The organism is Synechococcus sp. BDU 130192 (genome assembly GCF_963876085.1).
Classification (GTDB): Bacteria; Cyanobacteriota; Cyanobacteriia; order Cyanobacteriales; family MRBY01; genus MRBY01.
In genome coordinates this window covers 1-56,499 of the sequence record NZ_CAWNNO010000006.1, presented here as the reverse complement: position 1 = coordinate 56,499, position 56,499 = coordinate 1, and the positions used below count along the sequence as shown (strand labels likewise).

At 49.8% G+C, this 56,499-nt stretch carries 58 protein-coding genes and 2 tRNA genes; 39 read left to right on the top strand and 21 right to left on the bottom strand.

Features of this window, described 5'->3' with window-relative positions:
- Window positions 1-10 precede the first annotated feature (10 nt).
- Complete coding sequence (locus tag AACT35_RS02685) at window positions 11-331, top strand: Mo-dependent nitrogenase C-terminal domain-containing protein (RefSeq protein ID WP_045441732.1); 321 nt, start codon at window positions 11-13, stop codon at window positions 329-331.
- Window positions 332-435: 104 nt separating this feature from the next.
- Window positions 436-687, top strand: coding sequence for a hypothetical protein (locus tag AACT35_RS02680; RefSeq protein WP_012307691.1), 252 nt, complete (start codon window positions 436-438; stop codon window positions 685-687).
- A 158-nt stretch (window positions 688-845) separates the two neighbouring features.
- On the opposite strand, the gene AACT35_RS02675 is transcribed toward AACT35_RS02680, so the two are convergent.
- Window positions 846-930 (bottom strand) — tRNA-Leu (locus tag AACT35_RS02675).
- A 313-nt stretch (window positions 931-1,243) separates the two neighbouring features.
- Between AACT35_RS02675 and rpsD the strand changes: the two genes are divergently transcribed.
- Together rpsD and AACT35_RS02665 are read left to right on the top strand one after the other, a co-directional pair.
- Window positions 1,244-1,852, top strand: coding sequence for a 30S ribosomal protein S4 (gene rpsD, locus AACT35_RS02670; protein WP_030006662.1), 609 nt, complete (start codon window positions 1,244-1,246; stop codon window positions 1,850-1,852).
- Window positions 1,853-1,979: 127 nt separating this feature from the next.
- A complete protein-coding gene (locus AACT35_RS02665; RefSeq protein ID WP_099238782.1) occupies window positions 1,980-3,122 on the top strand; it encodes a hypothetical protein in 1,143 nt (380 codons plus the stop codon).
- A 27-nt stretch (window positions 3,123-3,149) separates the two neighbouring features.
- Here AACT35_RS02665 and AACT35_RS02660 read toward each other — a convergent pair whose 3' ends face one another.
- The 3 genes from AACT35_RS02660 to AACT35_RS02650 all read right to left on the bottom strand — a co-directional run bounded on the left by AACT35_RS02660 (window position 3,150) and on the right by AACT35_RS02650 (window position 6,017).
- The gene (locus AACT35_RS02660; protein WP_099238780.1) at window positions 3,150-3,530 is read right to left on the bottom strand and encodes a hypothetical protein; all 381 of its coding nucleotides are present in this window, start codon (window positions 3,528-3,530) and stop codon (window positions 3,150-3,152) included.
- Between the two features lie 82 nt (window positions 3,531-3,612).
- The gene (locus AACT35_RS02655; RefSeq protein ID WP_099238778.1) at window positions 3,613-3,861 is read right to left on the bottom strand and encodes a Ycf34 family protein; all 249 of its coding nucleotides are present in this window, start codon (window positions 3,859-3,861) and stop codon (window positions 3,613-3,615) included.
- A 128-nt stretch (window positions 3,862-3,989) separates the two neighbouring features.
- Window positions 3,990-6,017: an elongation factor G gene (locus AACT35_RS02650; RefSeq protein WP_099238776.1), complete on the bottom strand. Its 2,028-nt coding sequence runs from the start codon at window positions 6,015-6,017 to the stop codon at window positions 3,990-3,992.
- 239 nt (window positions 6,018-6,256) lie between these two features.
- Here AACT35_RS02650 and AACT35_RS02645 point away from each other — a divergent pair, with 239 nt between their 5' ends.
- On the top strand, window positions 6,257-7,174 hold the full coding sequence (locus tag AACT35_RS02645; RefSeq protein ID WP_254047986.1) for a tetratricopeptide repeat protein: 918 nt from the start codon (window positions 6,257-6,259) through the stop codon (window positions 7,172-7,174).
- Window positions 7,175-7,212: 38 nt separating this feature from the next.
- On the opposite strand, the gene rph is transcribed toward AACT35_RS02645, so the two are convergent.
- Together rph and AACT35_RS02635 are read right to left on the bottom strand one after the other, a co-directional pair.
- Window positions 7,213-7,935: a ribonuclease PH gene (gene rph / locus AACT35_RS02640; protein ID WP_065716797.1), complete on the bottom strand. Its 723-nt coding sequence runs from the start codon at window positions 7,933-7,935 to the stop codon at window positions 7,213-7,215.
- 114 nt (window positions 7,936-8,049) lie between these two features.
- A tRNA-Lys gene (locus tag AACT35_RS02635) sits at window positions 8,050-8,121 on the bottom strand.
- A 279-nt stretch (window positions 8,122-8,400) separates the two neighbouring features.
- Between AACT35_RS02635 and clpS the strand changes: the two genes are divergently transcribed.
- The 3 genes from clpS to AACT35_RS02620 are packed head-to-tail and all read left to right on the top strand — an operon-like array spanning window position 8,401 to window position 9,959.
- Window positions 8,401-8,694: an ATP-dependent Clp protease adapter ClpS gene (clpS, locus tag AACT35_RS02630; RefSeq protein WP_012307683.1), complete on the top strand. Its 294-nt coding sequence runs from the start codon at window positions 8,401-8,403 to the stop codon at window positions 8,692-8,694.
- Window positions 8,695-8,982: a DUF2103 domain-containing protein gene (locus AACT35_RS02625; protein ID WP_012307682.1), complete on the top strand. Its 288-nt coding sequence runs from the start codon at window positions 8,695-8,697 to the stop codon at window positions 8,980-8,982. It begins immediately after the preceding gene.
- Window positions 8,983-9,023: 41 nt separating this feature from the next.
- The gene (locus tag AACT35_RS02620) at window positions 9,024-9,959 is read left to right on the top strand and encodes a YegS/Rv2252/BmrU family lipid kinase (RefSeq protein ID WP_099238772.1); all 936 of its coding nucleotides are present in this window, start codon (window positions 9,024-9,026) and stop codon (window positions 9,957-9,959) included.
- On the opposite strand, the gene AACT35_RS02615 is transcribed toward AACT35_RS02620, so the two are convergent.
- Together AACT35_RS02615 and ureG are read right to left on the bottom strand one after the other, a co-directional pair.
- Entirely contained in the window at window positions 9,925-10,686 is a 762-nt protein-coding gene (locus AACT35_RS02615) for a hypothetical protein (protein WP_099238770.1), read from the bottom strand. The genes AACT35_RS02620 and AACT35_RS02615 overlap by 35 nt on opposite strands.
- 164 nt (window positions 10,687-10,850) lie before the next feature.
- Window positions 10,851-11,450: an urease accessory protein UreG gene (gene ureG, locus AACT35_RS02610; protein ID WP_012307679.1), complete on the bottom strand. Its 600-nt coding sequence runs from the start codon at window positions 11,448-11,450 to the stop codon at window positions 10,851-10,853.
- A 166-nt stretch (window positions 11,451-11,616) separates the two neighbouring features.
- On the opposite strand from ureG, the gene AACT35_RS02605 reads away from it, so the two are divergent.
- Window positions 11,617-12,882, top strand: a complete 1,266-nt coding sequence (locus tag AACT35_RS02605) for a dihydroorotase (protein WP_099238767.1) — start codon at window positions 11,617-11,619, stop codon at window positions 12,880-12,882.
- Window positions 12,883-12,955: 73 nt separating this feature from the next.
- Here AACT35_RS02605 and ahcY read toward each other — a convergent pair whose 3' ends face one another.
- Window positions 12,956-14,332, bottom strand: coding sequence for an adenosylhomocysteinase (ahcY, locus tag AACT35_RS02600; RefSeq protein ID WP_099238765.1), 1,377 nt, complete (start codon window positions 14,330-14,332; stop codon window positions 12,956-12,958).
- A gap of 252 nt (window positions 14,333-14,584) precedes the next feature.
- On the opposite strand from ahcY, the gene grxC reads away from it, so the two are divergent.
- The 12 genes from grxC (at window position 14,585) to AACT35_RS02540 (ending at window position 24,094) form a co-directional block, all read left to right on the top strand.
- A complete protein-coding gene (gene grxC / locus AACT35_RS02595) occupies window positions 14,585-14,890 on the top strand; it encodes a glutaredoxin 3 (protein ID WP_065711704.1) in 306 nt (101 codons plus the stop codon).
- Window positions 14,887-15,363 (top strand): tRNA adenosine(34) deaminase TadA, encoded by a 477-nt coding sequence (gene tadA, locus AACT35_RS02590; RefSeq protein WP_198161457.1) that lies wholly within the window; start codon window positions 14,887-14,889, stop codon window positions 15,361-15,363. The genes grxC and tadA overlap by 4 nt, the downstream gene beginning before the upstream one ends.
- Before the next feature lie 52 nt (window positions 15,364-15,415).
- Entirely contained in the window at window positions 15,416-15,811 is a 396-nt protein-coding gene (locus tag AACT35_RS02585; RefSeq protein WP_062435131.1) for a phosphomannose isomerase type II C-terminal cupin domain, read from the top strand.
- 33 nt (window positions 15,812-15,844) lie between these two features.
- Complete coding sequence (locus AACT35_RS02580; RefSeq protein ID WP_030006676.1) at window positions 15,845-16,174, top strand: HesB/IscA family protein; 330 nt, start codon at window positions 15,845-15,847, stop codon at window positions 16,172-16,174.
- A gap of 82 nt (window positions 16,175-16,256) precedes the next feature.
- Window positions 16,257-16,631, top strand: a complete 375-nt coding sequence (gene rpsL, locus AACT35_RS02575) for a 30S ribosomal protein S12 (protein ID WP_012307672.1) — start codon at window positions 16,257-16,259, stop codon at window positions 16,629-16,631.
- A gap of 224 nt (window positions 16,632-16,855) precedes the next feature.
- Window positions 16,856-17,326 carry a 30S ribosomal protein S7 gene (rpsG, locus tag AACT35_RS02570; protein WP_012307671.1) on the top strand — a complete coding sequence of 157 codons (471 nt, stop codon included), beginning with the start codon at window positions 16,856-16,858 and terminating at the stop codon, window positions 17,324-17,326.
- Between the two features lie 216 nt (window positions 17,327-17,542).
- Window positions 17,543-19,624, top strand: a complete 2,082-nt coding sequence (gene fusA, locus AACT35_RS02565; protein WP_099238806.1) for an elongation factor G — start codon at window positions 17,543-17,545, stop codon at window positions 19,622-19,624.
- A 22-nt stretch (window positions 19,625-19,646) separates the two neighbouring features.
- Window positions 19,647-20,876, top strand: a complete 1,230-nt coding sequence (tuf, locus tag AACT35_RS02560; protein ID WP_030006678.1) for an elongation factor Tu — start codon at window positions 19,647-19,649, stop codon at window positions 20,874-20,876.
- A gap of 148 nt (window positions 20,877-21,024) precedes the next feature.
- A complete protein-coding gene (rpsJ, locus tag AACT35_RS02555; RefSeq protein WP_002800099.1) occupies window positions 21,025-21,342 on the top strand; it encodes a 30S ribosomal protein S10 in 318 nt (105 codons plus the stop codon).
- Window positions 21,343-21,495: 153 nt separating this feature from the next.
- Entirely contained in the window at window positions 21,496-22,134 is a 639-nt protein-coding gene (locus AACT35_RS02550; protein WP_099238763.1) for an LON peptidase substrate-binding domain-containing protein, read from the top strand.
- 44 nt (window positions 22,135-22,178) lie between these two features.
- Window positions 22,179-23,594: a GTP-binding protein gene (locus tag AACT35_RS02545; RefSeq protein WP_099238761.1), complete on the top strand. Its 1,416-nt coding sequence runs from the start codon at window positions 22,179-22,181 to the stop codon at window positions 23,592-23,594.
- A gap of 59 nt (window positions 23,595-23,653) precedes the next feature.
- On the top strand, window positions 23,654-24,094 hold the full coding sequence (locus tag AACT35_RS02540; RefSeq protein ID WP_099238759.1) for an OsmC family protein: 441 nt from the start codon (window positions 23,654-23,656) through the stop codon (window positions 24,092-24,094).
- On the opposite strand, the gene AACT35_RS02535 is transcribed toward AACT35_RS02540, so the two are convergent.
- On the bottom strand, window positions 24,091-25,029 hold the full coding sequence (locus AACT35_RS02535) for a serine hydrolase (RefSeq protein ID WP_099238757.1): 939 nt from the start codon (window positions 25,027-25,029) through the stop codon (window positions 24,091-24,093). The genes AACT35_RS02540 and AACT35_RS02535 overlap by 4 nt on opposite strands.
- A gap of 67 nt (window positions 25,030-25,096) precedes the next feature.
- Here AACT35_RS02535 and AACT35_RS02530 point away from each other — a divergent pair, with 67 nt between their 5' ends.
- Both AACT35_RS02530 and AACT35_RS02525 read left to right on the top strand, forming a co-directional pair.
- Window positions 25,097-25,678, top strand: a complete 582-nt coding sequence (locus AACT35_RS02530) for a DUF924 family protein (protein WP_099238755.1) — start codon at window positions 25,097-25,099, stop codon at window positions 25,676-25,678.
- Between the two features lie 52 nt (window positions 25,679-25,730).
- Window positions 25,731-26,354: a ribonuclease D gene (locus AACT35_RS02525; protein ID WP_065716787.1), complete on the top strand. Its 624-nt coding sequence runs from the start codon at window positions 25,731-25,733 to the stop codon at window positions 26,352-26,354.
- A 9-nt stretch (window positions 26,355-26,363) separates the two neighbouring features.
- Here the strand turns inward: AACT35_RS02525 and AACT35_RS02520 are convergent, their stop codons facing one another.
- Together AACT35_RS02520 and AACT35_RS02515 are read right to left on the bottom strand one after the other, a co-directional pair.
- Window positions 26,364-26,915: a phycobiliprotein lyase gene (locus AACT35_RS02520; RefSeq protein ID WP_099238753.1), complete on the bottom strand. Its 552-nt coding sequence runs from the start codon at window positions 26,913-26,915 to the stop codon at window positions 26,364-26,366.
- Window positions 26,916-27,004: 89 nt separating this feature from the next.
- Complete coding sequence (locus tag AACT35_RS02515; protein WP_099238751.1) at window positions 27,005-27,757, bottom strand: hypothetical protein; 753 nt, start codon at window positions 27,755-27,757, stop codon at window positions 27,005-27,007.
- 153 nt (window positions 27,758-27,910) lie between these two features.
- Here AACT35_RS02515 and AACT35_RS02510 point away from each other — a divergent pair, with 153 nt between their 5' ends.
- On the top strand, window positions 27,911-28,300 hold the full coding sequence (locus AACT35_RS02510; protein WP_012307660.1) for a hypothetical protein: 390 nt from the start codon (window positions 27,911-27,913) through the stop codon (window positions 28,298-28,300).
- Window positions 28,301-28,324: 24 nt separating this feature from the next.
- Window positions 28,325-28,750: a hypothetical protein gene (locus tag AACT35_RS02505; protein ID WP_099238749.1), complete on the top strand. Its 426-nt coding sequence runs from the start codon at window positions 28,325-28,327 to the stop codon at window positions 28,748-28,750.
- On the opposite strand, the gene hisD is transcribed toward AACT35_RS02505, so the two are convergent.
- Window positions 28,739-30,052: a histidinol dehydrogenase gene (gene hisD / locus AACT35_RS02500; RefSeq protein ID WP_099238747.1), complete on the bottom strand. Its 1,314-nt coding sequence runs from the start codon at window positions 30,050-30,052 to the stop codon at window positions 28,739-28,741. The two genes, AACT35_RS02505 and hisD, sit on opposite strands and share 12 nt — an antisense overlap.
- Window positions 30,053-30,291: 239 nt before the next feature.
- On the opposite strand from hisD, the gene rpsT reads away from it, so the two are divergent.
- The 5 genes from rpsT (at window position 30,292) to AACT35_RS02475 (ending at window position 41,077) form a co-directional block, all read left to right on the top strand.
- Window positions 30,292-30,591, top strand: coding sequence for a 30S ribosomal protein S20 (rpsT, locus tag AACT35_RS02495; RefSeq protein ID WP_012307657.1), 300 nt, complete (start codon window positions 30,292-30,294; stop codon window positions 30,589-30,591).
- A gap of 75 nt (window positions 30,592-30,666) precedes the next feature.
- On the top strand, window positions 30,667-31,446 hold the full coding sequence (locus AACT35_RS02490; protein WP_099238745.1) for a TatD family hydrolase: 780 nt from the start codon (window positions 30,667-30,669) through the stop codon (window positions 31,444-31,446).
- Between the two features lie 208 nt (window positions 31,447-31,654).
- Complete coding sequence (gene rpoB, locus AACT35_RS02485) at window positions 31,655-34,966, top strand: DNA-directed RNA polymerase subunit beta (protein ID WP_099238743.1); 3,312 nt, start codon at window positions 31,655-31,657, stop codon at window positions 34,964-34,966.
- Window positions 34,967-35,078: 112 nt separating this feature from the next.
- Window positions 35,079-36,989, top strand: a complete 1,911-nt coding sequence (locus AACT35_RS02480; RefSeq protein ID WP_012307653.1) for a DNA-directed RNA polymerase subunit gamma — start codon at window positions 35,079-35,081, stop codon at window positions 36,987-36,989.
- Window positions 36,990-37,081: 92 nt separating this feature from the next.
- Complete coding sequence (locus AACT35_RS02475) at window positions 37,082-41,077, top strand: DNA-directed RNA polymerase subunit beta' (protein WP_065711033.1); 3,996 nt, start codon at window positions 37,082-37,084, stop codon at window positions 41,075-41,077.
- A 98-nt stretch (window positions 41,078-41,175) separates the two neighbouring features.
- Here AACT35_RS02475 and AACT35_RS02470 read toward each other — a convergent pair whose 3' ends face one another.
- Entirely contained in the window at window positions 41,176-41,835 is a 660-nt protein-coding gene (locus AACT35_RS02470; RefSeq protein WP_099238741.1) for a Uma2 family endonuclease, read from the bottom strand.
- On the opposite strand from AACT35_RS02470, the gene AACT35_RS02465 reads away from it, so the two are divergent.
- A complete protein-coding gene (locus AACT35_RS02465; RefSeq protein WP_255346743.1) occupies window positions 41,826-41,948 on the top strand; it encodes a hypothetical protein in 123 nt (40 codons plus the stop codon). The genes AACT35_RS02470 and AACT35_RS02465 overlap by 10 nt on opposite strands.
- Here the strand turns inward: AACT35_RS02465 and AACT35_RS02460 are convergent.
- Window positions 41,945-43,345, bottom strand: a complete 1,401-nt coding sequence (locus AACT35_RS02460) for an aspartate ammonia-lyase (RefSeq protein WP_012307650.1) — start codon at window positions 43,343-43,345, stop codon at window positions 41,945-41,947. The two genes, AACT35_RS02465 and AACT35_RS02460, sit on opposite strands and share 4 nt — an antisense overlap.
- Before the next feature lie 99 nt (window positions 43,346-43,444).
- On the opposite strand from AACT35_RS02460, the gene AACT35_RS02455 reads away from it, so the two are divergent.
- The 5 genes from AACT35_RS02455 to AACT35_RS02435 all read left to right on the top strand — a co-directional run bounded on the left by AACT35_RS02455 (window position 43,445) and on the right by AACT35_RS02435 (window position 48,635).
- Window positions 43,445-44,128, top strand: a complete 684-nt coding sequence (locus tag AACT35_RS02455; RefSeq protein ID WP_099238739.1) for a Uma2 family endonuclease — start codon at window positions 43,445-43,447, stop codon at window positions 44,126-44,128.
- A gap of 75 nt (window positions 44,129-44,203) precedes the next feature.
- Complete coding sequence (locus AACT35_RS02450; protein WP_099238737.1) at window positions 44,204-45,319, top strand: ABC transporter ATP-binding protein; 1,116 nt, start codon at window positions 44,204-44,206, stop codon at window positions 45,317-45,319.
- A 232-nt stretch (window positions 45,320-45,551) separates the two neighbouring features.
- Window positions 45,552-46,706, top strand: coding sequence for an ABC transporter substrate-binding protein (locus AACT35_RS02445; RefSeq protein ID WP_254047984.1), 1,155 nt, complete (start codon window positions 45,552-45,554; stop codon window positions 46,704-46,706).
- A gap of 85 nt (window positions 46,707-46,791) precedes the next feature.
- Entirely contained in the window at window positions 46,792-47,772 is a 981-nt protein-coding gene (locus AACT35_RS02440) for a carbohydrate ABC transporter permease (RefSeq protein WP_339374582.1), read from the top strand.
- Complete coding sequence (locus AACT35_RS02435) at window positions 47,772-48,635, top strand: carbohydrate ABC transporter permease (RefSeq protein WP_099238731.1); 864 nt, start codon at window positions 47,772-47,774, stop codon at window positions 48,633-48,635. The genes AACT35_RS02440 and AACT35_RS02435 overlap by 1 nt, the downstream gene beginning before the upstream one ends.
- Here AACT35_RS02435 and AACT35_RS02430 read toward each other — a convergent pair.
- The 3 genes from AACT35_RS02430 to AACT35_RS02420 form a co-directional block, all read right to left on the bottom strand.
- On the bottom strand, window positions 48,632-49,321 hold the full coding sequence (locus AACT35_RS02430) for a GUN4 domain-containing protein (RefSeq protein WP_099238729.1): 690 nt from the start codon (window positions 49,319-49,321) through the stop codon (window positions 48,632-48,634). The genes AACT35_RS02435 and AACT35_RS02430 overlap by 4 nt on opposite strands.
- A gap of 130 nt (window positions 49,322-49,451) precedes the next feature.
- Window positions 49,452-49,976: an adenylyltransferase/cytidyltransferase family protein gene (locus AACT35_RS02425; protein ID WP_030006697.1), complete on the bottom strand. Its 525-nt coding sequence runs from the start codon at window positions 49,974-49,976 to the stop codon at window positions 49,452-49,454.
- Window positions 49,976-50,635 carry a response regulator transcription factor gene (locus AACT35_RS02420; RefSeq protein ID WP_099238727.1) on the bottom strand — a complete coding sequence of 220 codons (660 nt, stop codon included), beginning with the start codon at window positions 50,633-50,635 and terminating at the stop codon, window positions 49,976-49,978. Before AACT35_RS02420 ends, AACT35_RS02425 begins: the two co-directional genes overlap by 1 nt.
- A gap of 243 nt (window positions 50,636-50,878) precedes the next feature.
- Between AACT35_RS02420 and cruF the strand changes: the two genes are divergently transcribed.
- The 3 genes from cruF to purT all read left to right on the top strand — a co-directional run bounded on the left by cruF (window position 50,879) and on the right by purT (window position 54,277).
- Window positions 50,879-51,787, top strand: coding sequence for a gamma-carotene 1'-hydroxylase CruF (cruF, locus tag AACT35_RS02415; RefSeq protein WP_099238725.1), 909 nt, complete (start codon window positions 50,879-50,881; stop codon window positions 51,785-51,787).
- 78 nt (window positions 51,788-51,865) lie between these two features.
- Window positions 51,866-53,059, top strand: coding sequence for a 2'-O-glycosyltransferase CruG (gene cruG, locus AACT35_RS02410; protein WP_099238723.1), 1,194 nt, complete (start codon window positions 51,866-51,868; stop codon window positions 53,057-53,059).
- Between the two features lie 45 nt (window positions 53,060-53,104).
- Window positions 53,105-54,277 carry a formate-dependent phosphoribosylglycinamide formyltransferase gene (gene purT / locus AACT35_RS02405; RefSeq protein ID WP_099238721.1) on the top strand — a complete coding sequence of 391 codons (1,173 nt, stop codon included), beginning with the start codon at window positions 53,105-53,107 and terminating at the stop codon, window positions 54,275-54,277.
- Here purT and AACT35_RS02400 read toward each other — a convergent pair.
- From AACT35_RS02400 to AACT35_RS02390, 3 genes are all read right to left on the bottom strand, one after another.
- Window positions 54,274-55,566 (bottom strand): LCP family protein, encoded by a 1,293-nt coding sequence (locus AACT35_RS02400; protein WP_254047982.1) that lies wholly within the window; start codon window positions 55,564-55,566, stop codon window positions 54,274-54,276. The genes purT and AACT35_RS02400 overlap by 4 nt on opposite strands.
- A 264-nt stretch (window positions 55,567-55,830) precedes the next feature.
- A complete protein-coding gene (locus tag AACT35_RS02395; RefSeq protein ID WP_099238717.1) occupies window positions 55,831-56,214 on the bottom strand; it encodes a hypothetical protein in 384 nt (127 codons plus the stop codon).
- Window positions 56,215-56,296: 82 nt separating this feature from the next.
- A partial coding sequence (locus AACT35_RS02390) for a pentapeptide repeat-containing protein (RefSeq protein ID WP_143596767.1) occupies window positions 56,297-56,499 on the bottom strand: 203 nt, incomplete at its 5' end.

Sequence of the window (56,499 nt, the reverse complement as noted above, 5' to 3'; positions counted from 1 at the left end):
GATCATCTCAATGCACTCTTCTCCTAGTAATCGTCATCACCTTCATTATTCTGGCCTTTTTCGCAACCGACGCTTTGATTTATTCCAATCCCTACGATTTTGGCTCAATGCCATCGAATTCACGACCCCCGAAGCCGCCCACCTCGTCTGCCGCTTGATTCCCGCCCAATGTCCCTTTGCCCGCGATGTGAGCCTTTTAGGGCGCGTTTTATTTAGTATTCCGCCCTTGTGCAAACTCAACCCCCTCTATAACGAACTGGTCGCACTCCGCTTCCGAGCCCTCACCTTCCTCGCCGAAACCGGTGAAGACATCAATATGTACTGCCAATGAGAAACACAGCCCTATGGCAGATCCCACAACCTGAGATACACTAGGTCAAGAATCAATTACCCTTTGGTTTTCCTGAATTTGACCCCTGCTGAGTACAAGACCCTATGCCCAGACAAGCAGACGAATACGCTATTTTTTTCCTGATCGAAGGTGGTCACCGCGAGGAAGTTCGCTTTAGCGACATCAAAGAATTTCAAAAATGGTACAGCAGCGTTCTAATTCCCAAGGCTGAGGCCGACGACTTTATCAATGTGCCGATTAAGAATATGCAGGGAGAATTTATGGTTGTTCGCCCTTCTAGTATCAAGGCCATTCGGGTAGAACCTGTATTTCTCGGTAGTATTGAGCGTTTCTAAAATATTTCGTTCTTGGAATTATTTGAACTTCATCGGATCACATTGTCCAGTGATTTCTCCGATACCGTACAGCTCAGAATCGGCCCAGTTTCCTTTGAAAAGCACTGAGGGTCGTGACACAAATATTAATCTGAAAGTACGAATTTGACTTTTGATGATGGGGGTAGAGAGACTTGAACTCTCACGACATTTTACTGTCAACGGATTTTAAGTCCGCAGCGTCTACCATTCCGCCACACCCCCGTTTGGGCACTCTTACAAGTAAATCATAGTTTTTAGGTTTCGACAAGCATTCACCTCTGGCGATCGCCCTGAAAAGGCAATTTATTCACTGTTTCGAGTGGGAGCATGATATGCTTGTTAAATTGTGGAATTTTCTAAAATCCTCGATTGTCTCTATTGAAAAGACAGTCGAACTTTGGAATGTTTACAGCCCGTGGGACGTCAAGTTTCGACCTCCCTCCCGTGGGTAAAAATCTCAAAAAGAGCCGTAGTAAGCGGTTTGAGGTCTTTATTTCTACATCCATTTTTTACTTGTAAGGAGAAAGAAAACCTTATGGCTCGTTATCGTGGAGCACGTCTACGCATCACCCGTAGACTCGGAGAACTACCGGGTTTAACCCGTAAAAGCGCCCGTCGGGAATATCCCCCGGGACAGCATGGCCAGGGTCGCCGCAAGCGTTCTGAATATGCAATTCGTTTGGAAGAGAAGCAAAAGCTACGCTTCAACTATGGTGTATCTGAGAAGCAGCTCATTCGTTATGTGCGTAAAGCGCGGCGGACGACTGGTTCTACGGGACAGACCATTCTGCAATTGTTAGAAATGCGCTTGGATAATACTGTCTTTCGTTTGGGGATGGCTGGTACCATTCCTGGGGCGCGCCAGTTGGTAAACCATGGTCACATCTTGGTGAATGGCCGGGTTGTGGATATTCCGAGTTACCAATGTCGTCCTGGAGATGTGATCACCGTGCGTGACCGCGATCGCTCTCGGAAATTGGTCGAAGCGAACATGGAATTTCCTGGTTTAGCGAATATTCCCAGCCACTTGGAATTTGATAAGCCCACTCTAACCGGTAAGGTTAACGGCATCATCGAACGGGAATGGGTTGCACTCCAAATTAACGAGCTACTCGTGGTGGAATACTACTCTCGGATGGCCTAAATATTATTTGGCAATTTTTGCAAAGTTTATTATTTGGGAGAGGGGCAATTATGCCCCTTTTTTTGTGGGGGAGAGTGGCTAGAATGAGGGAAATGTCAGAGGCGATCGCCTTTTTCTTTGTGTTGCCATGGTTCAGTCTGTTCCGATCCTCAAACAAATTCAGGTCGCCCTTGCCGCAAAGGACTATGGCCGGATGCGCCAATTGCTGCTGCAATGGCAAAAGGTAGAGGCAAAAAATCCTTGGTTCCGTTTGTATGTGGCCCGGTGGTGTGAAGAAACGGAACAATGGCAGAAGGCCGAAAAGGGTTATCGACGGTTACTCAAAGGCGTTTCTGTGCCCAAGGTAGTCACCCAAGCGCGGCAAGGTTTGGCCCGACTCGAAGCAAGGGAATTAGCTCTGACCCAAGCGGCGATCGCCGAAGAAAAGGCTGCCCCCGGCGGAGAAGTTTATGGTCTGATCGTGTTAGAGCCCATTAGCCCCAAACAAAAGAAAACAGCCGCCCAATATTTCGCGACAGTATTACGCACCGATGCCTACTCGGCGGGATTACAACTGCCCCTGAAATCTTGGCGCTTATTCCGCACAGGTGCCTTGGGAGAACTCCGTTTTTTAAAGAAAGCCCTCACCCAGGGCAATATTCCCAGTTTTTGTCTCTCTTTGGCCCAGTTACAAAATATTCCGGTGATCCAAGTCCAGACCATTGAACAACTCGATCCCCATTTGCTGATCCGGGGCCTTGATGAAACCCAACAGGCCGTTGAATATACAGTGCCTTGGTCAGAAATTTCCCAATGGGTAACGGGCATGTTGCCAATTTTTGAAGAGTCCCTAGAAAAAGATGGTCGCGGCAAACCCTATTACAAAACAAAAGTCCTTGATTATGCCCAATTCTGCGATTTACATTGGGGCGATCGCCAAGTGATTTTCCGGCTGAATGACCAGCATTACCAATTCCAGCAGGGATTATCTTTTCTCGAAGCAACCCAAAATCCCATTGAACAGCTCAGTAACCGCCGCAACTGGAATCAGATGCAACACCGTCTTACTGAGCACCTGAGCCATAGTCGAAAATGGTCAGACTTTAAGAGTTTCGCGAATAATGCCCGTGACTTTCCGGAACTGCTGCGCAAAATCCAACCCCAAGTGAATCTATTCCGCCAGGAAACTCACCAAGATACCTATTGGGATCCGGCCTGGCACCTCTACAGCACAATTATTTTCGCCCATGGTGCCGAAACCCATTCTGAGGCGATCGCCCAAAAGAACTAACGATTGATTTTGCTAACTTAAATAACCCTAAAAAGTCGGCACCGTATCAGTCCGCATATTGGGGTTGCTGCCTGAGCCAGAGTTGGGGTTGGTTGCATTAGGATTCGGCAGCGCCTCCACCGTCCCAGCACAATAATCAGACGCGGGCCAAGCGGCAATGCGGGTATTGTTATTGCGGAAATTTACGAGGAAAGACCGGTATCGCTCCAGACTAGACCGATCTTTGGGACTAATGCGCTTCATGGTGTCGAGGACTTGGATCGCCCGGGGCCAGTTTTGCCCGCAGAGAGCTTCTCGCATCTGAACATTGAGAAAGCCATTTTTCATATTGGCCTGGGCGATCGCCTTTGACCCCGGTAGGAGCATTCCCGCCAAGGCACAGGCCCAAACAAAACCCTTTATCTTCATCGGATGTTTCCTCACAGCGATGTTCACGTCCATATTTTACTGGAGAAAACCCGTGGACTTTTGCCAAGGGTTAAGCGATTGTTCAAGTCGGAATCGCCTCCCCCGGTCGGAGTCGCGCCCATTTTCCTTTTTCTTGGGAAAAACTCGCACAACCCACCACATCCCATTCCATTTCGATCACTTCCCCTTCGGAGCGGATATTGACGTTGATCGTCGGTTCAATGGGAGAAAAATTAGGCTGGTCGGTTAGGTGGGGTTGTTGGTGCTGGGTTTCAACGACATGGTAGGTTTCGCAGCGGTCAACATATTCACAGTCCACGCAAATGCACATGGGGCGCACCTCCAGGGGTTACGGAACTTTGTTTTAGTATAGCGAGATCCCCAGAGGCGATCGCCCCCAAAAAGAATCCCCAATGCCACACACACCAGGGATCTATTACTTTTTGGCAATAATTAGATTTAATGATCTTTTAGGGTTGCCAAGACCTGCTCTGAAACCTTATCCGGTACCTCCTGGAGGTGGTCATATTGCCAATCAAAGAAGCCGACCCCAAAAGTGAGCGATCGCAGTTCGATGATTAAATTGTGCATTTCGGCGAGGGGGAAATAACCCGTGATGTGGTCCCAACCGCGCCAATCGGTCAAACTTTCGTAGCCGAGAATTTGACCCCGTTTACTGCTGATGAGCTGCAAGGCGTTGGAGGTAAATTCATTGGGAATATAGATATTGATCAGCAAAATAGGCTCTAGCAACTGAGGATCACAGAGGGGCATCCCTTCCGTCATGGCAATGCGCGCCGCTTGTTTAAAGGCTTGCTCAGAACTGTCTACGGCATGATACGAACCGTTGGTGAGGGTCACATCCACATCCACCACCGGGAAGCCCAAAGGCCCCTGAGTTAAGTATTCCCGCACTCCCATTTCCACCCCAGGAATGTACTGTCTGGGGACAACGCCACCGACGATGGTTTCGTGGAACTGAAAACCCGTGCCCCGATTAAGCGGCTTAATTTCGAGGTACACATCCCCAAAGGCCCCATGGCCCCCGGTTTGGTGTTTGTAACGACCATGGGAGCTACCACCGTGACGGATCGTTTCTTTGTAGGGCACCCGTGGTAAATGGGTCGTCATCGGTAGGTTATATTTGCGGCGGAGACGTTCGAGGGCCACCTGGAGATGGATATCCCCTTGGCCCCAGAGGATGACTTCGTGGGTGTCACCATGTTGTTCCCAGGCCAGGGATGGATCTTCATCGACCAGTTTGTTGAGGGCATTACTTAGCTTGACTTCATCTTTGCGATTTTTTGGGGCGATCGCCAAAGCATAAACCGGTTGCATCACCGTGGCTGTCCGGAGCGGTTTAAGGGGTTTATCACCACTACTGAGGGTTTCGCCGACCTTGATATCCTCCAGGCGAGCCAGGGCAACAATTTCTCCGGTAATCGCCTTTTGGATCGGCTTTTGTTGGTGTCCCATCAGTTGGTAAATTCCCGCTGGTCGGAGGCCATTGAGGAGCATCCCTTCCTGGAGTTCCCCTTGCCAAACCCGCACTAGGGATAGTTTTCCACCCTGGGGCGTATAGAAGTTCTTTAAAACCTGCACAACGGTTTCCTGGGGGGAAGCTTTGAGTTCCCGACGGGCGGTGGTGTCCACAGGGGCCGGGGCCTCCTGCACCAAAATATCGAGGAGTGGTCGGACACCATAATCTTCGCTGGCAATCCCAAACACCACGGGCACAATCTGATCTGCGCTGAGTTCCTTGCGGAGATCCTGGAGAATTTCTTCTGAAGAAGGGGCGACCTCTTCCAGGAGCATTGCTAAAAGTTCATCATCAAAGTCAGCCAGGGTTTCTAGCATTTCTTCCCTGGTGATTTTTTCTTCAATGTGTAGTTCCTCCGGGAAAGGTACTGGATCCGCTGGACAGTCGGGATGGTAATGGTAGGCCTGTTCTGAAACTAGGTCGATGTAGCCCAGGAGGGTTTGCTGATCCTTGCGGATGGGGTACTGTTGGGGCACCAAGGGACGGTTCGAGGCTTCCTGGAGGGCAGCGAGAACATCGAGGAAGTTATTCTTAGCCCGGTCCATTTTGTTGATAAAAACGATGTGGGGAATATTCCAATCGTCGAGGAATTTAAACAGGGGCGACAGGGTGAGAATTCTTTCGGTTTCTGGCTCACAAACAATCACAGCGGTGCCGACGCCTACAAGGGCATTGTAAGTTTCCTGGAGAAATTCAATGGAGCCGGGACAATCGAGAAAGGTCAGTTCAATATCTTGATATTTTGTGCTGGCGATGGACAGTTCGACGCTCATGGTATGGTCACGGGCTTCGGGGCTACTGTCGCCAACGGTATTTTTGTCTTCGATGCGGCCTTTGCGAGTAGTGGCTTGGGTGAGAAAAAGTAGGCTTTCGAGGAGGGTGGTTTTACCCGCAGAATAGGGGCCAATGATCGCGATGTTACGGATATTTTCGGTCGTTCTGGTCATGATTTTCTCGTCTCGTGATTGAAGCAGGGGGCGCAATGGGGCAATATTTGCGGGGAAGTAGGAGATGATCCGCTGAAAAACGCTGGAACTTATGGGAAAAGCTAATCTTCTTGGGTAAGAGGGACAAGATACGCCCTAGTGGTAAGCCTAACGCCGTTTGGCAGCCTGCCGCGTAAAACTGATATGTCTCGTAAGGTATTTTGCGTTTAAGTTTAAGTTGGATAAATATCTGTAAATCTGTGCTGAATTTGTTTACGCTTCGCAATGTTTTTCTCGCGCTGCTCTTGTTGGGTTGGCCGAGGGGAGGGGCGATCGCCCAAGACATTCCCCAGACTTCAGTGCCGCAAACATGGCCGAGCATTACCCCAACAACTCCGGCAGCCAAAGCCAAGCTCAGTGAGGGATTAGCCCTCATCCAACGAGGAAATTTAGACGGGGCGATCGCACAATTTCAACAGGCGATCGCCCTTGATCCGCTCCTGTGGCAGGCCCATTACAATCTGGGTTTAGCCCTGGGGCAACGGGGTGATTTACCAGGCGCAGCTCAGGCTTTTAGCGAGACCATTGCTCTTCAGCCTAATTTTGCGGTGGCCTATGGCAATCTAGGGGGAGTGCTCATTGATAGTCAAAATTGGCCCCAGGCAGAAATCTATCTGCGGCGGGCTTTATCTTTAGATCCTAATTTGGCGATCGCCCATTACAATCTCGGCTTAATTCAGCGTCACCAGGGCAACCGGGATGCCGCGATCCAAGCGTGGCAAAGGGCCCGTGAACTGGCCCCCAATTTTCCTGACGCTACCATCCAACTGGCGGAGCTGTACCTCGCCGGCGATTGCCCCGAAGCAGCCCAACCCTTGATCCAAGATCTCTTGCAAAATCAGCCGAACCTCGCCGCTGTGCATTATCTCCAGGGACGTTTGCTCACCCAGCGGGGGGATTTTTCGGAAGCCCTCGCCGCTTTTCGGGCCAGTAGTGAGCGGGATCCAACCTACGCCAATGCCTACTTTGCAGCGGCCCAACTTCTGATCAGAAATAATCAACGTGCCGCCGCGATGCCCCTGTTGGACTATGCCCATTCCCTCTACGGCCAGCAGCAACAGGCTCCCTGGCTAGAAGCAGTTCAAGCTCTCCGGCAACAACTACAGAATCCAAAGTAGGGTCAAAAATAGGTGATCGCCTTTTCCCAAAAAATCCATTAGTGAATGGCTTTTGTTTGTAGGGTCATAATGGTTTGAATCCCTTTTTCTGCAATATCGAGAATTTGATTCAGTTGGGCGCGGTTATAACTGCCTGCCTCGGCGGTGCCCTGCACTTCGATGAGATTTAACGCCTGGCCGCCGATCATCACCACATTGAAATCCACATCCGCCGCCACATCTTCGAGGTAATTCAAATCGAGGTAAGCTTGCCCGGCGATGAGACCCACGGAAATGGCCGCCACTGGGGCAATAATCGGCGATTTCCCTAGGATGCCTGCCTTGACTAAACGCTCACAGGCGATCGCCAAGCCCACATAACCCCCTGTGATTGCCGTGGTCCGTGTTCCCCCATCGGCCTGGAGCACATCCGCATCGATGGTAATTGTCCGCTCGCCCAAAGCCTTGAGATCGATTGCCGCCCGTAAACTGCGGCCGATCAGCCGTTGAATTTCCTGGGTGCGCCCCGATAATTTCATAAACTCGCGCCGTTGCCGTTCTGGGGTTGCGCCGGGCATCATCCGATATTCTGCGGTGAGCCAGCCTTGGCCACTATCCCGTAAAAATGGCGGCACTCCTTCCGCCACAGAAACCGTGCACAAAACCTTGGTATCGCCACAGCTTGTTAAAACAGAAGCCTGGGCAAATTTTGTGAAATCTAGCTCAAACTTAAAGGGACGCAGTTGATCGAAGAACCGATTATCCGGACGCTGCCAAACCATAGCTTACTCAAAACACAAACACAGCCCATCATACCGGAACCTTTCCCAAAGGCCATGTAGAGCAAAAAATGAGAAAGTCCCACAAACATCATGTTTGCAGGACTTCCTAAAAAATGGGTCGTCAGAGATTCGAACTCTGGGCCAATCGGTTAAAAGCCGAGTGCTCTACCGCTGAGCTAACGACCCGTTGTGCTTTTCAACACAGTTATACAATGTAGCACCGAATTTTTGAAAGCGCAAGGTTTTGCGTTAACTTTTTTCTGAAAAGTGTCGCCAACCGAGTCAATGGGCCACCCACATCTTGTCAAGCAGGGGGGTTCTCTCTAGAATAAGGGGCATTATCGGCGCAACTTTTGCCCCCAGAGGAAGTGATTCTGGTTACTAAACCAAATGCTTCTGTCATAAATTTTTTTACACATTTGTTTTAACGTTCTTCGTCTATCCCAAAGGATTGATTCGGTTACCATGGCCCCTGCTCCCGGCATTCTCAAAGAAAGCGATCGCCAAACAGTCCGTAAGCCTTACCCAAACTTTAAGGTGATTGTCCTCAACGATGATTTCAATACCTTTGAGCATGTTGCCCATTGTTTAATGACCTACATCCCGAATATGACGGCGGATCAAGCTTGGAATTTAACCAATCAAGTGCATTTCGACGGTCAGGCCATTGTCTGGGTCGGCCCCCAGGAGCCAGCGGAACTTTATCACCAACAATTGCGACGGGAAGGTTTAACCATGGCTCCCCTTGAGGCGGCATAGATGGCATCAGAAGAAAAGGGAAGACTCGTTTGGAATCATTCGACCCACATTGAGGGGCTGATCCCAGTGCTCGAAAAATTAGTCAACTGTGAGGGGATTCGCACGATCACACCCGGCGCCCTCAGTCGAACCAGAGGCAATATTCCCCGGTTGAAACTGCGGGTGTCTGTGCCATTGCAAGGGGGCTTTAAGGTCATTGCCCGCAAGGGAAAATCGGTCCAGGAGGTTTTTATCATTACTGACCTCGCCCAGGAACAACTCCAAGCGGCGATCGCCACGGTACTCTAGGAAGTCTAGGGCGAACTTTTCATATCCCCCTGTAGAACGCGATGAAAAAAGTGCATCTCATTTTTAATCCGGTATCCGGTGCGGGCCATGCCCCCCAGGAACTGGAACAAATTCGAGCCAAGCTCCTCGATCAGGTTGAGCTTGAGGTTCAATTTACCTCCCCCGAAGAAAGTGCGACGGCCTTGGCAGAAACGGCGATCGCCCAGGGGGCTGATCTGATTATTGCTTCTGGGGGCGATGGGACTGTTTCAGCGGTGGCGACAGTTTTGATGCACAGTAATATTCCCCTAGCCGTTATTCCCCGGGGGACAGCCAATGCCTTCGCGGCGGCTTTGGATATTCCCACAGCTATCGACCAAGCCTGTGATGTGATTTTGCAGGGGCAGCCCCAACAGATCGACTGCGCCACCTGCAATGGTCAACCGATGATTCTTTTGGCTGGGATTGGCCTAGAGGCGGCGACCATTGGCGAAACTGACCGGGATAGTAAACAACGGTTTGGTTTCTTTGCCTATTTGTCCACGGCGGTACAACAACTGCAAAAGCTGCAACCCTTCCAGGCGACCCTCGATTTTGGCGATCGCCAACAGACCTTTGATGACGTGCTCGCGATCACCGTAGCGAACTTGGCCCCCAGCACTTCAATTTTGGCCCAGGGAACGGGCGGGGCCTCGGGTCAAGATGCCCTACTCGATGTCACCGTTCTCACCATGGCTGACGAGGGAGAGCTTTTTGGTTTGCTCAGTGCGTCCTACGAATTGTTCCAGGCAGCTCTCCAAGACAACCCCGCTGATCATCCCCATATCCAATCTTGGCGCACCGCCGAGTTAACAGTAACCACCACGTCGCCCCAGGCTCTACTCTTAGACGGAGAATTGCTAGAGGAAATAACCATGGCCCAGTTTGCAGCGGTGCCCCGGAGCCTCTGGGTGCAACTTCCCCCTAAAGCGGCAACCCCCCCTGAAGAATCACCGTAATCCCTGCAATTAATAAACTCAAACCAATGAGTCCTAAGCTCCCCAAAATAATCACAATACGGGCGCGGGGTTGGTGGCTAATCACCCAAGGGATGAGGATTTTATGCTGGCGATCGCGCCGGATCAGCTTGCCATAGATATGAACCGGATCCCCCGCCACCCAAATGTATTCCCGCAAAACCAGCCCCCGATGATTTCCTAGGGGGCCTCTGGGGTTAATGTGATTCGCTTCTAAAAAGGCGATCGCCTGGGGATCTTTGAGGGGCATGAAAATGTTTTGCTGCACTTGGTAATGGCATTTGCCGAGGCCCACGTAGTTATCCAGTTCCTGCTGGGGAGACGACAGCACAACCCGACTTTTTCCGATGGCGATCGCCGTACCAGACTGTTGCTGACGGGGGAGCACTTCTAGGATTTGTTGTTGATCGGCGACAAAAAAAGTGCTTTGAGAAGTTTGATCGATGAGGCGTCTCGACTGTTTCCCTTGGGTTTCTATCACCATTAATTGCCATCTTAGACAGGGCGTTTTCGTTAAAGGAGAAAGAATACTTTTGCCGACGCTATATTGTCCCTGAAAATAAATTTTCTCACCAGGGCGAATTTGGCCCAGGGGGGGCTTACGGTAGCTCAATAAAGGGCGCAGTTGCTGACCAATAGTTGCTTTAAGGAGCATTCCCCCAAAGAGAATGAACCAAAAACCGATAAACCAGGCAAAAAAGTAAGACATTATTAAAAGAGGCTTCTTTTGCTTTTCAAATCGCCCCAAAAGCTACCATTAGTTAAATTGGATAAGTATTGAAAAATGCCATAAAAAATTTTGAAAATGCTTATAAATTCATTTGGGAGACAAAAAAATTAGTTCTTTAAATTAGAATTATTTAGTTTTTTACGCTACTCAAGAATATGTTTTTTGATGAAATCAAGCACCGCCTCTAAGCCAGTTTGGGTCTTGAGATTGGTGAAAATAAAGGGCTTATCCCCCCGCATTTTTTTTGCATCGCGATCCATTACATCTAGGTCAGCACCCACCGCTGGGGCTAAATCGATTTTGTTAATGACCAACAGATCCGATTTGGTGATTCCAGGGCCACCTTTACGGGGAATTTTGTCGCCTGCGGCCACGTCAATCACATAGATCGTCACATCCACGAGTTCCGGGCTAAAGGTCGCCGCCAGATTATCGCCCCCACTTTCAACGAACATCAGGGTCAAGGGCTGAAATTTTTCTTCGAGTTCGGCGATCGCCGCCAAATTGAGGGACGCATCTTCGCGGATCGCCGTGTGGGGACAGCCTCCTGTTTCAACTCCCATAATGCGTTCTGGGGGGAGTGCGCCGGAGCGGGTTAAAAACTGGGCGTCTTCTTTGGTGTAAATGTCATTGGTGACGACGGCGATCGCATATTGGTCGCGCAGGGCCTTACATAGGGCATCCAAAAGGGCTGTTTTCCCTGACCCCACTGGCCCCGCAATGCCCACTCGCAATGCACTCATTTTTGATTCACTCCAAAATCACCACAAAATCATCATAGTGAGACCGATTCGCTTTTGTCGTAAATGTTGTTGAATTTCACAAAGTCCAGGGGGATTTGGGGCAGAAACAGTAGAATGGGGGACGGAATTTTCATGGAAGGGGAATATTTCGGTGGTAAGCGCGGCAATGGATAACGTTGTTTTACGGCAGGTGCGGGTTCTGGATCCCGTGGCCAACTTGGATCATCGCCAAGATGTCTGGCTTAAGGATGGTCAGCTACAGGCGATCGCCCCCCAATTGTCAGATCTCCCCGCCGCAGTAGAATCCATCGAAGCCACAGATCTAATCCTGGCGCCCGGTTTAGTGGATCTTTATAGCCACAGTAGCGAACCTGGGTACGAATCCCGCGAAACATTAAAGCAACTCGCCCAAGGTGCCCTCGCGGGGGGGTTTACCCAAGTGGGCATTTTGCCGAATACCCAGCCTCCCCTCGATAATCTTGGCCAACTGCAAAGCTTTCAACAACTCCTCCAGCAATTACCCGGCCCCAAACCAAATTTTTTACCCTGGGCTGCCCTGACGAAAAAATGCCAAGGGGAAAGCCTCACGGAATTAGGAGAACTCGCAGCCGCAAACATTGCCGGATTTAGCGACGGCCAAGCGTTAAACAATTGGCTTCTGCTACGGCGTACCCTCGAATATTTACGCCCCCATCACCGACCCATCGCCCTCTACCCGCAAAATTTAGCCCTCCATAACGGCGGAACGGCCCGCTACGGCAAAGCGAGTTTAGCTTATGGTCTGGTGGAAGAATTAGTCTCAGTAGAAACCACGGCGATCGCCTCGATCTGTGAACTGGTGGCCGAACTGAAAACCCCTGTCCATCTCATGCGCATCTCCACCGCCCGGGGGGTCGCCTTAATTGCGGAAGCCAAACAACGGGGATTGCCAATTACTGCCAGTGTTTCTTGGATGCACCTCCTCTGGAATACGAAGGCCCTCAGCACCTATGACCCGAATCTCCGCCTAGATCCGCCCCTTGGTAATCCCGAAGATCAACAGGCTTTAATCGAGGGGGTGAAAACTGGTGTCATTGAGGCGATCGCCATTGACCACCAACCCTATCTCTACGAAGAAAAAACTGTCAGTTTTGCCGAAGCCCCTCCCGGTGTGATTGGCTTAGAAATTGCCCTGCCAATCCTTTGGCAAAATTTTGTTGTCTCCCAAGAATGGCAACCTATTCAACTCTGGCAAGCTCTCAGTACCAATCCCCAGAAATACTTAGGTCAGGAAATAAAGGCGATTACTCCCGAAAATTGCCAACCCCTAATCCTTTTTGACCCCAGCAAAACCTGGCAGGTTAACCACGAAAATCTCCACTGTCCCCAGACCAATACCCCTTGGTGGCAAAAAACGCTCACGGGCAAAGTGATCAATACATTTTTAGGTTAAAACCCGCCCTCAAAAAGGGGTTGATCTGGGTCAACCCCTGTCATATTTATTCAAGTTAAAAAGAAATCAAGCTTTAGTACTTGTAGCTTTCCGTTTTGAAAGGCCCTGCCACAGGTACATGGATGTAGTCCGCTTGGGTTTGGGTGAGTTGGGTGATCACGCCGCCAAAACCTTGCACCATGTAGCGAGCCACTTCCTCATCAAGATGCTTCGGTAACACCTCAACCGTAATCTTGCGTTCACTGGGATCTTGGTTGGCAAACTGACGCTCGAAGAGGAACATTTGCGCCAGCACTTGGTTAGCAAACGAACCATCCATAATCCGGGAGGGGTGCCCCGTTGCATTACCGAGGTTTACCAAACGACCTTCTGCCAAAAGAATCAAAAAGTCCTGGGGGTCATCACTGCGATAAACCTTATGGACTTGGGGCTTGATTTCTTCCCACTGCCAGTTTTTCCGCATGTAAGCAGTGTCAATCTCATTGTCGAAGTGGCCAATGTTACAAACCACTGCACTCTGCTTTAGGGCGGCGAGCATGTTGGCATCGCAAACATTAAAGTTACCGGTGGCCGTCACCAAGAGATCCGTATTCGCCAAGAGATCTTTATTGATGCTTTCTGGCCCATTGTTGATGCCGTTAACGAAGGGTGAAACCACTTCAAATCCATCCATACAAGCCTGCATCGCGCAGATGGGGTCGACTTCAGTGACCTTGACGATCATGCCTTCCTGACGGAGGGACGCGGCGGAACCTTTGCCCACATCGCCATACCCAATCACCAGGGCTTTTTTCCCGGCGAGGAGGTGGTCAGTGGCGCGTTTAATCGCATCGTTTAAACTGTGGCGACAACCGTATTTGTTGTCGTTTTTCGCCTTGGTAACGGAGTCATTAACGTTAATGGCGGGGATTTTTAGTTCGCCCTTTTCGAGCATTTCGTAGAGACGGTGGACGCCAGTGGTGGTCTCTTCGGTGACGCCATGGATGCGGGAGAGCATTTCGGGATAGGTAGTGTGGATGTAGCCTGTTAGATCACCACCATCGTCGAGGATCATATTGGCATCCCAAAGTTCGCCGTCAGGGGTGCGGCAGGTCTGCTCAATGCACCACATGTATTCTTCTTCGGTTTCCCCTTTCCACGCAAAGACGGGTACGCCGGCTTCGGCGATCGCCGCTGCGGCATGGTCTTGGGTAGAGAAAATATTACAGGATGACCAACGCACTTCGGCCCCCAGTTCGACCAGGGTTTCAATCAGCACCGCCGTCTGAATGGTCATGTGGATACAGCCAATAATCTTTGCCCCAGCTAAGGGCTTGCTTGCACTGTATTTTTTCCGGATGGTCATGAGGGCGGGCATTTCGCCTTCGGCGATCGCAATTTCCTTGCGGCCCCAGCTTGCCAAATTAATATCGGCGACCTTGTAGTCACGGGTGAGGGTTGAAGTGCTCATAGTTTTGCTGTTGAGTTTAATGTCCAGAGAAAGGTGATTAAAAATATATTGTGGCTGATCTAGAAATATATCGATCCGGTCATCATGCCACTCGCTCGCATGGCTCAGATAGAATTTTCCCTTAGGATCAGCAGTGTTTAAAGTATTCTAAAGTTTAACCTTAAGTCCATTGACTTTGTCAGTTCCATGTTGAGTGTGAATGGGCATAATTGGCGGCAGAGCAATAATTAAGGGTATGGGAGAACGTCAAAAATGTTTGATTGCCTGAAGTCGCTATTTGGAAAAAAAGCAACGGGGATTCATGCCAAGGTTGAAATTTATACTTGGCGGACTTGTCCCTACTGCATTGCAGCGAAAATGTTGCTCTTTTTTAAAGGAGTACATTTCACGGAATACAAAATTGATGGGGATGAGATTGCCCGTAAAAAAATGGCAGAGCGGGCCAATGGCAAGCGTACTGTTCCCCAGATTTTCATCAATAACGCCCACATCGGCGGTTGTACAGATTTATTTGCCCTTGAACAAAAAGGTGAGCTCAACGTATTACTACGCCAGTGATTACCCAAGCAGAATATCAACGCCATTATCACTGGATGCAAAAGGCGATCGCCCTCGCAAAAGTTGCCGGACAATCCGGAGAAATCCCCGTCGGTGCTGTGATTGTTGATGGCAAAAATCAATGCCTTGCCCAGAGTGGTAATCGCAAAGAAAAAACCCAAGATCCCACCGCCCACGCCGAAATGCTGGTGATCCGTGCCGCCAGCCAGATGCGCCAAGATTGGCATCTCCAGGACTGCACCCTCTATGTCACCCTCGAACCCTGTCCCATGTGTGCCGGAGCGATGATTCACAGCCGTCTTAAGCAAGTCGTTTATGGTGCTGATGATCCGAAAACAGGCGCTCTACGCAGTATGGCTAATTTTCCCGATGCTCCCTTTTCTAATCATTCTTTCCCAGTTCTTGGCGGGATCGCAGCAATGGAATGTCGGCAACTTCTCCAGAATTGGTTTCAACACAATTGCCGTCCCTGACGCATAATGGGAGGCAAGTATTCATGTTGTTATCTACGGTTTTTGAGTGCCCATGATCTTGACGGGACAATCCAGCAGCTCTACCACCACGGCCCCAACTCAACCATGCCCCACTGATTCTCGACCCTGGGGTACTTTTACGATTCTCGATGAAGGGCCAGGCTACAAAATCAAACGCATCGAAGTGAAACCCGGTCATCGCCTCAGTCTCCAGATGCACCACCATCGTAGTGAACATTGGATCGTTGTGTCTGGAACGGCCCACGTTGAATGTGGCGACAAAACTGAACTCCTGACCCCAAACCAATCCACCTACGTCCCGGCCTGTACCAAGCATCGCCTCCAAAATCCTGGCGTTGTGCCCTTGATCTTGATCGAAGTGCAGAATGGTGAGTACCTGGGCGAAGATGATATTATTCGCTTCCAGGATGACTATGCTCGCCAGTAGAGCTTGGTTACCATTGGCTTTTCTTTTTTTGAAATGATTCAAATCACTCCGAGCGCCGCTCAAGAAATTAAACGTATCCAGCGTAGTCGCCAAGCGACTGATAGTTATCTCCGGATCACTGTGCAGTCCGGCGGCTGTTTAGACTACATCTACCAATTTTCTCTAGATGCTGAACCCCAGAGCGGTGATCGCCAAGAAACGATCCGCAACATCAACATCTTGATTAATCACGATGATGCCGAGCAGCTCAAAGACCTCAGCATTGACTACTCCGAAGATTTAATGGGGGGAAGCTTTCGGTTTAAAAATCCCCACACAATCAAAACCTGCAACTGTGGTCAGTCCTTTCAGAAAGAACCTTGACAGTAGCCGATCTTTGTCACTAAGATTGTAATTTGTCAATGTTAATGACCTACGTTAAACCATCCGCGTAGGGCAATTGTCCATGCCAACTATCCAACAGCTTATTCGTTCAGAGCGCTACAAGCTCAAGAAAAAGACTAAGTCCCCCGCTCTTAAGCAATGCCCCCAGCGTCGTGGCGTTTGCACCCGTGTGTACACCACCACCCCCAAGAAGCCGAACTCTGCGCTTCGGAAGGTGGCTCGTGTGCGTTTGACCTCTGGTTTTGAAGTGACCGCTTACATTCCTGGCATCGGCCACAACCTCCAAGAACACTCCGTCGTCCTCATCCGGGGCGGTCGTGTGAAGGATTTACCTGGTGTCCGTTATCACATTGTCCGTGGTACCCTCGACGCGACTGGCGTTAAGGATCGGAAGCAAGGCCGCTCCAAATATGGTGCTAAGCGTCCTAAAGAGTAATCTATCCGGTTGAATGATTGGCAAGAGTTGCGAGCGCCAATTTTCCCTAGATTTAGATTCTCCATTGAATTTATTTAAGCTTGTTGCGAACCTCCCAAAGCTCACGACTACCGGTGGAGTGTTCCCTTTATATAAAATTGCTGCCCCTATTTTAAAAATTGCGCCTGGGCCACCTAGCGCAACCACCCTAAGAAAACCCTCTATCTGTAAAAGCATAGAAAAATATGTCTCGTCGCTCAGTTACTAAAAAGCGTGTTGTGCCGCCTGATGCCGTGTACAACAACCGTCTTCTCAGCATGACTATCCGCCGTGTGATGAAAAGCGGCAAAAAATCCTTGGCAGCACGGATTGTTTACGATGCCCTCGACATCATCAAAGAAAGAACTGGCAGCGATCCCATCGAAGTCTTTGAAACAGCAATCCGTAACCTGACTCCCCTCGTGGAAGTTAAGGCCCGTCGTGTTGGTGGCGCAACCTACCAGGTGCCCATGGAAGTCCGCCAAGGCCGGGGTACTGCTTTGGCCCTCCGTTGGTTAATCGGTTATGCTCGGCAACGCTCCGGTAAAAGCATGGCGATCAAGCTTGCCAACGAATTGATGGATGCAGCCAACGAAACGGGCGGCGCCATCAAGAAGCGGGAAGATACCCACCGGATGGCAGAAGCGAACAAGGCTTTCGCTCACTACCGCTACTAAAAACAATCTATGCCGGGGAAGATTTCAGTTTGTTTTTCACAACAAAAAATCCCCCGGTGCTAGACGAAACGAAACAGCAAGACTATAATAATGAGTCGCCATTGCTAAGAAGTATTAAGCAACTGTTTTCATCATCATTTTTCGGCGCGCACACTTTAAAGAGATTTTTTTTGATTGTGCGATCGCCTTTAGAAAATCAGTTTGCAGGAGGTCATCGTGCCACGTAGCATCGCCCTAGAACAAGTCCGTAACATTGGCATTGCCGCGCATATTGATGCGGGTAAAACCACGACAACTGAAAGAATTTTGTTCTACTCCGGAATTGTCCACAAGATCGGAGAGGTTCACGATGGCAACGCAGTGACCGACTGGATGGAACAAGAACGGGAGCGGGGTATTACAATTACCGCTGCCGCGATCAGCACGAGCTGGCGCAACCACAAAGTTAATATTATTGACACCCCTGGACACGTTGATTTCACGATTGAAGTGGAGCGCTCGATGCGGGTGCTCGATGGTGTAATCGCAGTTTTTTGTTCCGTTGGTGGTGTGCAACCCCAATCAGAAACCGTTTGGCGTCAGGCTGACCGGTACCGCGTGCCCCGAATTGCCTTCGTCAATAAGATGGACCGCACCGGTGCAAATTTCTTTAAAGTTTACGAGCAAATCCGCGATCGCTTAAAAGCCAATGCCATCGCGATTCAGATTCCCATTGGTAGCGAAAGCGAATTTCAAGGCATCATTGACCTGGTGAAAATGCGGGCCCATATCTACAAAGATGATATTGGTCAGGACATTGAAATCACAGAAATTCCCGCAGCATTACAAGATAAAGCCGCTGAATATCGCACGATTATGATCGAGGCGATCGCCGAGAGTGACGAAAGCCTCCTGGAAAAATATCTAGAAGGAGAAGCCTTTACCGAAGCAGAAATCATGGCCGCACTCCGGCAAGGAACCATTGTTGGGACGATTGTCCCCCTGCTGTGTGGCTCTGCCTTTAAAAACAAAGGCGTACAACTCCTCCTTGATGCCGTTGTCGATTACCTGCCCTCCCCCCTAGATGTGCCCCCCATCCAAGGGGAACTCCCCGATGGCACCCTAGGCGATCGCCCAGCCGATGACGAAGCCCCCTTTGCCGCTTTGGCCTTTAAGATCGCCTCTGATCCCTACGGTAGACTCAGTTTTATCCGTGTCTACTCCGGCGTTATCGAAAAAGGCAGCTATGTCTACAACTCCACAAAAGACCAAAAAGAACGAATTTCTCGTCTAATTGTCCTCAAATCCAATGAACGGATTGAAGTTGACGAACTTCGTGCCGGCGATCTCGGTGCCGTCATCGGCATGCGTGACACAATGACTGGTGACACCCTCTGCGAGGCAAATGACCCGATCATCCTCGAATCCCTCTACATTCCAGAACCTGTCATTTCCGTCGCCGTCGAGCCGAAGACCAAACAAGATATGGAGAAGCTCTCTAAAGCGCTCCAAGCCCTATCCGATGAAGACCCGACCTTTCGTGTCAGTGTCGATCCGGAGACCAACCAAACAGTAATCGCAGGGATGGGAGAACTTCACCTCGAAATCCTTGTGGACCGCATGCTGCGAGAATTCAAAGTTGAGGCAGATGTCGGTCAACCCCAAGTCGCCTACCGGGAGACAATTCGCCAGAAAGCAGATGCCGAAGGTAAATTTATCCGTCAGAGTGGCGGCAAAGGCCAATACGGCCATGTTGTCATCCAGATTGAACCTGGAGATGAAGGCAGTGGCTTTGCGTTTGAATCAAAGATTGTTGGTGGTGCCATTCCGCGTGAATACATCCCGTCTGTAGAACAGGGGATGAAAGAAGCATGCGAATCTGGTATCATCGCAGGCTACCCGATGATTGATCTCAAAGCCACCCTGCTTGATGGCTCTTTCCACGACGTAGATTCCTCAGAGATGGCGTTTAAGATTGCCGGTTCTATCGCAATCCGTAATGCCGTTGACCAGGCCTCTCCCGTGGTGCTAGAACCCGTCATGCAGGTTGAGGTCGAAGTCCCTGAGGAATTCCTTGGTGACATCATGGGTGACCTCAATGCCCGTCGGGGCAACATCCAAGGTATGAATTCCGAAGAAGGCCTGGCTAAGGTTTCTGCAAAGGTTCCACTGGCAGAAATGTTTGGTTACGCTACCGATATCCGTTCAAAAACCCAAGGACGTGGTATCTTTTCGATGGAATTCAGCAACTACGATGAGGTGCCTCGCCATGTGGCTGAAGCCATCATCGCAAAAAACAAAGGGAACGCAAACTTTTAACGATTAAGGAATAACGAAACTCATGGCACGCGCTAAGTTTGAAAGAAACAAAGACCACGCCAATATTGGTACTGTTGGCCACGTTGACCACGGTAAAACAACGCTAACCGCAGCGATCACTATGGCCTTAGCGGCTCAAGGTGGCGGTAAAGCGAAGAGCTATGAAGATATCGACGCGGCTCCTGAAGAAAAAGCGCGTGGTATCACCATCAACACTGCCCACGTAGAGTACGAGACAGAAAATCGTCACTATGCTCACGTTGACTGCCCTGGTCACGCTGACTATGTGAAAAACATGATCACTGGTGCAGCACAAATGGATGGCGGTATCCTTGTGGTTTCTGCAGCCGATGGCCCGATGCCCCAGACCCGTGAACACATCCTCTTGGCCAAGCAGGTTGGTGTACCTAGCCTTGTTGTTTTCTTGAACAAAGAAGACCAAGTTGATGACGAAGAACTCCTTGAGTTGGTTGAACTTGAAGTTCGTGAATTGCTCAGTGAATATGACTTCCCTGGCGATGATATTCCGATCACCACTGGTTCTGCGCTCAAGGCTGTAGAAGCCCTCGTTGCTAACCCCAATATCAAGCGTGGCGAAGACAAGTGGGTTGACAAAATTTTGACCCTGATGGACAGCGTTGACGAATACATGCCCCTTCCTGAGCGGGATGTTGACAAGCCTTTCTTGATGGCTGTGGAAGACGTCTTCTCCATTACTGGTCGTGGTACCGTTGCCACCGGTCGGATCGAGCGTGGTCGCGTTAAAGTTGGCGAAACCATCGAAATCGTTGGGATTAGAGACACCCGCAGCACCACCGTTACTGGTGTTGAAATGTTCCAGAAGACCCTCGATGAAGGGATGGCTGGGGACAACGTTGGTGTACTCCTCCGTGGTGTACAAAAAGATGATATCGAGCGCGGCATGGTCCTTGCTAAGCCCGGTTCTATCACCCCCCACACCAACTTCGAAGCTGAGGTTTACGTTTTGACTAAAGAAGAAGGTGGTCGTCACACGCCTTTCTTCCCCAACTACCGTCCTCAGTTCTACGTCCGGACAACCGACGTAACTGGTACCATCTCTGCCTTCACCGCCGATGATGGCTCTAGCGCTGAAATGGTTATGCCTGGCGATCGCATCAAGATGACCGTAGAACTCATCAACCCCATTGCCATTGAGCAAGGGATGCGTTTTGCGATCCGTGAAGGTGGCCGCACTATCGGTGCTGGTACCGTTTCTAAGATCCTGAAGTAAGCCTAACGGCTGAATTCACTGGTGGGGAGCGGGTTTAAAGCATACGCCTACTCCCCATTCAGGCTCAAAACCTAGCTTGGTAAAATTACACAGTCGCTTTTTCGACGTGTGATTTGTAATCTATCCTGCACCTTGACAAATAAAAACAATGGCAACTCTGCAACAGCAAAAAATCCGGATTCGTTTGAAAGCATTTGACCGTCGCTTACTCGACACATCTTGCGAAAAAATTGTTGATACCGCTAACCGTACCAACGCAACGGCAATCGGCCCAATTCCTCTTCCCACGAAACGTAAAATTTATTGTGTGCTCCGCTCTCCCCACGTCGATAAAGATTCCCGGGAGCACTTCGAGACCCGGACTCACCGTCGCATTATTGACATTTACCAGCCCTCTTCTAAAACCATCGATGCTTTGATGAAGCTTGATCTACCGGCTGGGGTAGATATTGAAGTGAAACTCTAGGCTAAGGCCAGTATTTTTCAACCTTTAAAAAGTCATCTTTGAATGATATTCAATCTGGGTCTTTTCTGAATTTATTTCGGGGAAGACCCTTTCCGTTTTCCTTAGGTTTTGTATATCCGCTACAGTATAAACAGATCGTATTTGTCACCGCCCATGACCTCTTTTTCCGTTGCTGTCCGAGAACTACCGCTTTTCCCGTTACCGGAATTGGTGCTGTTTCCATCGCGGCCTTTACCGCTCCATGTGTTTGAGTTTCGGTACCGCATCATGATGAACACGATTTTGGAGCATGATCGACGTTTTGGGGTATTAATGGTCAATCCTGTGGATGGCACGATCGCCAATGTGGGTTGTTGCGCAGAAATTGTCCACTGTGAAAAATTACCCGATGGCCGAATGAAAATGTTGACGATTGGCCAACAGCGATTTCGGGTTTTAGATTATGTCCGTGAAAAGCCCTACCGGGTCGGTTTGGTGGAATGGATCGAAGATGATCCCACGACAGGCAATTTATCTTCTTTGGCGGTGGATGCGAAACAGGTGTTAATGGATGTGGTGGGTTTATCCGCTAAGCTCGCCGGTCAAGATCTCGAGCTACCAGAGGAATTGCCGGATCTGCCACGGGAATTGTCTTTTTGGATTGCGGGTAGTTTGTATGGCGTTGCGGAAGAGCAACAGGCCCTGTTGGAATTACAAGACACCCAGGAAAGATTGCGGCGAGAGATGGAAATTTTGACTTCTACGAGAAATCATTTGGCGGCCAGAACAGCGTTGAAAGATGTGTTTGAATAACTGAGATTGTCCCTAGATAGTCATGGAAAAGTTGTATTAAAGCGATGGTGGACTGGTCACAGACGGATTTGGAAGGGGCGATCGCCAACTTTTCAGAGATTCAAACGGAAATCAATTACCAACACGCCCAGGATGTACTCCGCCAGGCATTGCAACATCTGGATCTCACCCAGACAGAACAACAGGGCCTAGAGGGGGAAATTGCCCAGCTTTCACAGATGCTGGATAAATTAGAACAAACCCGTCTGCAAATCGCGGCCTTTGGTTTGGTGGGACGAGGCAAATCCTCGGTCTTAAATGCACTGTTAGGGAAAGAGGTTTTTCAGACCGGGGCCCTCCATGGTGTCACGACGGATATTCAGCAGGTGCCTTGGACATTGCAGACGGAGGCGATCGCTAATAGCAAAATTCAACGGGCGACTTTTTTTCGGGAAGGTCAAGGACGTTTAGAGTTGATCGATACCCCAGGCATTGACGAGGTGAACGGCGAAACCCGCGAACAGCTCGCTAAACTGATTGCCAAGCAAATGGATTTATTGCTGTTTGTCATCGCTGGGGATATGTCACGGGTCGAGTTTGAAGCGTTGTCCCAGCTCCGGGATGTGGGTAAGCCGATGATCTTGGTTTTTAACAAGGTAGATCAATACCCCAGCACTGACCGAGATTTGATTTACCAAACCATCTGCGATCGCCGGGTAAAAGAATTGCTCTCCCCCGCAGAAATTGTCATGGTTTCAGCGGCTCCTCTCATCACCAAAATCACTACCGATGCCACAGGACAACGCCACATCCTTCGGGAACGGGGCACCGCGAATGTAATTGATCTCAAGTTGAAAATTCTTGAAATCCTCGACCGGGAGGGAAAAGCCCTTTTAGCGCTCAATTCCATGCTCTTTGTGGATCGGCTCCATGGCCAACTGACCCAACGCAAACTTCTATTGCGCGCCCAGGCAGCGGATCGCCTCATTGAACGGGCGATGCTCACCAAAGCGGTTGCTGTGGCTTTAAATCCCGTGACAGTTGTGGATGTATTTAGTGGGGCGGTGGTAGATGTGGCCCTGATTATTCGTTTGGCCCAGTGGTATGGTTTGCCCTTAAACCAACGGGAGGCGATCGCCCTGCTCCAGAAAATTGTCTTGAGTATGGGGGGGATTAGCCTTGGGGAAGTGCTGGCAAATCTCGGCCTCAGCTCCCTGAAAACCGCCCTGGGGGTTAGTGCGCCACTTACGGGAGGATTATCGGTCATGCCTTATCTTTCTGTGGCAGTGACCCAAGGGGCGATCGCCGGACTCACGACCCAAATTATCGGCAAAAGCACCCAAACCTATTTAGCCAATGGCGGTTCCTGGGGGGACGCTGATCCGAAAGTCGTCGTTAAAAACATCATTGAATCTTTGGATCGAGACTCTATTTTGCACCGACTACGCCAGGAACTCACGGCCAAATTACAGCCCCAATAGAGCATCCCAGAAAATCACCGCTACCATGATTGTATCGATACATAATTCTTTAGTAAAAAATGACGAGCCAACCTCTTCCCCACTATTACGCCGTCCAGGCTAGGGCAAGCAACACTAGCAACGTCACCCTCGAAAGTACTGGCCTGAACGCCATGGAGTCTGCTCCTCCTGTAGAATTTGGCGGGCCAGCAGGATATTGGTCGCCAGAAACTTTATTGGTAGCGGCGATCGCCGATTGTTTTATCCTCAGTTTTCGGGGGACAGCCCGGGCTTCTAATTTTGCTTGGGAATCTTTGCATTGTTCCGTGGCGGGCACCCTAGAAAAAGCGGAGCGTTTGACTCAGTTCACCCATTACCAAATTACCGCAACCCTCGTGATCCCCCCGGAGAGTGACCCCGCCAAGGGCGATCGCCTCCTCCATAAAGCAGAAGCCAATTGTTTGATTACCAATTCCCTTTTGGGCACGGTCTCCCTTGAGACAACCATTCAAGTGCATTAAATATTGGCGATCGCCCCCAGGATTTCCTGGGAAATAAAAGGGAGAATGGCGCGATTTTTCGCATTGGCTTCCCCTTCTGTGAACACAACCAATAAATAAGGTTGCTGCCCCGGCACTTCGATGTAGGCCGCATCATGGCGGGCGCGGCTCGTCCAACCCGCCTTCGACCACAGTTGACTACCGTCTGGGAGCACTTCCCCCAAAAAGCCAGTTACTTGATTTTCCTCGTCAAATTCCTGCAGATCTGCCGGATCAAGGGAGCGGTTTAATAAGCGAATCATACTTTGGCACCGTTCACGGGAGACAGCAACGCCGCCCATAATGCTGTGAAATAACCGGGCGATCGCATTGGTGGTGAGCATATTTCGATTTTCATAGTTTGCCCCCAAAAACTGCCGCTCTCGACCGTAGGGGCCATTACTCCAAGGTTTTTGATTGACATTGATCGACGCGAGTTCCGCCCAACCGAGGGACTGATAATAGCGATTGATAATGTTGCGCTGGTGGCTCCAGGTTTGCAATGGTTCTGGGGGGAGTTCTGGGCCGCTGGTTGTCCCTGTCAGGCTATCGACAATGTAGCTGGTGGCATCATTACTCGACTCAACGATCATGTCCTGGATCGCCCGCTCTAGCTCGGTGCTGTCCTGGAGCATTCGTCCCTCCAGCCACTCATGGATCGCCACTAAATAAAAAAGTTTCACCACACTCGCCGGATAAAGGCGCACATCACCCCGGTATTGAAAACCCCGCACCGGATGTTCCCAAAAGGCTTCCGGGGAAAGGGCACCATCGGTATTGACCACCACCGGATTGTCATAGACCAACCACGTTAGGGCGATTTGTTCGGGACTCAGGCTGGGAAATTTGCGCCAGGTCGTCTGTAAAATTTGCTGTCCTAGTTCCGTGAGGCGATCGCAACTTTGATAGAACGGCACACCCTCTCTCCTTGCTTACATTAATGGTAAGATTCTGGCATATTTTCAGTGGGAGGCACGGTTATCGATGGCGGAACCCTGGCAAACGGTCTTAAATTTTTGGTTTGGCCGACCTGATGCGCCGGATTATGGTCAACCCCGCAAAGAATGGTTCCGCAAAAACCAAGCATTTGACAATGCCGTTGCTGAAACCCTAGGGCCCTTATACCAACGGGCGATCGCCGCAGAATTTAGTACCTGGCGTGATGCCCCCGAATCTTGCTTGGCTTTAATTTTGCTTTTTGATCAAGTGCCCCGCAATCTCTTTCGTGGTGATCCCCAAGCCTTTGCCACAGATCCCCAAGCATTAACCCTAGCGAAACAGGCGATCGCCCAGAAATTTGATCAAGATCTTTGGCCAATTCAACGGGTATTTCTCTACCTTCCTTTTGAGCACAGCGAAAATCTTGATGATCAATACCAATCTCTCGCCTTGTTTCGTCAACTGGAAAAAAATACTGCAATGGGCAGCGATTTTTTAGAATATGCCCAGCGCCACTTTGACGTTATTCAGCAATTTGGGCGTTTCCCCCACCGCAATCAAATTTTGGGCCGCACCAGCACCGAGGCCGAATTGGACTTCCTTGCCCAACCAGGTTCCTCCTTTTAACGGGTGCTAAAACGACTGCGCCATTTTTTTATTACAAACTTAGACCGAAACCATGGATCAATTTGCACTTTTTGACCAAGACCTCAGCCCCGAAATTTTAGAACGCTACCTCAAATCTGGGGCGATCGCCGTTGATACCGAAACCATGGGCCTCAATCCCCACCGCGATCGCCTTTGTCTGGTGCAACTTTGTGATGATGCTGGCTATGTCAGTGCGATTCGCATTGCCCAGGGTCAGACCGCCGCTCCCAACTTAAAAGCCCTAATGGAGGCCCCTGAAATCACAAAAGTTTTTCACTTTGCGCGGTTCGATCTTGCCCAACTGCGCCATGTCTTTGGCATCGAAACTCGGCCTTTTTTTTGCACTAAGATCGCCAGCAAATTGGGCCGCACCTACACTTCTAGCCACGGTCTCAAAGCATTGGTCAAAGAATTAATGGGCGTCGAACTAGACAAATCAGCCCAAAGCTCTGACTGGGGAAATGTGGCGGCCCTCAGCACGGAACAGCTTAAATACGCCTCAAACGATGTGCGCTATCTCATTCCGATGATGCACAAGTTGACGGCCATGCTCCAGCGCGAAAACCGTTGGCCCCTGATGGAAGAATGTCTCCGTTGTCTCCCCACCTTTATTAGTTTAGATCTTGCCTTTTACGACAATGTTTTCGAGCACTAAAAGCGTTCGTTAATTACTGGCTTCAGCGGTTACTTCTGCAGTTTTTTCGGGTTCAATGATCCGACGGATTTCTGAATAAAAAGCAGTCTGTAAAACGCCTGTTTTACCCGTGACGATGTTGGTTCTGAGGCGGAGATTTTCATTGCCAAACCATTGCCGTTCGATAATTTTCACTTCTCCCGCTTCCAGGGTAACGATCAAAATTTGATCTTCCCCAAGGCGATACCGACCCTGGGCAAGGGTACGCTCATCCAGGCTGAAGGCTTGCCCTTGGGTCGGCTGGTCGGGATTAATCACAAAGGCAAATAAAGAACTGCCAATCGCTTTCGGTTTGCCCCAATCTACGGAGGTGTCCCAACTGCTCTGGAAGACACGCCAATGTTCATTGGGAGCCTGGGCGATCGCCGCCGCAAAACGGCTAACCTCTGGGTGATCGAGGGGCAGTAGCTCAAAGGCTAAGTTGGCTTTGCCATTATCAGGCTCCGGGTGATGGGCTTGATAAAATGTGCGCTGGGCGAACCAATTGCCCGCACTCTGATGGATAAAGGCGTTGATATCCATAAAAACAGTTACAACAGGATAAAAGTCAGAATTCGATCCATCATACCGGACTGCCCCAGGGCTGACAAAAGTCAGTTATTCCCAGTAAGTTACTCCCAGTAAAAATCGTCATTGCGCACGGTTTGGGGGGTGCGATAGTTGTAAGGCTCGATGCTCAGGGCACTGCTGAGGATTAAATCTAGGTCACGGTCAGCATCAAAGGCGATTACTTCACCGCTGCTATTACCGCCGAGCAACCAACCCCCCAGGGCACCGAGGCCGCCACCCAGGAGAATTTCCCCAAAATCAATGCTGCGATCGCCTGTGACCAAAGCAATAATCGCTGCCGCACCAGCCCCGATCGCTGCCCCTTCTAGGAGATCACCGCCATCGGCACCTTGGTTAATATTTTCAACTCGATCATTGATTCGGGATTCAGCATAAATGCGCTGGGTGTCGTTATTATCAAAAATCAAGCGTTCAGCAATAAATTGGGAACCACCCCGCACGGGTCGAATTTGTCCCTCAATTTCTGTGCCATAGGGAATTAAAATCTGGCCATTGCGATCCCGCAGGTTGGCGGCTACTTCCACGGTCAAATCAAGGGTTTCTTCAGAAGACACGAGAATGCGCTCGGCGTCAGGGTACATCACCGGAATACTCGTGCCCCGCGCAATGGTGATCGTTTGGCCGTAATATTGGCCCTGGCGTTGAATGGTAGTGTTGCGGTTCGACTGGCGTGGAAAAAGTTGGGCCTGGGCTGGATTTAGTGCAGCAAAGGGGGCGATCGCCGTACTCAAGAGCAAGGCACTCAAACAACTAATGGTGCCGGTTTTCCCAGGAGAGATTGAAGTAGTAGACATGGCAAATATCCCTTTACTGAATAATTAAACTGAAAAACTGATTTACATAGGTCAGTCTTTAAAGACGTGCGCTTGGGGTCGTTTGTTTCCAATGACCAGAGCATCCCTCGTTATAATCATAGGCATTCCCTTGAGAAGGCCCAGAATTTTTGCATGTTTGGACAGTTTCAGCAGAGTAACATTCGCCTCGAAATCAACGCTTCTAGCCAGACCATCCGTGAGAGCCTAACCCAGCCCCAGCAACTCAAACAATGGCTCTGGTTGCAGCGCTGGCCGGAGCTGCCCGCCCAATTGACGACGGGGACGACCTTTACGACCCAGATTGGGGTTGTGCCGATTCACCACACCGTTGAGACGCTCCATGACCACGGCATTCGCTTTCTATTGCGCCAGGGGATTGACGGTTTCCATGGGTGGTCTTGGGATGATGGCTGGCTCCAGTCCCATTTAGAAGGCGTTTCTCTGTTACCGTTAAATTTGGGTCAGACAGTAACGCTGCTCAGTTTACGTCGTTTCATCGAAACCAAAGCAGCAAAATCGTAAACAAAATTTCTGTGTGAATCATTTATGGAAAGGGGATTATTGTGGCTGCCGCTCTTGGCACTGTTCATTGGCTTAGCCTGGGCCGGTTGGGCCGAATACCAAAAAATTGAGGCCTATCAACGGTGGGCCGAAGGTTTTGATCAAGCGAAATATGATCTGTATTCGATTCTAGGTTACCGCAATGGTCAGATTACCTACGGTAAAGCGACCCGGCGAGGAATGGTGGATCTGCAAACGGTGGCGATCGCCTCGATCCAAAAAATTGCCCTACGCGTTGATCAACAAGTGATTGATCGCTTAGACGAACCAGAAAAATTACCCCGCCAGGGAAAAGCCTTTTTATTACTCGAAACCCAGGATCAAGAAACGATCGAAATTCCCTTTACCCAAATTGAATTAGCCGCCCAATGGGGCCTGTATCTCCGCAAATTTCTGAGGTTAGGGATCTAGAGATTGACCTTTCTGGGTCCGTAACCGCACGGAATCCCCATGGGAGGGTAGACCTTCGGCTTCGGCCAGGGTTTGTACGGCACTGGCAACGTTTTGGAGTGCCTTGGCAGAATATTGAATAATGCTGGAGTGCTTCATAAAAGTTTCTACCCCCAGGGCCGAGGCATAACGGGCTGCCCCAGCCGTCGGCAGAGTGTGGTTTGGCCCGGCGAGATAATCCCCCACCGCTTCCGGGGTTGAGTGGCCCAGGAAAATCGCGCCAGCATGGCGAATTAAGGGTAATAGTTCCCAGGGTTCTGCCACTTCCAGTTCGAGGTGTTCTGGGGCAAACAAGTTTGATAGTTCCGCTGCTTTCTCCAGGGAATCCACCACCACCACGAGGCCATAGTGGGCGATCGCCTTTTCGGTTAACTCTTGACGGGAGTGATTTTCTAACTGTTGGGCTACCGCTGCTTGTACCTGTTCGGCGAATTCTTGGTCAGGGGTAAGGAGGATCGCCGCTGCTAGGGGGTCGTGTTCTGCCTGGGCGAGCAAATCTGCTGCTACATGGGTCGGATTTGCACTATTGTCTGCAATCACCAGCACTTCCGAAGGCCCTGCCAAGGAATCGATCCCCACGCGACCGTAGACCATCTTTTTGGCAAGGGTGACGAAAATATTCCCCGGCCCAGTAATCACATCCACTGCCGGAATTGTTTCGGTACCGTAGGCGAGGGCGGCGATCGCCTGGGCTCCCCCAACGCGATAAATTTCCTCAATGCCTGCTTCCTGGGCCGCCACCAAAACCGCCGGATTGATTTTGAGATCTGGCCCTGGGGGCGTCACCATCACAATTTTTGGCACACCAGCCACCTTTGCTGGAATCGCATTCATGAGCACTGTACTCGGATAGGCCGCGCGGCCCCCTGGCACATATAGACCAGCTCGATCCACAGCCGTGTAACGTTTCCCTAAAACCACATCATTTTGGCTAAATTGCACCCAGGATTTGGGTACCCGTTGGCGGTGAAAGGCTTCGATTTGGCGACTGGCCAGTTGGATCGCCTCGAGCAGGGGACGGTCAATTTGTTGGTAGGCCGCATCTAGCTCGGCGGCAGAAACCCTTAATTTTTCGGGGGTGAGGGTTTGGCGATCAAATTTTGCCGTGAAATCAACCAACGCGCGATCGCCACTATTTTTCACCGCTGTGACAATCTCTTTCACCGCCGCCTCTTGGGTTAGAGCTACATCATGGGAGGTGCGGTTCGCAATACGTTGTAACTCAGAAGGGGCATCAGTCTGCTGATAGAGAATGCGCAGCATAGAAAATATCAATCACTCATTGCTTAAAATCTTGTCTCATTCTACTGAATTTTCCTAACCAATGGCAGCCATTCCGCGCTTATCCTCGGTTTTCGTGGTAGAATTTCACCTCTGAAATTAGAGACTTCCAACTCCTAACCTAAATTCTACGGTGATTGATCTCAGTGGGGCAACTTTTGCTACAATGAGATTTTTGATCATCTATATTTATCTGTCCACCTAAATTAACCTAGACCACTGTGGCTAATATTAAATCTGCGATTAAGCGTATCCAAACTGCTGAACGTAATCGTCTCCGCAACAAATCCTATAAGTCTGCGGTCAAGACCCTCACCAAAAAGTGCCTCCAAGCGATTGAACAATATGCAGCGGCTCCCTCTGCAGATGCCCAGGCAGAAGCACAAAAATATCTCTCTGCAACCTACAGCAAAATTGATAAAGCTGTAAAACGGGGAGTTTACCATCACAATACGGCTGCCCGGAAAAAGGCACGGCTCGCAAAGGAATTTAAACAAGCAACTGGACAAGTGGCCGCCTAGGACGAGAGAGCGGTCGCGTTCTCTGGGGTTTGCCCTATTTGCTAATCATTTGAAGGAGCCGCTGTCACTTTTACCATGCAACTTGTTGACACCCATGTGCACATCAACTTCGATGTTTTCCAAGAAGATATCGAGGCGATCGCCAATCGTTGGCGTGCCGCTGGTGTTGCCCACTTGGTCCATTCCTGCGTCGAACCCCAAGAGTTCACTGAAATTCAAGCCCTGGTTGATCGGTTTCCGGAGCTAAAATTTTCTGTCGGCCTGCATCCCCTCGATGTAGATAAGTGGACAGAGACCATGGCTGCAGAAATCAAGGCCTTGGCCCAGAGTGATTCGCGGATCGTTGCCCTTGGAGAAATGGGCCTAGACTTTTTTAAGGCGGAAAATCACCGTCACCAAAAAAAAGTACTCAGGGCACAACTTGAGCTGGCGGCGGAACTAGACTTGCCGGTGATCATTCACTGTCGTGATGCAGCGGCAGAATTGTTAGCAATCCTCAAAGAGTTTCAGGCGAATGATCAACCAGTGCGCGGTGTAATGCATTGTTGGAGTGGCACCCCCGAAGAAACTCAATGGTTTCTTGACCTTGGTTTTTTCGTTAGCTTTAGTGGTGTGGTGACTTTTAAAAATGCTGAACAGGTCAGGGATTCCGCTCGTCTAGTGCCCGATGATCGCCTTTTGATCGAAACAGATTGTCCTTTTCTTGCCCCTGTACCCAAACGGGGAAAGCGAAATGAACCAGCCTTTGTCCGCCATGTGGCAGAATACCTTGCTCAATTACGGGAAACTTCTTTGGAAACCCTTGCCCAACAAACGACAGCTAATGCCCGCCAGCTGTTTCGGCTGCATTTCTAAATATCTTTTTTATTTTGTCGGCATTCTCGTCACCTTAGGATTCAACCTAGGGATCAGAGAAGGTCGCATTCTGCTGTAGGAGCCTTTGTCCCGGACTATCATTGAAGGGCCTTTTGGCTTCTACACAAACTCTCTACCTAACCCAAGGCGATCGCCTGCCATCTGCTGCACCATTGCCTCCCAGTTATCCCGACCCAAGATAATACCTATGACTCATATCACCCAAAGCCTGCTTCCTGATCTAATTGATATTCAACGGTCAAGCTTTCGTTGGTTCCTTGAAAAAGGGTTAATTGAGGAGCTCAACAGTTTCTCGCCCATCACCGACTACACCGGCAAATTAGAGCTGCACTTCATTGGGGAAAAATACCGTCTCAAAGAACCCAAGTACAGCATGAGTGAGGCCAAGAGTCGGGATAGCACCTATGGTGTCCAGATGTATGTGCCCACCCGCCTCATCAACAAAGAAACTGGCGAAATCAAAGAACAGGAAGTCTTCATTGGGGATCTGCCTCTGATGACAGACCGTGGTACCTTCATCATCAATGGTGCAGAACGGGTAATCGTCAACCAAATTGTGCGATCGCCTGGGGTTTATTACAAATCCGAAGTTGATAAACATGGTCGTCGCACCTATTCCGCATCCCTCATTCCTAACCGTGGGGCATGGTTGAAATTTGAAACAGACAAAAACAACATTGTCTGGGTGCGGATTGATAAAACCCGTAAGCTTTCAGCCCAGGTACTCCTCAAGGCCATGGGTCTATCCGACAGCGAAATCCTTGACGCCTTGCGCCATGCTGACTTCTATCAAAAAACCCTCGAAAAAGAAGGCAATCCCAGCGAAGAAGAAGCACTCCTCGAACTCTATCGCAAGCTCCGCCCCGGGGAACCTCCCACGGTCAGCGGTGGTCAGCAGCTATTAGAATCACGTTTCTTCGACAACAAGCGCTACGACTTGGGTAAAGTCGGTCGTTACAAAATCAATAAAAAGTTACGGCTCAACATCCCCGATACCGTACGGGTACTCACCCCCACCGATATCCTCTCGGCGATTGATTATCTCATTAACCTAGAGTTCGATACCGGAAACATTGACGACATCGATCACCTGGGCAATCGTCGTGTTCGGTCCGTGGGTGAACTCCTACAAAACCAAGTACGTGTTGGTCTAAACCGTCTTGAACGCATCATTCGTGAACGCATGACCGTCAGTGAAGCCGACACCCTAACACCAGCCTCCTTGGTTAACCCAAAACCCCTTGTTGCGGCGATTAAGGAATTTTTCGGCTCCTCCCAGCTTTCTCAGTTTATGGATCAAACCAATCCACTCGCTGAGTTGACCCACAAACGGCGTCTATCCGCCCTCGGCCCTGGTGGTTTAACCCGTGAACGGGCCGGCTTTGCTGTGCGAGACATTCACCCCACCCAGTATGGTCGGATTTGTCCCGTAGAAACCCCAGAAGGTCCCAACGCTGGTCTCATCGGTTCCCTAGCAACCTATGCCCGCGTTAATGAATATGGCTTTATCGAAACGCCCTATTACAAAGTCGAAAACGGCAAAATCCTCTTTGACCAAGGCTCTGTTTACCTCACGGCAGGCGAAGAAGACGATCTGCGGGTTGCCCCCGGCGATGTACCACGGGATGAAGACGGTAACATTCTCGGTGAAACAGTTCCCGTGCGTTATCGTCGGGAATTCTCGACTACCACTCCCGAACAAGTAGACTATGTGGCAGTTTCGCCCCTACAAATCGTCTCTGTTGCAACCTCACTGATTCCGTTCCTAGAGCACGATGACGCAAACCGTGCCCTGATGGGTTCTAACATGCAACGGCAGGCTGTTCCCCTCCTCAGACCAGAGCGTCCCCTTGTTGGCACCGGTCTGGAGGCACAAGCAGCCCGTGACTCTGGGATGGTCATTGTGTCCCGGTGTGATGGTGTTGTTACCTTCGTTGACGCTACCGTAATCCGCGTGCAACCAACCGGTGAAGGAACCGAGGACGCCGCTGAAATTGTTTATCCTCTGCAAAAATATCAGCGTTCTAACCAAGATACTTGTCTTAATCAGCGTCCCCTTGTAGACATTGGTGAAGATGTTGTCGCTGGTCAGGTTCTCGCAGATGGCTCCGCAACTGAAGGTGGTGAAATTGCCCTCGGTCAAAATGTGACCATCGCCTATATGCCCTGGGAAGGCTACAACTACGAAGACGCAATCCTAATCAGTGAGCGCCTTGTATATGACGATGTGTATACCAGTATCCACATTGAAAAATTCGAAATTGAAGCCCGTCAAACAAAGTTGGGGCCTGAAGAGATTACCCGTGAAATTCCCAACGTTGGGGAAGATGCTCTGCGTCACCTCGATGAACAAGGGATTATTCGCATTGGTGCTTGGGTAGAATCTGGTGACATTTTGGTCGGTAAAGTCACTCCGAAAGGTGAGTCCGATCAGCCACCGGAAGAGAAACTCCTACGGGCAATTTTCGGGGAGAAGGCACGGGATGTACGGGATAACTCCCTCCGGGTTCCCAACGGTGAAAAGGGACGTGTGGTTGATGTCCGTGTCTTTACCCGTGAGCAGGGCGATGAATTACCCCCGGGTGCCAATATGGTGGTTCGGGTCTACGTGGCTCAAAAACGAAAAATCCAAGTTGGGGATAAAATGGCAGGCCGCCACGGGAATAAGGGGATTATTTCCCGGATTCTCCCGATTGAGGATATGCCTTACTTACCCGATGGTTCCCCTGTCGACATTGTGCTCAATCCCCTAGGGGTTCCCTCCCGGATGAACGTAGGCCAAGTTTTTGAGTGTCTCCTAGGCTGGGCCGGCGAACATCTCAATGCTCGCTTTAAGATGATGCCTTTCGACGAAATGCACGGAGCTGAAGCATCACGGGAAACCGTACATGGCAAAATTCGCGAAGCAGCGAAAAAGCCAAACAAAGACTGGGTCTTTAATGAAGATGAACCTGGCAAAATCCAAGTCTACGATGGTCGGACTGGGGAATCCTTTGATCGAGCCGTGACTGTCGGTAAAGCGTACATGCTTAAGCTTGTTCACCTGGTTGACGATAAGATCCACGCGCGTTCTACGGGGCCGTACTCTCTGGTGACGCAGCAGCCCCTTGGTGGTAAAGCCCAGCAGGGTGGTCAGCGCTTCGGGGAAATGGAAGTTTGGGCTCTCGAAGCCTATGGAGCCGCTTATACTCTCCAAGAGTTACTCACGGTGAAATCCGATGATATGCAAGGACGTAACGAAGCCTTAAATGCGATCGTCAAAGGGAAGCCGATTCCTCGCCCAGGTACTCCCGAATCGTTCAAAGTTCTAATGCGAGAATTGCAATCCCTGGGTCTCGACATTGCTGTTCATAAAGTGGAAGCAGCCGATGATGGTACCAGTCGTGATGTGGAAGTAGATTTGATGATGGACAATCAACGTCGCGCCCCTAACCGGCCCACCTATGAGTCAGTCACCAATGAAGATCAAGAGGATTTAGTAGAAGAGGTAGCAGAGTAAGCATCCTTAAAAGTAGTGGGGCCAGCATTTTGCCAAATGTGCCCCATGCTTTTTGAAGCTTGTATAGGCCAAATTTTATTCGTCGAGTCGTTTTTAAAGAGCAGTTACGGGCATGAAAAGTCAACAAGAGCAACATTTCGATTACGTCAAAATTGGTATTGCTTCTCCTGAACGGGTACGCCAGTGGGGAGAGCGGACTTTACCAAATGGTCAAACCGTCGGCGAGGTTACAAAACCAGAAACTATTAACTACCGGACGTTAAAACCGGAAATGGATGGTTTATTTTGTGAGCGGATTTTTGGCCCGGCCAAGGACTGGGAATGCCACTGTGGTAAATACAAGCGGGTTAGACACCGGGGAATTGTCTGTGAGCGTTGTGGCGTAGAGGTCACTGAATCTCGGGTGCGTCGTCATCGCATGGGGTACATCAAGCTCGCTGCGGCAGTTACCCACGTTTGGTATCTCAAGGGGATCCCCAGCTACCTCAGCATTTTGCTGGATATGGCACTACGGGATGTGGAGCAAATTGTTTATTTCAATGCCTATGTTGTTCTCGATCCGGGTAATGCGACTAACCTCAGCTATAAGCAGCTATTGACGGAAGATCAGTGGTTAGAAATTGAAGAGCAACTCTACAGCGAAGATTCTCAGTTAGAGGATGTGGAAGTTGGCATTGGGGCCGAGGCGATTGAGCGTTTGCTGCAAGAACTTGAGTTAGAGGCGGTTGCTGAGGAACTACGGGAAGGCATTGCTAATTCTAAAGGTCAAAAACGGGCGAAGTTAATTAAACGTTTGCGCGTTATTGATAACTTTATTGCGACTGGGGCACGCCCTGAATGGATGGTTCTGAACAGTATCCCTGTCATTCCACCGGATCTGCGCCCGATGGTGCAGCTCGATGGGGGCCGCTTTGCCACCTCCGATTTGAATGATCTTTATCGTCGCGTTATCAATCGAAACAACCGTCTCGCTCGATTACAAGAAATTCTGGCGCCGGAAATTATCGTCCGCAACGAAAAACGGATGTTGCAAGAGGCGGTGGATGCATTAATTGACAATGGTCGTCGTGGTCGGACAGTTGTCGGTGCAAATAACCGCCCCCTCAAGTCTTTATCGGACATTATTGAAGGGAAGCAAGGTCGTTTCCGGCAAAACCTCCTTGGGAAACGGGTTGACTATTCTGGTCGTTCTGTCATCGTGGTTGGGCCAAAGCTAAAAATTTATCAGTGTGGTCTGCCCCGTGAGATGGCCATTGAACTGTTCCAGCCTTTTGTAATTCAACGGCTGATTAAGAGCACTATTGTCAGCAACATTAAGGCGGCGAAGAAGCTGATTCAACGGGGGGATGAAAGTGTTTGGGATGTGCTCGCTGAAGTAATTACGGGTCACCCTGTGCTACTCAACCGGGCACCAACGCTACACCGACTAGGGATTCAGGCTTTTGAACCGATCCTCGTGGAGGGTCGCGCGATTCAGTTGCACCCGTTGGTTTGTCCTGCGTTTAACGCTGACTTTGATGGCGACCAAATGGCGGTGCACGTGCCTTTGTCTTTGGAGGCCCAAGCTGAGGCTCGTCTGTTGATGCTGGCTTGCCATAATATTCTTTCGCCCGCTACGGGTAAACCCATTGTGGCTCCTTCCCAGGATATGGTTTTAGGTTGTTATTATTTGACGGCGGAAAATCCAGGGGCACAGCGGGGTGCGGGACGCTACTTTAGCAGTATGGATGATGCGTTGCGGGCCTATGAGCAAGGAGATGTGGATTTACATGCCTATGTATGGTTGCGCTACCTCGGCGATGTTGAGACCAATGAGGCGGATGATCGGGTGTTGGAATCTGAAACGTTAGAGGATGGTTCTATTTTGAAAATTTACCGTGAACGGAAGGTTCGGGAAACGGCAGAGGGTGAAATGATTAGCCAGTTTATCCGCACAACGCCGGGACGAATCATCTACAACAAGACGATCCAAGATGCCCTTGATTTAACCGAGCGGACGCTCCCAGAAGGACTACCTGTATAAGGTGACTGTAAGCGGAAAGAAAAGGGCGATCGCCTTTTGCTTTCTTTAAGTTTTTCTTCTTAAGTTATTAACACCAGAGATCACAAAAAACCATGACCAAGGAAAAACCCGCCGTTTTTTACAACCGCATCATCGATAAAGGACGTCTGAAAAAGCTGATGTCCTGGGCCTACACGAGTTTTGGTTCTGCCCACTGTGCCACCATGGCCGACGAACTGAAAACCCTTGGTTTTCGTTACGCAACCCAGGCTGGTGTCTCGATTAGTGTCGATGACCTCCAGGTACCGCCCATCAAGCGGCAGATGCTAGACAGCGCCGAACAGGAAATTAAGACCACAGAAGCTCGTTACTCCCGTGGTGAAATTACTGAGGTTGAGCGTTTCCAAAAGGTTATTGACACCTGGAACAGCACCTCTGAATCCCTTAAAGATGAAGTGGTCAAAAACTTCCGGGAAACCAACCCCCTCAACTCCGTTTACATGATGGCCTTTAGTGGTGCCCGGGGTAATCTCTCCCAGGTGCGTCAGTTGGTCGGGATGCGCGGCTTGATGGCGGATCCCCAAGGGGAAATTATTGACTTGCCGATTAAAACCAACTTCCGGGAAGGTCTGACGGTAACTGAGTATATTATTTCCTCTTACGGTGCCCGCAAAGGTCTGGTAGATACGGCACTGCGGACTGCTGACTCCGGTTACCTAACCCGTCGTCTGGTGGATGTTTCCCAGGATGTGATTGTTCGCGAAGAAGACTGCGGCACCGCCCGGGGTCTCAAACTCCGTGCCATGACCGATGGTGAACGCGAACAGATTTCCCTCGAAGATCGTCTCTTTGGTCGGGTACTCAATGCTGATGTGGTTGATCCCAAAACTGGGGAAGTCATTGCCCAACGAAATCAAGATATTGATGCTGATCTGGCGAAGAAAATTGCGACTACGGTAGCTGAAGTGGAAGTGCGATCGCCGCTGACCTGTGAAGCGGCCCGTTCCGTCTGTCGCAAGTGCTATGGTTGGAGCCTTGCCCACGGTCACATGGTCGATATGGGAGAGGCCGTCGGGATTATTGCGGCCCAATCCATTGGGGAGCCTGGCACCCAGTTAACCATGCGGACTTTCCACACCGGGGGGGTATTTACCAAGGAAGCCGCCCGGACGATCAAAGCCTCCAAAGCTGGCACGATTCAATTTAAAGATGGCCTCAGCACGCGGCGGATGCGGACGCCCCACGGGGATGAAGTAGAGCAGGTAGAAGTAGCCGGTACTCTGGTGTTGAAGCCCAGCGACAATGGCAAAATGGTAAGCCATGCGCTCTCACCGGGTTCCTTTGTCTTGGTGGCAGAAGGAGCTTCCGTCAAGAAAGGCGATCTGCTCGTTGAAGTTGGTGCGGGTCAGAAAACCCAAAAATCCACCGAGAGAGCGACCAAAGACGTTTCCTCCGATCTGGCTGGGGAAGTTCTCTTTGATAACCTCATTGCCGAAGAAAAAACGGATCGTCAAGGCAACACAACCCGCTCCGCCCAAAGAAGTGGTTTGATGTGGGTTTTAGCTGGGGATGTTTATAATCTGCCGGCTGGGGCTGAACCCGTCGTTGAAAACGGCACCCATGTCAATGTGGGTGATATCCTCGCTGAAACAAAATTAGTTTCCCTCTCCGGTGGTGTTGTACGACTCATTCCCAACAGCCGAGAGATTGAAATTGTCACCGCTTCGGTACTCCTAGATGAGGCGAAGGTACTCCACGAAACTGGGGGCGGCTCAGAACAATACATCATTGAAACCTCTAAAGGGGATCAGTTCCTCCTGAAAACAGCCCCCGGCACGAAGGTGCAAAACAACGCCAACATCGCTGAACTTATTGATGACCGCTACCGGACAACCACCGGAGGCATCATCAAATACTCTGGTGTAGAAGTGGCCAAGGGCACGAAAAAACAGGGCTACGAAGTGCTGAAAGGGGGCACACTCCTTTGGATCCCAGAGGAAACCCACGAGGTAAACAAGGATAGCTCTCTGCGTATCGTCGAAGATGGCCAGTACGTCGAAGCGGGCACAGAAGTCGTTAAGGATATTTTCTCTCAGTCGGCTGGGGTCGCAGAGGTCATCGAAAAGAATGACATTCTCCGGGAAGTGATTATTAAGCCGGGTGAATTGCACCTGACAGAAGAGGCGATCGCCGATAAATATCACGAACAACTGATCCAGCCCGGTGAAGAGGTGATCCCTGGGGTGACCATCGACAAACTGAGCTACGGCGAAAAAGTGATCAGCACCGAAGGGGTCGCGCTCCTTGTCCGTCCCGTCGAGGAATTCCAAGTCGAGGATACCCCCGTTGAACCGTCCCAAGGTTCCATTAACGAACAGGGCGCAGGCCGGAATATCGAACTCCATGCTGTCCAGCGCTTATTCTTTAAAGATGGCGAACGGGTGAAATCCGTTGATGGTGTTTCTCTCCTGAGCACCCAATTGATTATCGAAATTGGTGCCATTGAAGGGGAAGATGAAGATGTCCTCGCGAACCTCTATGCGGACATTGAACTTCAAGATGATCCCACCGATGACGAAGTAAAACGTCTCCAGTTAGTGATTCTTGAGTCCTTGATTCTCCGCCGTGATTCCGATAGTGATCCCTTTGGCGGCCAAGTTCAGACCCGACTCATGGTCGAAGATGGCCAGGAAATTGCCCCTGGCGCAGTGGTGGCCCGCACGGAAATTCAATGTAAAGAACCCGGTGAGGTTCGAGGGATCCGTTCCGGTCAAGAAGCGATCCGCCGTTTGTTGATTGTGCGTGATAGCGATCGCCAAACCCTCGCCATCGACGGCAAAGCCAAGGTGAAAGAAAATACCCTGGTGGTTGCTGGCACCGAAATTGCCGAAGGCGTTGTGATCGAAGATTCCGCCCAAGTCCTCAAAGTCAGCGACAAAGAAATTGTCCTCCGTCACGCTCGGCCTTACCGTGTGTCTGGTGGTGCAGTCCTGCACATCGACGAAGGTGATCTAGTCCAACGGGGTGATAATCTCGTGCTGCTCGTCTTTGAGCGGGCAAAAACTGGGGACATCATCCAGGGTCTCCCCCGGATCGAAGAACTTCTTGAAGCCCGGAAACCCAAGGAAGCAGCAGTGCTCGCCCGTCGCCCTGGCACCTGCCAAGTCGAATATCTCGACGACGAAACCGTGGATGTCAAAGTCATCGAAGATGACGGTGTCATTAGCGAGTATCCGGTTAGCCTCAACCAAAGTGTGATGGTGGTCGATGGTCAACGGGTTGGCCCAGCAGAACCCCTCACTGACGGCTTGAATAATCCCCACGAAATCCTAGAAATTTTCTTTGATTACTACGCTGAGAGTAAGGGGATATACGAAGCGGCTTTGATTGGTCTCCGGGAATCTCAACGGTTCTTGGTAGAAGAAGTGCAGCGGGTTTACCAGTCCCAGGGCATTGACATTTCTGACAAACACATCGAGGTGATCGTGCGTCAGATGACGGCAAAGGTTCGCATCGATGACGGTGGCGATACCACAATGTTGCCAGGGGAGTTAATTGAACTACGTCAAGTAGAACAAGTTAACGAAGCCATGTCCATTACTGGTGGTGCACCGGCCCGTTATACTCCAGTGCTCCTAGGGATTACCAAAGCGTCCTTGAACACCGATAGCTTTATTTCTGCGGCTTCCTTCCAAGAGACCACACGGGTACTCACCGAAGCAGCCATTGAAGGAAAATCTGACTGGTTACGGGGCCTCAAGGAAAACGTGATTATCGGTCGCTTGATTCCAGCCGGAACGGGGTTTGCGAGTCAAAATGATTTCGTAGACGAAGGAACTTCACGGTCTCCCAATGGATACAGCAATGTCGTGACCAATGACAATGGTGCTGGGTTGTCGAGTCGTTCCTATGATGATCTTGATGGCAGCGAAATTCTCGATGATCAAACAGCACGGGCCTTTACGGAAGGAAAATCAAACCGTAAGGATATTATCTCTGGCGATGAATTAATTTCTGATGATACGCCGATCCCGTCGGATGTCCAGGGAAAAGCACCTGTGATTGATGATGATGCGATGATTGATGATAATTGGATGAAGGATCAATAATGGCAATCTAAAACCTGAAAATCATTGAACAATGTGGGGTAGTCTTCGGGCTAGCCCATTTTTTTATGTGGCTAAAAACTCATTTTTAAATCGCCTTTTTAATTGTCTTCATCTGTTATTTTCTGTTTTAAGAAAGCTTGAAAATTACGCATTGCCTCCATCTCATCCTCTACTGCCTCAGCGAGAAAACGATATAAATCTTCTTTCTGCACAATCGAGAATAATGGACTGGTTTCACATTCTTCATATTCGCCATTGTTTAGCGTGAATATGCGTAGAGTTTCGCCATTGTATCGCCAAAATTCAGGAACGCCCATGGCTGCATAAAGTTGATTTTTATTAATATTTGTGTTGGTGATATCCACTTCTATGATGAGATCGGGCGGCGGATCTTTGTCAAAATCAACATTACGTCCTGCAACCTGGGGCTGATTTTGAATGTAATAGGCACAGTCGGGCTCTGCTCCTTTCTTTACATCCTTACGATTTATGGTTGTTGAACCCATTGTCTTCATTTTTAATCCCATTTCAAGGACAAGGAGTCGAATAAAGAGTTCAATGAGTCGTAGGGCAAATTCGTGATCTTCTAAAGGCGCGGTGATTTCTAACGTTCCATTACAAAAGGAGAGGCGGAAATGGCGGTCTTGGGGTAATGCTTGAAAAATTTTGAGATAGTCATCCCAACTGAGGTTATGAAATGCGACCCGCTGTTCTCCCACTGGTTTAGGAATATCTGTTCTAATTGGTGTTGCGACCATGGTATTTCCTCTTCACAACAAAACCTAAATCTATCTTACTGAAGTGCATTGGTTTAGAGTGGCGATCGCCTTCCCTTTTGCCTGAGGCGATCGCCTTTTTTATTCCCGATTAATTGCTGGGTAATTGACTCATTTTTTCGAGGTCGAGAACTTGGGCCAGGGTCGCCTCATCCATTAAGCCCCGTTCGAGGACAATTTGCCGGAGGGTTTTGCCCGTTTGCAAGGATTCCTTGGCGACATCGGCAGCGTTGAGATAACCGATATGGGTATTGAGGGCTGTCACAAGGGACAGACTGCTTTCAGCATAATTGTGACAGCGTTGTTCGTTGGCGGTGATGCCTGCAATACATTTGTCGCTGAGGGCCTTGATGGTGTTGCCGAGAATTTCGATGCTGTGGATTAAATCATAGGCAATCAGAGGCATCATCACGTTAAGTTCCAATTGACCTGCTTGGGCGGCAAAGGCGATCGCCGTATCGTAGCCCATCACCTGAAAGCAAACCATAGAAGTCATTTCCGCCATGACGGGATTGTACTTACCGGGCATAATCGAGGAACCGGGTTGCACAGGGGGCAGTTGGATTTCCTTAAAGCCAGTGTTAGGGCCAGAATCCATCAGACGCAGATCGTGGGAAATTTTCACGAGATCCTGAGCAAGGTTACGCAACGCACCGGAAACATTGACGAAGGGCGACATACTTTGCATCGCTGCCATTAGGTGGGGGGCGGAGGTCAAAGGTTGCCCGATCAGTTCACTTAAAATTTCTGCCACGCGGAAACGATATTGGGGATGGGTGTTTAAACCTGTTCCGGAAGCACTACCGCCTAAACCTAAAACCGTTAAATCTTTGGCGGCGGTTTCGATGCGCCCCATGTGGGCGGTTAAAATTTCTGCCCAAGCGCGGAATCCTTCCCCAAGCCGGACGGGAACGGCATCCTGCATGTGGGTGCGGCCAGATTTGACGATGTGGGCAAATTCTTCTGCTTTATTATCCAAAGTGGCGATCGCCCCAGAGAGAGCTGGATATAAACAATGTTCGAGGGCTAATAACCCACCGATACGAATTGCCGTGGGAATCACATCATTGGTGGATTGCCCGTAGTTCACATGATCGTTGGGGCTAACGGTTTGGTAATCGCCCTTTTCGCCGCCGAGAAGTTCGAGGGCACGGTTCGCCAAGACTTCATTGACATTCATGTGGTGGGAGGTGCCAGCCCCGGCTTGGTACACATCGACGACGAATTGCTCTCGTAATGCCCCCTGCAACACTTCATCACAGGCTTTTACAATTGCCTCGGACATCTGGGCTTCAATACAACCGAGTTCCGCATTGGCGATCGCCGTCGCTTTTTTGATCAGAACGCAAGCATCGATATAGGTAGGGAGGGGTTTAATGCCGCTGATCGGAAAATTTTCCGTCGCCCTCAGGGTTTGGATGCCATAGTAGGCGTCGTGGGGGATTTGGCGATCGCCCATGGAATCTTTTTCAATGCGAAAATCTGCGCTCATATATTTTGACTGAATCGAGTTTGTATCCCCCTAGTTTAAAAGGATGGCACGAAATTCAGATCTTACAATAGAGCTAATCAATGCTCTGGAGGATAACCGATGGTTGCTTCGATGAAGAATGCCCGCCAGAAAGAGGCGATCGCCCCTTGGGTTCCGTCCCAGTGGGAAGCGTACCAACAACAGCGGAATTTGCCCACCGATGATCTTAATAAACAAAAGCTGTATTTTTATCAAAATTCATTATTAGTTGAAATAGGCGCAGAAGGAATTAATCACGCTTCAGTAAATAATCTATTTACTTTACTCATTGGTTTTTGGTTTGCGTTCAATTCAGAAAATACAGGACATTTAATGGGCGGCTGTCAACTGGAAAAAAGCTCAAAAAAAATTGCCGCTGCGCCTGACTTGGTTTTGTATCTTGGAAAAAATCATCCTGTGTGGAAACAAGGTGATCGCCGTTATTTAAACTTAGATGAATGGCGCGTGCCAGATTTAGTAGGTGAAATTTCTGACACGACAATTTTCCATGATTTAGACCGTAAAAAAGAAATTTACGCTGCGTTAGGTATCCCTGAATATTGGGTGATTGATATCCAGGCTCAACGGTTTTTTCTCTTAGTTTTAAATGGGGCTGGACGCTATGAATCCGTTGAAACATCTCAGGTTTTAAAGGACTTACCGAAAGCGTTATTGGAAGAAGCCCTAGAACGTGTTGCCTCAGACGGCAATGCCCAGGTGGCCCAGTGGTTTATGGGACAATTGCAAGTCGAACAGCCCCAATGATGTGGTTTTAGTTTTGGGAAATTGAAGGATTATTCGCTTTAATGGGGAATAATTGTTGTCAATCCAAAACTTTCTATGGCTAGCGTAACGTTCGAGCAAGTGACGAAGCGATTTGATGATTTTGTCGCCGTCAACAACCTCAACCTTGCCATCGAAGATGGTGAATTCTTAGTATTTGTGGGGCCGTCCGGCTGTGGGAAAACCACTTCTCTCCGGTTACTGGCGGGTCTGGAATCGATTACCGATGGGCAAATTTGCATTGGCGATCGCCGGGTCAATCACCTCTCCCCTAAAGATCGCGACATTGCGATGGTGTTCCAATCCTACGCCCTCTATCCCCACATGAGCGTCTATGAAAATATGGCGTTCAGTCTGCAATTGCAGGGAGTTAATCAAACCGAAATTAACAAGCGTGTCCAGAGTGCCGCCGCCCAATTAGGCATCGAAAGACTATTACAACGCAAACCCAAAGAACTTTCTGGGGGACAGCGGCAACGGGTCGCCGTGGGGCGGGCAATCGTCCGTAAACCCGCCGTCTTTCTGATGGATGAACCCCTTTCTAACCTTGATGCAAAATTGCGTGTCCAGGCCCGTAAAGAAATTAGTAAACTCCACCAAGACCTCAACACCACCTTTATCTACGTCACTCACGACCAAGTGGAAGCCATGACCATGGGCGATCGCATTGCCGTGATGAAGGATGGGATTTTGCAGCAGGTCGATAGTCCCGGCAATCTCTATAACAATCCCAATAATTTGTTTGTCGCTGGATTTATTGGCAGTCCCGCGATGAACTTTTTTGACGTCGAACAAACCACCAATGAAGGGGAACCCTGTCTCAAACTGGGGGAAAACTTAATTTCAATTCAAAAATATTTACCGCAATTTATAGTCGATGGTGGCGTGACGTTCAAGGATCGGCCCCTTACCCTAGGGATTCGTCCTGAAGATATTTATCATCCCCAATATTTACCCCCTGATATTCCCACTGTCGCTGTGCAAGCGACGATCAATATGATTGAAATGATGGGCAATGAACTCATTGTTTATCTCACAACGGCTGAACAAGGAGAATTCGTCGCGCGCTTTGACCCCCGTGCTACGGTTAAACAGGGAGAAACCCTTGATGTGTTATGGAATGTCCAACGCTTGTATCTTTTTGATCGCGAAATGGAAACCGTTATTGCATAAAATCATCTGCTATTTTTGGGGCGCTTAAACCCCATTCAAAATAAAACTTCTCTTTTAATTTATTTGCTGAATTCAACTTTTATGAATGTTTTTTTTACAAAAAAAATTTCCACTTAAGCTTACTTCCCTTGCACTTAGTTCCGCACTGGTTTTAACGAGCTGTGTTGGCGAACAAACAACCTCTGAAGACGATGCAGCAAGCGATACCAAACAAGTCACCGTTTTCGGAGTAATGATCGGGGAGCAACAGGAAAAAATTGAGGCGGCACTGGCTCCCTTTACCGAAGAAACAGGCATTGAAGTGGTTTACGAAGGCACAGATACCTTTGCGACGACCCTACCGATTCGGGTTGATTCTGGCAATCCGCCTGATCTAGCGATGTTTCCCCAACCGGGGCTGATGGCGGATTTCGCGCGGGAAGGTCGGTTGGTTCCCCTCACAGAATTTATGAGCCTTGAGGATTTGCAGGCGGCCTATGATGAGTCTTGGATTCAGCTCGGTAGTGTGGAAAATGTGCCCTATGGGGTGTGGTATCGGGCTTCGGTCAAAAGTTTAGTTTGGTACAACCCGCAGCAATTTGCGGCGAATGGCTACGAAATTCCCACCACTTGGGATGAAATGCTAGCTCTGAGCGATCGCCTTGTGTCTGAAGGCAAAACCCCCTGGTGTATTGGCATGGAAAGTGGCGATTCGACGGGTTGGGTCGGTACCGATTGGGTCGAAGAAATTATGCTACGCACCGCAGGCCCCAATGTCTATGACCAGTGGATCAACCACGAAATTCCCTTTAACGATCCGGCGGTGGAAAATGCGGTCAATATTTTCGGTGACATTGTTCGCAACGAAGATTATGTCTATGGTGGCGTAGTGAGTGCCTTAAGTACGCCTTTCGGAGATTCGATTCAAGGACTGTTTGGCGACGATCCCAACTGCTACCTACACAAGCAAGGGAACTTTATTGAAGCGTTTTTACCAACGGACATTAATCTCAGTGAGGATGTGGATGTGTTCCCACTGCCGCAGATTAATCCGGAGCAAGGTTTGCCGATCCTCGTTGCGGGGGATGTGTTCGCAATGTTTAATGACACCCCCGAAGCGCGCCAGTTGATGGAATATCTCGCCAGTAAAACGCCCCACGAGGTCGCCGCAGGACTAGGGGGTTATCTTTCGCCCCGGCAGGGCATTGATTTGGCCCTATATCCCACAGATTTGAGCCGCAAACAAGCAGAGATTTTGGGGAATGCGGAAGTGATCCGCTTTGATGCGTCGGATATGATGCCGGGTGCGGTGGGCACGGGCACGTTCTGGTCGGGCATGGTGGACTATGTCGGCGGCGCAGATGCCGAAACGGTTTTAACCAATATTGAAAATAGTTGGCCTGAGTAACATCCCTCTAAATCCCCCTTTGAAGGGGGACTTCGATTCCCCTGAATCCTTCTTTAACCGAGACTGTAAGTATTTCATGGAGGTCATGATGGAATTCTGGACGCGTCTACTGAACGTGGTCTTGGCGATCGCCATTGGTTGTGGCGGTGTGATTGGACTGTTTTATTTAGCGAATATTGCGATTAATGCCCTGCCGAAACCGTGGAATCGGCGACTATTGCCGTGGGTTTATATTTCTCCGGCATTATTATTGCTTTCTGCCTATTTGATTTTACCGACGGTGCAAACTTTTTATTTGAGTTTTCTAGATGGGCGATCGCAAAATTTTGTGGGGCTAAAAAACTATATTTTTGCCTTCACTGACCGGGCAATGTTAATTGCGTTTAAAAACAATTTGCTTTGGCTTGTTTTGGTTACAGGTGTCAGCGTCAGTTTGGGGTTAATTATTGCCGTACTGGTTGACAAAGTGCGCTATGAACCAATTATTAAATCCTTAATTTTCTTGCCGATGGCAATCTCCTTTGTGGGAGCGAGTGTCATCTGGAAATTTATGTACGCCTACAAACCCGCTGGGGATGATCAAATTGGTGTTTTAAATGCTCTGTTGGTGAATTTTGGCTTTGAACCCGTGGGCTGGATTGTCGAACAATCGGTAAATAATTTTGCTTTGATTGCAATTATGATCTGGCTTTACACGGGCTTTGCGATGGTGATTTTATCTTCAGCGGTTAAGGGTATTCCCGAAGAAGTGATCGAAGCGGCGCGGATTGATGGGGCGAATAGTTGGCAAATTTTTTGGCGAATTACAATTCCAATGATCCGTTCCACGATTCTCGTTGTCAGTACCACGATTATTATTTTGGTCTTGAAAGTATTTGATATTGTTTTTGTGATGACGGGGGGCAATTATGGCACAGAAGTGATTGCCAGTCGCATGATTAAAGAGATGTTTAATTATCGAAATTTTGGGCGTGGTAGTGCGATCGCCATCGTGCTTTTAATCTTAATTATTCCGGTAATGATCAGTAATATTCGACGGTTTAGAACACAGGAGAAATTACGCTAATGGCACAGCAAAAGCAAACTCAATTTTGGCAAAAAACACCGATTCATATTTCGTTATTGGCGATCGCTTTTATCTGGACATTGCCGTCGGTGGGGTTACTCATTAGCTCCTTTCGGCGACGGGATGCAATGCTGGAAACGGGCTGGTGGACAATTTTTCAACATCCCTTTGAACTAACCCAATATCACATTGGAAATTATGTGGATGTGTTGCAAGCGGAGGGCATGGGACAGGCATTTTTTAATAGCTTGACGATCGCCATTCCCGCGACGGTGATCCCGATTGCGATCGCCTGTTTTGCCGCCTATGCCTTTGCCTGGATGAAATTTCCGGGGCGGCAATTTTTATTTATCGTGGTGGTTTGTTTACTGGTTGTCCCGCTACAAACGACCCTGATTCCGATTCTGCGGGCCTATCGAGATTTCGGCTTGTCCAACAGTTTTCTGGGAGTGTGGCTCGCCCATGCGGGCTATGGCTTACCCTTGGGGATTTATCTTCTGCGGAATTATATCGGCGAACTACCAAAAGATTTAATCGAAGCGGCGGCGGTGGATGGCGCGTCCCACCTGAAGATTTTTACGAAATTAATCGTCCCCCTCTCGATGCCGGCGATCGCCTCCTTTGCGGTCTTCCAATTTCTTTGGGTTTGGAATGATTTGCTCATCGCCCTAGTTTATTTGGGCACCACCAATGACGTTGCCCCCGTCACAATCCAACTGAGTAATTTAGTCGGGTCACGGGGTCAAGACTGGCACCTACTCACTGCCGGAGCCTTTATCTCGATGATCGTTCCCCTCGGCGTTTTCTTCAGCCTACAACGCTATTTCGTACGGGGAATTTTAGCGGGTTCAGTGAAATCCTAGTCCTTTGTCCACACGGGATGTTGGAACAGCGCGAGGATTGTTTTTGCGCCCCGTAACTGGTTGGAGGTGGGCAGATGTCCCCTGGGTGCATCCAGATTCCAAATAAATGCTTTGGGATAACGCGCCCAGGTTCGCCCATCTCGCCAGGCAATTTTTTCCCAGAGGGCATTAAAGTCCTTACCGAGGGAATTCCATAATTTACGCTGCACCGAAAAGCCAAATTTCCCGCCAGAATAAACCTGCCACAGCTGATCGAGGGTGAGCAGATCCTCGTCGGGAAACCGCTCTACCTCCGTAAAGTAGAGCCATTTTCGTTTCATAGCAGATTCCCCTGCCAGTTCACACATTTTCTGGAGGGTTAAGATATCTGCTTCCAGAAACTCCTCTTCGATCAATTTGTCTTGAATAATCTGGTAATCAATCCCTCGCGCTGACTTGAGTTCAACGACCCCCTCCGGAAATTCTTGCTGCATAAACAATAAATTGTCAGCAGTTTGATTCTGGGTAAGCACTTGGCAAATTCTTCCCATGACAGGGGTTGCCGCCTGGCCCTCTTGCGCCATCAAAAATTCTCTCAAGCAAGCAAAACCAGCATCCCCTTGGTCAATCAGTTGGGGGATTTGTTCTAGCTGCTTTTTCGCCGATAATGCCGAAAATTCTTGCAGTAAATCGCTGGTTGCCTCCATGTAAACTGTGTCTCCCCAATGTGTTGCGTCAAAAAATTGTGATGGATGTAGTGCGTGGGCGATCCCGTCAAAATCTACTATTGAGTCAAGCAGAGCGATAAAGCTTTACCCAGTGGGACGGAAATCACCATCAAACCAGACTATCACAGGACACAGTAGGAAATATTGACTCTTGTTGAAGAATCTTTTGGATAATGCCACTGGTGGAGGTCGGAATTTCAATCTGGATCAGCTCAATTTTGCCGCCGTAGGCCTTGACGGTAGGCGCTTCTGGGAGTGTTTCTGGCGTGTAATCACCCCCCTTAACATAAATATCCGGTTGTAGGGCAGCGATGGTTTGGGTGGCGGTGGGTTCATCAAATAACACGACGGCATCCACAACAGCGAGAGCGGTCAAAAGTTCAGCGCGTTGGGCTTCGGGGATGATGGGACGATCGGGTAAATGGTCGGGTTGGGGTTTAATCTTTGTGACCGAGCGATCGCCATTTAAGCCAATCACCAAAGTTTTGCCCAGTTGTTTCGCAGCGGTTAGATAACGGACATGGCCCACGTGGAGCAGATCAAAACAGCCATTGGTAAACACAAGGGGACGCCAGCGGTCTGGATCAGTGGCGATCGCCCGCTGCAACACCGCCAACTCATAAACCTGTCCCATTAGTTGTCCTCAGAATGATTTGCTGGTTTTTCATAGCCATTTTCATAGGCAAACCGCACCAATTGAGACCGATTTTCAAGGTTTAATTTATTCAAAATACTACTGAGGTGCGTCTGGACAGTGCGCGGACTGACATAAAGATGCTCACTGATTTGCTTATTAGTCCAACCTTGAACCGCCTCCCAAAAAACACGCATCTCGGCGGGGGTTAACGGGAGTGGTTCTGGGGCTTGCTTCATCTGCTCAACGTTAGCCTGGGCAGCGAGCCGTTGCATTTCTGCGCGAATATTCTCTATTCTGGCTAGCTGGCGCTCAACCTTTGCGAGTAATTCCTTCATTTCAAAGGGTTTGGCGATATAGTCGTCGGCCCCTGAAAAATGACCCTCAACGCGCGCCTCCACATCAGTCTGACTCGACAAAAATAGAAAAGGAATCAACTGTCCTGTCGGTTGAGAACGAATATACCGGCAGAATTCAAAACCATCCATTTCTGGCATACGCACATCAGAAACGATTAGATCCGGTTGAAATTCCAGCCAAATATCGAGTCCCTGCTTTCCAGACAGAACGACCGCGACGAGATATCCAGCTTGCGTGAGTAAATTTTCCAGGATCTTTTGCAAGATAGGATCATCATCGATCACAAGAATTCGTTTCATGTCATTGCACCAACTGAAAATAAAGATTTACGGGTTAATCTACAGACTACAGACATTTCGGAAAGCTCTTCTCCACCCAAAAAACGTGGTTAGATCAAGGGTATTACAGATAAGAGCGATACGAGTGGTTATTTTGTAACCAATCTACAGATTTATTTACAATTTTTTGTAAACTATGGGGAGTGTCAATCGCTTCTCAGTTCAATTTTGCGCCCCAGGGACGCCAGGAGGTCAGCGCCAGTTATGAAAATTAGGCTCAAGCCAGAAGAATATTTATTGTGGGGTCATGGGTTGGCCATGGCCTTTGGTTTAGCGGGCTTACTGCTTGTTTTACCAAATGCCGACTTCATTGCCAGCTTGCCCGATTTTGGCCAGGTTGCTTTTCGTCTCTCGATGGCCAATGGTGGTGTGATGTACATGCTCCTGGGGATGGCTGCGGTCACTGTCTATGCCTATCGCCTGCTGGGGAAAAAATATTTATTGTCTTTTCTCATTCCCGCGCTAGCAGTGTCGGTATCAGCGGAACTAATGGGCACCAGTACGGGGTTTCCGTTTGGGGCTTATCACTACACCAGCGGTTTGGGCTATAAGATTGCGGGGTTAGTCCCGTTTACCATTCCCCTATCCTGGTTCTATCTGGGCTTTAGTAGTTTTCTGATCGCGCGGGTGGGTCTGCAGAAATATAACTTACCCCGGTGGATTTATTCTTTAGCGGCGATCGCCCTTGGCGCTTTGCTGCTCACCTCTTGGGATTTTGTTCTAGATCCGGGGATGAGCCAGACCGCTGTACCTTTCTGGGAATGGGAAGTGGTTGGGCCATTTTTCGGGATGCCCTACGAAAATTTCTCCGGTTGGTTTGGAACCGGTTGTGTGTTTATGGGCATTGCCAGTCTGTTTTGGGGCAAAGAACCCCTTGATCTGTCCCGGGAACAGTTGATGTTGCCCTTCGCCATGTATCTTTTGAATTTTGGCTTTGCGACGATGATGAGCATTGGTGGCGGCATTTATCCACCGATTTTGTTGGGAATCCTGCTGGGCTTGGCACCAGTTACTGTGTTGTACTTCAGTATCCCCAAAGCAAGCCAAGCAACGACGACGCTGCCGATGGTGGATGCCACGACTGAGAAAATGCCCGTGGGCGCCGGTCGTTAACTATTTTTTTCGTATTGCCCCCATCCTCTAAAATTGGGGGTTTTTTGTGTTTATTTTTAGCTGGAAATTACTTGAGTTATGGATTTTTCCCCGGTATGGATCGGTGGTCTTTGTTTGTTTGGCTTGCTCATTCAGGGTAGTGGGGCTTTAGTTGTCTTATCGCGGTTAATGAAGGGGGCCGTGCGGCGATCACCTTTGACTCCCCAAGCTTCAAATTCTGATAATTTAGCCGCTGTCACAGTGGTGGTGCCGAGCCTCAACGAAGTAGAACGGATTCAACCCTGCCTGGATGGGCTAAGTCAGCAAAGCTATGAAGTGCGAGAAATCCTCGTCGTTGATAGTAATTCCACCGATGGCACCAGGGAAAAAGTTTTAGCCAAAGCTGCAACGGACCCCCGGTTTCGCTTACTAACGGATGATCCACTACCCCAAGGTTGGGTGGGCCGTCCCTGGGCGTTAAATTGGGGCTTTGAGCATAGTTCCCCAGACAGTGAGTGGATTTTGGGAGTCGATGCCGATACCCAACCGCAGCGAGGCATGATCGCCAGTGTTCTCCAGGCTGCTGAAGAGGAGGGGTTTGATTTGGTTTCCTTGTCGCCCCAGTTTATTTTGCGATCGCTGGGGGAGTGGTGGTTACAGCCAGCACTATTGATGACCTTGCTGTTTCGCTTTGATGTGGCGGGGATTCGCCAACCAGATCAAGACAGTGTGATGGCCAATGGGCAATGTTTTCTCTGTCGGCGCGAGGTTTTAGAAAAAGTAGGGGGCTACCGCTCGGCGGCGGGATCTTTTTGTGATGATGTGACCCTAGCGCGCAATATTGCCAAGGCTGGGTATAAGGTGGGCTTCTTGGATGGGGCGAAAATTATTAAAGTCAGAATGTACGAAGGGATGCGGGAAACCTGGGATGAGTGGGGGCGATCGCTCGATCTAAAAGATGCCACCTCCCGGACAGAACTCTGGGGGCAACTGTGGCTGCTGACCATGGTGCAAGGCCTACCGATTCCCTTAACGATGCTGCTGTTTGGGGGCATCGAAGAAGGTTTAAGCAACCCCTTTTTGTCTGGTTGGTTGGGCTTAAATGTCTTTTTGCTCCTGGTGCGCTTTGGGATGCTGTTGGCCATTTCCGGCTCCTATGATCGCCAATTTAGCGTCGGTAAAAGTGCATGGTTATTTTGGTTATCTCCCTTTGCCGATCCCTTTGCGGTGGCACGGATTTTCCTCTCAGCCCGACAAAAACCCAAGGCCTGGCGGGGGCGCGTGTACAGCTAAAAACGGTATGATATCCCTGTTTTGTTCTTGGCAATAGGTGAAAAAATGGCGATCGCATTACCGAAAAAAATCATGTTGTTGGGCTCTGGGGAACTGGGTAAAGAAGTGGCGATCGCCGCCCAACGTTTAGGCAATACCGTGATCGCTGTGGATCGCTATGACAACGCCCCGGCAATGCAGGTGGCCGACCAACGGGAAGTCATCTCGATGCTTGATGGGGTAGCCCTCGAAGCGGCGATCAAAAAACATCAACCGGATCTGATCGTGCCGGAAGTAGAAGCCATCCGCACCGAAAAACTCATCGAATTAGAACAGCAAGGCTACACTGTCATTCCCACCGCCGCCGCCACTAACTTCACCATGAACCGCGATCGCATCCGGGATCTTGCCAGCGAAAAATTAGGCCTGCGCACTGCCAAATATGCCTATGCCACCAACCTCGCAGAACTCAAAACCGTCGCCCAGGACATCGGCTTTCCCAACGTGATCAAGCCCGTAATGTCCTCCTCTGGTAAAGGGCAATCCGTGGTACAAACTGCCGACGAATTAGAAACGGCCTGGAATTACGCCATTGAGGGGGCCAGGGGTGACACCGCCAAAATTATCATCGAAGAATTCATCGATTTCGAGGTAGAAATCACCCTCCTCACCATCCGCCAATGGGCAGGAGAAACGCTCTTTTGTCCGGCGATCGCCCACCGCCAAGAGCGGGGTGACTACCAAGAATCCTGGCAGCCCGTTGGTTTAACCGCAGCCCAAGTAAAAGATGCCCAGGACATTGCCCGGAAAGTTACCGATAAACTCGGTGGCGCTGGCATTTTTGGGGTCGAGTTTTTTATCACCAAAGACGAAGTGATTTTTTCGGAATTATCTCCCCGGCCCCACGATACGGGCATGGTGACGCTCATTTCCCAAAACCTGAATGAATTTGAACTCCATCTCCGGGCAATCTTGGGTCTACCTATTCCCACCATTGAATTACTGAGTCCAGCGGCCAGTGCGGTGATTTTAGCTGAGAAAAATAGCGATCAAATTATTTTTACTGGCGTTGCGGCAGCCTTGGCCATCCCAGACACAGACCTCCGTTTATTTGGTAAGCCTGATTCTCGTCCCTACCGTCGCATGGGGGTTGCCCTCGCCAAGGGGAAAGATGCTACCGAAGCCCGCCAAAAGGCAACGACGGCAGCAGCCACAATTAAGATCGTTGAATCGCTTTAATTAACTGTGGTTTGACCGGGGAGATTATTTGCGAGGGTGAGCCAGTCGCGGCCCAGTTGAATCGTAATGTCGGAATTTAATACTCCGGTACTTTCCACCCGAACTTCCCCAAATCCTAGGTTTGCGCGAATTTCGGAAGCCGCTAGATCATCTCCTTTTTGGGCGACGATGCGCGTGTTTTCCAACGGTTCTGACCAGTCCTGGGCGATACTAACCCGACTGTAACCCGCTTCGTTTAAACGCTGGAGGAGCGATCGCACAGCTTGGGAATTCCCGGTACTGTCTTGGATTGCAATGCGCACATCCTCAGGGGAGAGAAAATCTAAATTGCTGGCGTAATCGGTCTGGATGTCAAAATGCTGGGCCATCACCCGACTAATGCGGCTGCGGTGGGGTAACCAATAGCTTGTGCTGCCGTTTCTGCCGTCGCCGCTAAATTCCCCTGGGAGCATCACCATCTGAATATTACTGCGCTCGATCTGAGAACCAAAGCCAGCGAGGGCAATCAGTTCTTGCACGCTCATGTTCGTATCAATATGGGATTGAATAATCGACATGACCTGGGGAAATTTCACCAAGTTACTGGGAGTTAAACCTTGCTCTAGAACGGCACGGATTAGGGTCTGTTGGCGCTGAACACGGCCAATATCGCCATATTCGTCATAGCGGAACCGCAAAAATTGGAGGGCTTCGTCGCCATTAAGGTGCTGTTCTCCTTCCTTGAGGTTGATGTAGAGACGCTGGCTATCGTCCTGGTATTTCATGTCCTTCGGGACGTAGACTGTGACCCCACCGAGGGCATCAATGAGTTTGCCAATGCCCTGGACATTGACGCGGATGTAGCGGTCAATTTCGACGCCACCCAGAAGATCCCCAACGGTTTTGGCGGAAAGGACTGCACCACCGTAGGCATTGGCATGGTTAATTTTCGAGAGACCATAGCCTTCGATGTTGGCCTGGGTGTCCCGGGGAATGGAGAGGATAGAGATTTGTTTGTCGGCGGGGTCAAAGCGCAATAGCAACATCGTATCGGCCAGCCCTTCAAAGGAATTCACGAGGGCGTGGTAACCGAGGTCTTCATTGGTGCCATCATCCACTTCGGAGGTGAGCACTTTTGTCCCCAACAGCAGAATATTTACGGGGCGCGTCAGTTCTGGTAAACGGAGGGATTGTTTGGCGATCGCCTCATCCTGGGAGAAGACGCTGAGTTCTTCCGGGGCGAGGGGCGTTTGGCGCAGGGGGGTTGAGGAGAGGGACACCGCCAGTAAAGCACCCGCCGTAGCAGACACAATCGAAACGCCCGTCAATCCACACCAAATCATTAACCAGTGCCAGGTCGAAAGAGGCCGCCGTTTTTTCGACGACGACTTCTGAAAAGGGTTAGCTTTAGCGTTTTTTTGTTTTTGGGTTGCTTTGGCCGATAGACGTTGATTTGCTAGGGACGATTTTGTTGCAGGCACAGGTTTCCTCACACCGGAAAGACCACACTAAAAATTGCGGGACGAAATACTTTGATAGCTATGCTAAACCAGAGGTTCCACTTTTGGTGAGTTTTACTTCAGAAAATATTCCTCGAAATTGTCGGCCATCTGATCAGTGCTTGTTGGGGGTGTTTTAGCGGATTTTTGCCAAACACGTACCATCAAAACAAAGCAACCGAGAAAATATCCAGACGTCAGCAGGGCATTGAGATACATCATCCGAAACCCGCCAATTCCCGCCAGATGGTCACTCCCCCAGCCTAACCCCAGGTAGAGGCTTAGCCAGCTCAGCATTAGCATAATCGCCTGGCGACTAATCTGTTGTTCACGGCGATCGCCTTTGGATCCATAGAGCTGCCATAATGCCGGAAAAAAACCCAGAATCGGCACCAAATAGAGGTAAAGACGTAATTGTCGTAGACGATTCTCACCAAGGCGATCGCCAGATTCAGCCATAGATCTCGACTCCGCAGGGACTACATTTATCCTAGCTTAAGTTCTTAATGCTCCAGCTTTCCTCAGCGGGACAGCACCGGATTTAACAACGCCGTTGGCCATCGGGCATGATCGCCCCCTGCAAATTGACCCGTCCCAAAGCAACCCCTTCTAGGTCAGCATTTTCTAAGTTGCAACCCTGGAGATTTGCCCCCTGGAGCAGACAACCCCGCAGATTTGCCCCCACCAAAGACGCCCCGGTCAGATCACTATGGCTGAGATCTGCCCCCCGGAGATTGACCCCTT

Excerpts from the sequence above, each read along its gene's own strand:
- AACT35_RS02685 (WP_045441732.1), top strand. The coding sequence starts at position 11 with ATGCACTCTTCTCCTAGTAATCGTCATCACCTTCATTATTCTGGCCTT.
- AACT35_RS02680 (WP_012307691.1), top strand. The coding sequence starts at position 436 with ATGCCCAGACAAGCAGACGAATACGCTATTTTTTTCCTGATCGAAGGT.
- rpsD (WP_030006662.1), top strand. The coding sequence starts at position 1,244 with ATGGCTCGTTATCGTGGAGCACGTCTACGCATCACCCGTAGACTCGGA.
- AACT35_RS02665 (WP_099238782.1), top strand. The coding sequence starts at position 1,980 with ATGGTTCAGTCTGTTCCGATCCTCAAACAAATTCAGGTCGCCCTTGCC.
- AACT35_RS02660 (WP_099238780.1), bottom strand. The coding sequence starts at position 3,530 with ATGAAGATAAAGGGTTTTGTTTGGGCCTGTGCCTTGGCGGGAATGCTC.
- AACT35_RS02655 (WP_099238778.1), bottom strand. The coding sequence starts at position 3,861 with ATGTGCATTTGCGTGGACTGTGAATATGTTGACCGCTGCGAAACCTAC.
- AACT35_RS02650 (WP_099238776.1), bottom strand. The coding sequence starts at position 6,017 with ATGACCAGAACGACCGAAAATATCCGTAACATCGCGATCATTGGCCCC.
- rph (WP_065716797.1), bottom strand. The coding sequence starts at position 7,935 with ATGGTTTGGCAGCGTCCGGATAATCGGTTCTTCGATCAACTGCGTCCC.
- clpS (WP_012307683.1), top strand. The coding sequence starts at position 8,401 with ATGGCCCCTGCTCCCGGCATTCTCAAAGAAAGCGATCGCCAAACAGTC.
- AACT35_RS02625 (WP_012307682.1), top strand. The coding sequence starts at position 8,695 with ATGGCATCAGAAGAAAAGGGAAGACTCGTTTGGAATCATTCGACCCAC.
- AACT35_RS02620 (WP_099238772.1), top strand. The coding sequence starts at position 9,024 with ATGAAAAAAGTGCATCTCATTTTTAATCCGGTATCCGGTGCGGGCCAT.
- AACT35_RS02615 (WP_099238770.1), bottom strand. The coding sequence starts at position 10,686 with ATGTCTTACTTTTTTGCCTGGTTTATCGGTTTTTGGTTCATTCTCTTT.
- ureG (WP_012307679.1), bottom strand. The coding sequence starts at position 11,450 with ATGAGTGCATTGCGAGTGGGCATTGCGGGGCCAGTGGGGTCAGGGAAA.
- AACT35_RS02605 (WP_099238767.1), top strand. The coding sequence starts at position 11,617 with ATGGATAACGTTGTTTTACGGCAGGTGCGGGTTCTGGATCCCGTGGCC.
- ahcY (WP_099238765.1), bottom strand. The coding sequence starts at position 14,332 with ATGAGCACTTCAACCCTCACCCGTGACTACAAGGTCGCCGATATTAAT.
- grxC (WP_065711704.1), top strand. The coding sequence starts at position 14,585 with ATGTTTGATTGCCTGAAGTCGCTATTTGGAAAAAAAGCAACGGGGATT.
- AACT35_RS02585 (WP_062435131.1), top strand. The coding sequence starts at position 15,416 with ATGATCTTGACGGGACAATCCAGCAGCTCTACCACCACGGCCCCAACT.
- AACT35_RS02580 (WP_030006676.1), top strand. The coding sequence starts at position 15,845 with ATGATTCAAATCACTCCGAGCGCCGCTCAAGAAATTAAACGTATCCAG.
- rpsL (WP_012307672.1), top strand. The coding sequence starts at position 16,257 with ATGCCAACTATCCAACAGCTTATTCGTTCAGAGCGCTACAAGCTCAAG.
- rpsG (WP_012307671.1), top strand. The coding sequence starts at position 16,856 with ATGTCTCGTCGCTCAGTTACTAAAAAGCGTGTTGTGCCGCCTGATGCC.
- tuf (WP_030006678.1), top strand. The coding sequence starts at position 19,647 with ATGGCACGCGCTAAGTTTGAAAGAAACAAAGACCACGCCAATATTGGT.
- rpsJ (WP_002800099.1), top strand. The coding sequence starts at position 21,025 with ATGGCAACTCTGCAACAGCAAAAAATCCGGATTCGTTTGAAAGCATTT.
- AACT35_RS02550 (WP_099238763.1), top strand. The coding sequence starts at position 21,496 with ATGACCTCTTTTTCCGTTGCTGTCCGAGAACTACCGCTTTTCCCGTTA.
- AACT35_RS02545 (WP_099238761.1), top strand. The coding sequence starts at position 22,179 with ATGGTGGACTGGTCACAGACGGATTTGGAAGGGGCGATCGCCAACTTT.
- AACT35_RS02540 (WP_099238759.1), top strand. The coding sequence starts at position 23,654 with ATGACGAGCCAACCTCTTCCCCACTATTACGCCGTCCAGGCTAGGGCA.
- AACT35_RS02530 (WP_099238755.1), top strand. The coding sequence starts at position 25,097 with ATGGCGGAACCCTGGCAAACGGTCTTAAATTTTTGGTTTGGCCGACCT.
- AACT35_RS02525 (WP_065716787.1), top strand. The coding sequence starts at position 25,731 with ATGGATCAATTTGCACTTTTTGACCAAGACCTCAGCCCCGAAATTTTA.
- AACT35_RS02520 (WP_099238753.1), bottom strand. The coding sequence starts at position 26,915 with ATGGATATCAACGCCTTTATCCATCAGAGTGCGGGCAATTGGTTCGCC.
- AACT35_RS02515 (WP_099238751.1), bottom strand. The coding sequence starts at position 27,757 with ATGTCTACTACTTCAATCTCTCCTGGGAAAACCGGCACCATTAGTTGT.
- AACT35_RS02510 (WP_012307660.1), top strand. The coding sequence starts at position 27,911 with ATGTTTGGACAGTTTCAGCAGAGTAACATTCGCCTCGAAATCAACGCT.
- AACT35_RS02505 (WP_099238749.1), top strand. The coding sequence starts at position 28,325 with ATGGAAAGGGGATTATTGTGGCTGCCGCTCTTGGCACTGTTCATTGGC.
- hisD (WP_099238747.1), bottom strand. The coding sequence starts at position 30,052 with ATGCTGCGCATTCTCTATCAGCAGACTGATGCCCCTTCTGAGTTACAA.
- AACT35_RS02490 (WP_099238745.1), top strand. The coding sequence starts at position 30,667 with ATGCAACTTGTTGACACCCATGTGCACATCAACTTCGATGTTTTCCAA.
- rpoB (WP_099238743.1), top strand. The coding sequence starts at position 31,655 with ATGACTCATATCACCCAAAGCCTGCTTCCTGATCTAATTGATATTCAA.
- AACT35_RS02480 (WP_012307653.1), top strand. The coding sequence starts at position 35,079 with ATGAAAAGTCAACAAGAGCAACATTTCGATTACGTCAAAATTGGTATT.
- AACT35_RS02475 (WP_065711033.1), top strand. The coding sequence starts at position 37,082 with ATGACCAAGGAAAAACCCGCCGTTTTTTACAACCGCATCATCGATAAA.
- AACT35_RS02470 (WP_099238741.1), bottom strand. The coding sequence starts at position 41,835 with ATGGTCGCAACACCAATTAGAACAGATATTCCTAAACCAGTGGGAGAA.
- AACT35_RS02460 (WP_012307650.1), bottom strand. The coding sequence starts at position 43,345 with ATGAGCGCAGATTTTCGCATTGAAAAAGATTCCATGGGCGATCGCCAA.
- AACT35_RS02455 (WP_099238739.1), top strand. The coding sequence starts at position 43,445 with ATGGTTGCTTCGATGAAGAATGCCCGCCAGAAAGAGGCGATCGCCCCT.
- AACT35_RS02450 (WP_099238737.1), top strand. The coding sequence starts at position 44,204 with ATGGCTAGCGTAACGTTCGAGCAAGTGACGAAGCGATTTGATGATTTT.
- AACT35_RS02445 (WP_254047984.1), top strand. The coding sequence starts at position 45,552 with ATGATCGGGGAGCAACAGGAAAAAATTGAGGCGGCACTGGCTCCCTTT.
- AACT35_RS02440 (WP_339374582.1), top strand. The coding sequence starts at position 46,792 with ATGATGGAATTCTGGACGCGTCTACTGAACGTGGTCTTGGCGATCGCC.
- AACT35_RS02435 (WP_099238731.1), top strand. The coding sequence starts at position 47,772 with ATGGCACAGCAAAAGCAAACTCAATTTTGGCAAAAAACACCGATTCAT.
- AACT35_RS02430 (WP_099238729.1), bottom strand. The coding sequence starts at position 49,321 with ATGGAGGCAACCAGCGATTTACTGCAAGAATTTTCGGCATTATCGGCG.
- AACT35_RS02425 (WP_030006697.1), bottom strand. The coding sequence starts at position 49,976 with ATGGGACAGGTTTATGAGTTGGCGGTGTTGCAGCGGGCGATCGCCACT.
- AACT35_RS02420 (WP_099238727.1), bottom strand. The coding sequence starts at position 50,635 with ATGAAACGAATTCTTGTGATCGATGATGATCCTATCTTGCAAAAGATC.
- cruF (WP_099238725.1), top strand. The coding sequence starts at position 50,879 with ATGAAAATTAGGCTCAAGCCAGAAGAATATTTATTGTGGGGTCATGGG.
- cruG (WP_099238723.1), top strand. The coding sequence starts at position 51,866 with ATGGATTTTTCCCCGGTATGGATCGGTGGTCTTTGTTTGTTTGGCTTG.
- purT (WP_099238721.1), top strand. The coding sequence starts at position 53,105 with ATGGCGATCGCATTACCGAAAAAAATCATGTTGTTGGGCTCTGGGGAA.
- AACT35_RS02395 (WP_099238717.1), bottom strand. The coding sequence starts at position 56,214 with ATGGCTGAATCTGGCGATCGCCTTGGTGAGAATCGTCTACGACAATTA.